The sequence below is a fragment of the Streptomyces sp. NPDC000941 genome (genome assembly GCF_053599555.1).
In genome coordinates this window covers 1-57,671 of record NZ_JBSFMM010000010.1, presented here as the reverse complement: position 1 = coordinate 57,671, position 57,671 = coordinate 1, and the positions used below count along the sequence as shown (strand labels likewise).

General features: G+C 69.0%; 48 protein-coding genes and 2 tRNA genes (1 of these 50 running past the window's edge). 19 read left to right on the top strand and 31 right to left on the bottom strand.

Annotated features, from left to right (window positions below; genetic code table 11):
- The 4 genes from ACWDSL_RS06040 to pknB all read left to right on the top strand — a co-directional run.
- On the top strand, positions 1 to 213 hold the end of the coding sequence (locus tag ACWDSL_RS06040) for a PP2C family protein-serine/threonine phosphatase (RefSeq protein ID WP_450482234.1). The gene continues 1,416 nt to the left of window position 1, outside the view; the window shows 213 of its 1,629 coding nt (coding positions 1,417-1,629); the start codon falls outside the window, past its left edge; the stop codon is at positions 211 to 213.
- A 22-nt stretch (positions 214 to 235) separates the two neighbouring features.
- A complete protein-coding gene (locus ACWDSL_RS06035) occupies positions 236 to 1,660 on the top strand; it encodes an FtsW/RodA/SpoVE family cell cycle protein (protein WP_450482144.1) in 1,425 nt (474 codons plus the stop codon).
- Positions 1,657 to 3,129, top strand: a complete 1,473-nt coding sequence (locus tag ACWDSL_RS06030) for a peptidoglycan D,D-transpeptidase FtsI family protein (protein WP_450482142.1) — start codon at positions 1,657 to 1,659, stop codon at positions 3,127 to 3,129. Before ACWDSL_RS06035 ends, ACWDSL_RS06030 begins: the two co-directional genes overlap by 4 nt.
- Positions 3,130 to 3,297: 168 nt before the next feature.
- Entirely contained in the window at positions 3,298 to 5,310 is a 2,013-nt protein-coding gene (gene pknB / locus ACWDSL_RS06025; RefSeq protein ID WP_450482140.1) for a Stk1 family PASTA domain-containing Ser/Thr kinase, read from the top strand.
- Between the two features lie 105 nt (positions 5,311 to 5,415).
- Here the strand turns inward: pknB and ACWDSL_RS06020 are convergent, their stop codons facing one another.
- The 6 genes from ACWDSL_RS06020 to ACWDSL_RS05995 all read right to left on the bottom strand — a co-directional run bounded on the left by ACWDSL_RS06020 (position 5,416) and on the right by ACWDSL_RS05995 (position 10,367).
- Positions 5,416 to 6,156 carry a class E sortase gene (locus ACWDSL_RS06020; protein ID WP_450482138.1) on the bottom strand — a complete coding sequence of 247 codons (741 nt, stop codon included), beginning with the start codon at positions 6,154 to 6,156 and terminating at the stop codon, positions 5,416 to 5,418.
- Positions 6,157 to 6,250: 94 nt separating this feature from the next.
- On the bottom strand, positions 6,251 to 7,642 hold the full coding sequence (locus tag ACWDSL_RS06015; protein ID WP_450482232.1) for a class E sortase: 1,392 nt from the start codon (positions 7,640 to 7,642) through the stop codon (positions 6,251 to 6,253).
- A 311-nt stretch (positions 7,643 to 7,953) separates the two neighbouring features.
- Positions 7,954 to 8,604 (bottom strand): aminodeoxychorismate/anthranilate synthase component II, encoded by a 651-nt coding sequence (locus ACWDSL_RS06010; RefSeq protein ID WP_089507425.1) that lies wholly within the window; start codon positions 8,602 to 8,604, stop codon positions 7,954 to 7,956.
- Entirely contained in the window at positions 8,601 to 8,792 is a 192-nt protein-coding gene (locus ACWDSL_RS06005; protein ID WP_450482242.1) for a hypothetical protein, read from the bottom strand. Before ACWDSL_RS06005 ends, ACWDSL_RS06010 begins: the two co-directional genes overlap by 4 nt.
- Before the next feature lie 55 nt (positions 8,793 to 8,847).
- Positions 8,848 to 9,543 carry a class E sortase gene (locus tag ACWDSL_RS06000; protein WP_450482136.1) on the bottom strand — a complete coding sequence of 232 codons (696 nt, stop codon included), beginning with the start codon at positions 9,541 to 9,543 and terminating at the stop codon, positions 8,848 to 8,850.
- 56 nt (positions 9,544 to 9,599) lie between these two features.
- Positions 9,600 to 10,367, bottom strand: a complete 768-nt coding sequence (locus ACWDSL_RS05995; protein ID WP_450482134.1) for a DUF881 domain-containing protein — start codon at positions 10,365 to 10,367, stop codon at positions 9,600 to 9,602.
- 146 nt (positions 10,368 to 10,513) lie between these two features.
- Here ACWDSL_RS05995 and crgA point away from each other — a divergent pair, with 146 nt between their 5' ends.
- On the top strand, positions 10,514 to 10,771 hold the full coding sequence (gene crgA, locus ACWDSL_RS05990; RefSeq protein WP_014177983.1) for a cell division protein CrgA: 258 nt from the start codon (positions 10,514 to 10,516) through the stop codon (positions 10,769 to 10,771).
- A gap of 313 nt (positions 10,772 to 11,084) precedes the next feature.
- Here the strand turns inward: crgA and ACWDSL_RS05985 are convergent, their stop codons facing one another.
- Both ACWDSL_RS05985 and ACWDSL_RS05980 read right to left on the bottom strand, forming a co-directional pair.
- A complete protein-coding gene (locus ACWDSL_RS05985) occupies positions 11,085 to 11,972 on the bottom strand; it encodes a rhomboid family intramembrane serine protease (protein ID WP_450482132.1) in 888 nt (295 codons plus the stop codon).
- 201 nt (positions 11,973 to 12,173) lie between these two features.
- Positions 12,174 to 12,707: a peptidylprolyl isomerase gene (locus tag ACWDSL_RS05980; RefSeq protein WP_450482130.1), complete on the bottom strand. Its 534-nt coding sequence runs from the start codon at positions 12,705 to 12,707 to the stop codon at positions 12,174 to 12,176.
- A gap of 222 nt (positions 12,708 to 12,929) precedes the next feature.
- Between ACWDSL_RS05980 and ACWDSL_RS05975 the strand changes: the two genes are divergently transcribed.
- Positions 12,930 to 13,637 carry a DUF5324 family protein gene (locus ACWDSL_RS05975; protein WP_450482128.1) on the top strand — a complete coding sequence of 236 codons (708 nt, stop codon included), beginning with the start codon at positions 12,930 to 12,932 and terminating at the stop codon, positions 13,635 to 13,637.
- 147 nt (positions 13,638 to 13,784) lie between these two features.
- Here ACWDSL_RS05975 and ACWDSL_RS05970 read toward each other — a convergent pair whose 3' ends face one another.
- Both ACWDSL_RS05970 and ACWDSL_RS05965 read right to left on the bottom strand, forming a co-directional pair.
- Complete coding sequence (locus ACWDSL_RS05970) at positions 13,785 to 14,930, bottom strand: response regulator (RefSeq protein ID WP_450482126.1); 1,146 nt, start codon at positions 14,928 to 14,930, stop codon at positions 13,785 to 13,787.
- Between the two features lie 260 nt (positions 14,931 to 15,190).
- A tRNA-Ala gene (locus ACWDSL_RS05965) sits at positions 15,191 to 15,263 on the bottom strand.
- Between the two features lie 117 nt (positions 15,264 to 15,380).
- On the opposite strand from ACWDSL_RS05965, the gene ACWDSL_RS05960 reads away from it, so the two are divergent.
- Complete coding sequence (locus ACWDSL_RS05960; protein WP_014177978.1) at positions 15,381 to 15,926, top strand: helix-turn-helix domain-containing protein; 546 nt, start codon at positions 15,381 to 15,383, stop codon at positions 15,924 to 15,926.
- 48 nt (positions 15,927 to 15,974) lie between these two features.
- Positions 15,975 to 17,657: a protein kinase domain-containing protein gene (locus tag ACWDSL_RS05955; protein ID WP_450482123.1), complete on the top strand. Its 1,683-nt coding sequence runs from the start codon at positions 15,975 to 15,977 to the stop codon at positions 17,655 to 17,657.
- A 61-nt stretch (positions 17,658 to 17,718) separates the two neighbouring features.
- Here ACWDSL_RS05955 and ACWDSL_RS05950 read toward each other — a convergent pair whose 3' ends face one another.
- From ACWDSL_RS05950 to dnaA, 11 genes are all read right to left on the bottom strand, one after another.
- Complete coding sequence (locus ACWDSL_RS05950; RefSeq protein WP_450482121.1) at positions 17,719 to 19,110, bottom strand: hypothetical protein; 1,392 nt, start codon at positions 19,108 to 19,110, stop codon at positions 17,719 to 17,721.
- Positions 19,111 to 19,290: 180 nt separating this feature from the next.
- Entirely contained in the window at positions 19,291 to 19,425 is a 135-nt protein-coding gene (locus ACWDSL_RS05945) for a DLW-39 family protein (RefSeq protein WP_003958712.1), read from the bottom strand.
- 185 nt (positions 19,426 to 19,610) lie between these two features.
- A tRNA-Ile gene (locus ACWDSL_RS05940) sits at positions 19,611 to 19,684 on the bottom strand.
- A 61-nt stretch (positions 19,685 to 19,745) separates the two neighbouring features.
- Entirely contained in the window at positions 19,746 to 20,345 is a 600-nt protein-coding gene (locus ACWDSL_RS05935; RefSeq protein WP_450482119.1) for a DUF3566 domain-containing protein, read from the bottom strand.
- 147 nt (positions 20,346 to 20,492) lie between these two features.
- Positions 20,493 to 23,099: a DNA gyrase subunit A gene (gene gyrA, locus ACWDSL_RS05930; RefSeq protein ID WP_450482117.1), complete on the bottom strand. Its 2,607-nt coding sequence runs from the start codon at positions 23,097 to 23,099 to the stop codon at positions 20,493 to 20,495.
- Positions 23,100 to 23,143: 44 nt separating this feature from the next.
- On the bottom strand, positions 23,144 to 25,186 hold the full coding sequence (gene gyrB, locus ACWDSL_RS05925; RefSeq protein WP_450482115.1) for a DNA topoisomerase (ATP-hydrolyzing) subunit B: 2,043 nt from the start codon (positions 25,184 to 25,186) through the stop codon (positions 23,144 to 23,146).
- Positions 25,187 to 25,510: 324 nt separating this feature from the next.
- On the bottom strand, positions 25,511 to 26,044 hold the full coding sequence (locus ACWDSL_RS05920; protein ID WP_385617261.1) for a DUF721 domain-containing protein: 534 nt from the start codon (positions 26,042 to 26,044) through the stop codon (positions 25,511 to 25,513).
- On the bottom strand, positions 26,041 to 27,273 hold the full coding sequence (gene recF / locus ACWDSL_RS05915) for a DNA replication/repair protein RecF (protein ID WP_450482113.1): 1,233 nt from the start codon (positions 27,271 to 27,273) through the stop codon (positions 26,041 to 26,043). Before recF ends, ACWDSL_RS05920 begins: the two co-directional genes overlap by 4 nt.
- 44 nt (positions 27,274 to 27,317) lie before the next feature.
- The gene (gnd, locus tag ACWDSL_RS05910) at positions 27,318 to 28,196 is read right to left on the bottom strand and encodes a phosphogluconate dehydrogenase (NAD(+)-dependent, decarboxylating) (RefSeq protein WP_450482111.1); all 879 of its coding nucleotides are present in this window, start codon (positions 28,194 to 28,196) and stop codon (positions 27,318 to 27,320) included.
- Between the two features lie 90 nt (positions 28,197 to 28,286).
- Positions 28,287 to 29,417 carry a DNA polymerase III subunit beta gene (gene dnaN / locus ACWDSL_RS05905; protein ID WP_450482109.1) on the bottom strand — a complete coding sequence of 377 codons (1,131 nt, stop codon included), beginning with the start codon at positions 29,415 to 29,417 and terminating at the stop codon, positions 28,287 to 28,289.
- A 933-nt stretch (positions 29,418 to 30,350) separates the two neighbouring features.
- Positions 30,351 to 32,246: a chromosomal replication initiator protein DnaA gene (gene dnaA / locus ACWDSL_RS05900; protein ID WP_450482107.1), complete on the bottom strand. Its 1,896-nt coding sequence runs from the start codon at positions 32,244 to 32,246 to the stop codon at positions 30,351 to 30,353.
- 456 nt (positions 32,247 to 32,702) lie between these two features.
- On the opposite strand from dnaA, the gene rpmH reads away from it, so the two are divergent.
- The 9 genes from rpmH (at position 32,703) to ACWDSL_RS05855 (ending at position 39,513) form a co-directional block, all read left to right on the top strand.
- Complete coding sequence (gene rpmH, locus ACWDSL_RS05895; protein ID WP_009716483.1) at positions 32,703 to 32,840, top strand: 50S ribosomal protein L34; 138 nt, start codon at positions 32,703 to 32,705, stop codon at positions 32,838 to 32,840.
- A gap of 24 nt (positions 32,841 to 32,864) precedes the next feature.
- Entirely contained in the window at positions 32,865 to 33,248 is a 384-nt protein-coding gene (gene rnpA, locus ACWDSL_RS05890; protein WP_089507410.1) for a ribonuclease P protein component, read from the top strand.
- Complete coding sequence (gene yidD / locus ACWDSL_RS05885) at positions 33,245 to 33,562, top strand: membrane protein insertion efficiency factor YidD (protein ID WP_089507409.1); 318 nt, start codon at positions 33,245 to 33,247, stop codon at positions 33,560 to 33,562. The genes rnpA and yidD overlap by 4 nt, the downstream gene beginning before the upstream one ends.
- A 3-nt stretch (positions 33,563 to 33,565) precedes the next feature.
- Positions 33,566 to 34,723, top strand: coding sequence for a membrane protein insertase YidC (gene yidC / locus ACWDSL_RS05880; RefSeq protein ID WP_450482104.1), 1,158 nt, complete (start codon positions 33,566 to 33,568; stop codon positions 34,721 to 34,723).
- A 14-nt stretch (positions 34,724 to 34,737) separates the two neighbouring features.
- Positions 34,738 to 35,247 (top strand): Jag family protein, encoded by a 510-nt coding sequence (locus tag ACWDSL_RS05875; RefSeq protein WP_014177964.1) that lies wholly within the window; start codon positions 34,738 to 34,740, stop codon positions 35,245 to 35,247.
- Between the two features lie 133 nt (positions 35,248 to 35,380).
- Positions 35,381 to 36,094, top strand: coding sequence for a 16S rRNA (guanine(527)-N(7))-methyltransferase RsmG (gene rsmG, locus ACWDSL_RS05870; RefSeq protein ID WP_089507407.1), 714 nt, complete (start codon positions 35,381 to 35,383; stop codon positions 36,092 to 36,094).
- 277 nt (positions 36,095 to 36,371) lie between these two features.
- Positions 36,372 to 37,460, top strand: coding sequence for a ParA family protein (locus ACWDSL_RS05865; RefSeq protein ID WP_450482101.1), 1,089 nt, complete (start codon positions 36,372 to 36,374; stop codon positions 37,458 to 37,460).
- Positions 37,457 to 38,587 carry a ParB/RepB/Spo0J family partition protein gene (locus tag ACWDSL_RS05860; RefSeq protein WP_450482099.1) on the top strand — a complete coding sequence of 377 codons (1,131 nt, stop codon included), beginning with the start codon at positions 37,457 to 37,459 and terminating at the stop codon, positions 38,585 to 38,587. Before ACWDSL_RS05865 ends, ACWDSL_RS05860 begins: the two co-directional genes overlap by 4 nt.
- A 308-nt stretch (positions 38,588 to 38,895) precedes the next feature.
- Complete coding sequence (locus tag ACWDSL_RS05855) at positions 38,896 to 39,513, top strand: GNAT family N-acetyltransferase (RefSeq protein WP_055545947.1); 618 nt, start codon at positions 38,896 to 38,898, stop codon at positions 39,511 to 39,513.
- A gap of 137 nt (positions 39,514 to 39,650) precedes the next feature.
- Here ACWDSL_RS05855 and trxA read toward each other — a convergent pair whose 3' ends face one another.
- The 7 genes from trxA to ACWDSL_RS05820 form a co-directional block, all read right to left on the bottom strand.
- Positions 39,651 to 39,980, bottom strand: a complete 330-nt coding sequence (gene trxA, locus ACWDSL_RS05850; protein WP_014177959.1) for a thioredoxin — start codon at positions 39,978 to 39,980, stop codon at positions 39,651 to 39,653.
- Positions 39,981 to 40,024: 44 nt separating this feature from the next.
- Entirely contained in the window at positions 40,025 to 40,978 is a 954-nt protein-coding gene (gene trxB, locus ACWDSL_RS05845) for a thioredoxin-disulfide reductase (RefSeq protein ID WP_450482096.1), read from the bottom strand.
- A gap of 159 nt (positions 40,979 to 41,137) precedes the next feature.
- The gene (locus ACWDSL_RS05840) at positions 41,138 to 42,118 is read right to left on the bottom strand and encodes an anti-sigma factor family protein (RefSeq protein WP_450482094.1); all 981 of its coding nucleotides are present in this window, start codon (positions 42,116 to 42,118) and stop codon (positions 41,138 to 41,140) included.
- Complete coding sequence (gene sigM, locus ACWDSL_RS05835; protein WP_450482092.1) at positions 42,115 to 42,804, bottom strand: RNA polymerase sigma factor SigM; 690 nt, start codon at positions 42,802 to 42,804, stop codon at positions 42,115 to 42,117. Before sigM ends, ACWDSL_RS05840 begins: the two co-directional genes overlap by 4 nt.
- Before the next feature lie 27 nt (positions 42,805 to 42,831).
- Positions 42,832 to 44,571: a protein kinase family protein gene (locus ACWDSL_RS05830; RefSeq protein WP_450482091.1), complete on the bottom strand. Its 1,740-nt coding sequence runs from the start codon at positions 44,569 to 44,571 to the stop codon at positions 42,832 to 42,834.
- A 110-nt stretch (positions 44,572 to 44,681) separates the two neighbouring features.
- Positions 44,682 to 47,099, bottom strand: a complete 2,418-nt coding sequence (murJ, locus tag ACWDSL_RS05825; RefSeq protein ID WP_450482089.1) for a murein biosynthesis integral membrane protein MurJ — start codon at positions 47,097 to 47,099, stop codon at positions 44,682 to 44,684.
- Between the two features lie 48 nt (positions 47,100 to 47,147).
- Complete coding sequence (locus ACWDSL_RS05820) at positions 47,148 to 49,547, bottom strand: DUF6049 family protein (RefSeq protein ID WP_450482087.1); 2,400 nt, start codon at positions 49,545 to 49,547, stop codon at positions 47,148 to 47,150.
- 179 nt (positions 49,548 to 49,726) lie between these two features.
- Between ACWDSL_RS05820 and ACWDSL_RS05815 the strand changes: the two genes are divergently transcribed.
- Positions 49,727 to 51,217, top strand: coding sequence for a CCA tRNA nucleotidyltransferase (locus ACWDSL_RS05815; protein WP_450482085.1), 1,491 nt, complete (start codon positions 49,727 to 49,729; stop codon positions 51,215 to 51,217).
- Positions 51,218 to 51,238: 21 nt separating this feature from the next.
- Here ACWDSL_RS05815 and ACWDSL_RS05810 read toward each other — a convergent pair whose 3' ends face one another.
- The 3 genes from ACWDSL_RS05810 to ACWDSL_RS05800 form a co-directional block, all read right to left on the bottom strand.
- Positions 51,239 to 52,570 (bottom strand): MFS transporter, encoded by a 1,332-nt coding sequence (locus ACWDSL_RS05810; RefSeq protein WP_450482083.1) that lies wholly within the window; start codon positions 52,568 to 52,570, stop codon positions 51,239 to 51,241.
- A gap of 112 nt (positions 52,571 to 52,682) precedes the next feature.
- Entirely contained in the window at positions 52,683 to 53,765 is a 1,083-nt protein-coding gene (locus ACWDSL_RS05805; protein WP_450482081.1) for an inositol-3-phosphate synthase, read from the bottom strand.
- A 50-nt stretch (positions 53,766 to 53,815) separates the two neighbouring features.
- Positions 53,816 to 54,544 (bottom strand): PadR family transcriptional regulator, encoded by a 729-nt coding sequence (locus ACWDSL_RS05800; RefSeq protein WP_398530903.1) that lies wholly within the window; start codon positions 54,542 to 54,544, stop codon positions 53,816 to 53,818.
- A 356-nt stretch (positions 54,545 to 54,900) separates the two neighbouring features.
- Between ACWDSL_RS05800 and ACWDSL_RS05795 the strand changes: the two genes are divergently transcribed.
- The gene (locus tag ACWDSL_RS05795; protein ID WP_450482078.1) at positions 54,901 to 57,594 is read left to right on the top strand and encodes a transglycosylase domain-containing protein; all 2,694 of its coding nucleotides are present in this window, start codon (positions 54,901 to 54,903) and stop codon (positions 57,592 to 57,594) included.
- Positions 57,595 to 57,671: the final 77 nt, after the last annotated feature.

Genomic DNA, 57,671 nt, shown 5'->3' with positions numbered 1-57,671 from the left:
GACAACGAGCTGACGACGAACGCGGGCGAGGCCACGACGCCGCCGGCGCCGGGTGGTCAGCAGCAGCAGCCGAACACGAACGACAAGGACACGAAGTCGCCGTCGTCCACGCCTTCGTCGAAGCCCTCGTCCAGCTCCACGCCCAAGCCCGGCCCCACCCTCTCCGAGGAAGAGCAGAAGTTGGTCCCACAGTGCAGCAGTGCCCAGCAGTGAAGCCGTAGGGGGCCGTTGATCCATGAGCAGCACCAGCAATACGACCACCATCAGCACGATCGGCCCGCCGAGCAGACGCAACACCGAGCTCGCGCTGCTGGTCTTCGCGGTGATCGTCCCGGTCTTCGCGTACGCCAACGCGGGCCTGGCCCTCAGCGACGAGCTGCCCTCGGGCATGCTCAGCTACGGCCTGGGCCTCGGCCTGCTCGCCGCGGTGGGCCACTTGGTGGTGCGTAAGTTCGCCCCGTACGCCGACCCGCTGCTGCTACCGATCGCCACCCTGCTCAACGGCCTCGGCCTGGTGATCATCTGGCGTCTCGACCAGTCCCGGCGACTGGCCCAGCGCGCCAAGAGCATCGACCAGATCTACTCTGCGGCGGCCCCCAATCAGCTGATCTACTCGGCGATGGCCGTGGCGCTGTTCGTGGGCGTACTGATCTTCCTCAAGGACCACCGGATCCTCCAGCGCTACACCTACATCTCCATGGTCGGCGCGCTGATCCTGCTCATCCTCCCGGTCTTCTTCCCGCCGGTCTTCGGCGCCCGGATCTGGGTCCGGGTCGGCAGCTTCTCCATCCAGCCCGCCGAGTTCGCGAAGATCATCATCGCGGTCTTCTTCTCCGGCTACCTGATGGTCAAGCGGGACGCCCTGGCCCTGGCCAGCCGCCGCTTCATGGGCCTGTACCTGCCGCGCGGCCGCGACCTGGGCCCGATCCTCGTCGTCTGGGCGATGAGCATCCTCATCCTCGTCTTCGAGACCGACCTGGGCACCTCGCTGCTGTTCTTCGGCATGTTCGTCGTCATGCTGTACGTGGCCACCGAGCGCACCAGCTGGATCGTCTTCGGTCTGCTGATGTCGGCGGTCGGCGCGGTCAGCGTCGCGTCCGTCGAACCGCACGTCAAGGTCCGTGTGATGGCGTGGCTGCACCCCTTCGCCTACTACCAGGACCCCCGCCCCAGCTGGGCCCAGACCGACCAGATCGCCCAGGCGCTGATGTCCTTCGGCTCCGGCGGCGTGTTCGGCACCGGCCTCGGCCAGGGCGCCTCCGACCTCATCGGGTTCGCCGCCAACTCCGACTTCATCCTCGCCACCGTGGGCGAGGAGCTGGGCCTGGCCGGCACCATGGCGATCCTGCTGCTGTACGGCCTGATCGTGGAGCGCGGTATGCGCACCGCCCTCGCCGCCCGCGACCCGTTCGGCAAGCTGCTGGCCATCGGCCTTTCCGCGGCCTTCGCCATCCAGGTCTTCGTCGTCGCCGGCGGTGTGATGGGCCTGATCCCGCTGACCGGTATGACCATGCCGTTCGTCGCCTACGGCGGCTCGTCCGTGCTCGCCAACTGGGCGCTCATCGCGATCCTCATCAGGATCAGCGATACCGCCCGCCGCCCGGCACCGGCCCCCGCCCCGTCCACCGACGCCGAGATGACCCAGGTGGTCCGACCGTGAACAAGCCCCTGCGCCGAATCGCGATCTTCTGCGGACTCCTCGTCTTCGCCCTGCTGCTGCGGGACAACTGGATCCAGTACGTCCAGGCCGACTCGCTCAAGAACCACAAGAACAACCACCGTGTCGACATCGCCCGCTACAGCCAGGCGCGCGGCAACATCATCGTCGAGGGCGGCGACGCCATCACGGGCTCCGTCGAGACCAACGGAATCGACTACAAGTACAAGCGCACCTACAAGAACGGCGAGATGTGGGCGCCGGTCACCGGCTACGCCTCGCAGGTCTACGGCACCAACCAGCTCGAGAACCTCGAGGACGGCATCCTCACCGGCGACGACGACCGCCTCTTCTTCAACCGGACCGTCGACATGCTCACCGGTAAGGAGAAGAAGGGCGGTGACGTCATCACCACCCTGAACCCCAAGGCACAGGAAGCCGCGTTCAAGGGCCTGGGCGACAAGAAGGGCGCCGTCGCCGCGATCGACCCGCGCACCGGCAAGATCCTCGCGCTCGCCAGCACCCCCAGCTACGACCCCTCCACCATCGCCGGGGCGAGCAAGAAGGACGGGGCCGCCTGGAAGGCGCTCGACAAGAAGCAGAACCCGGACGACCCGATGCTCAACCGGGCGCTGCGTCAGACGTACCCGCCGGGCTCCACCTTCAAGGTCGTCACGGCGGCCGCGGCGCTGGAGAACGGCCGGTACAAGGACATCGACGCCCCCACCGATTCGCCGCTGCCGTGGAAGCTGCCGCTGTCCACCCAGAACCTGAAGAACGAGGGGAACATCCCCTGCGAGAACGCCAGCCTCCGCGTCGCCCTGCGCTACTCCTGCAACACCGTCTTCGGCAAGATCGGTGACGACCTCCGGGTGGACAAGATGCGCGAGGAGGCCGAGAAGTTCGGCTTCAACAAAGAGCAGTTCACGCCCGTCCGCGCCGACGCCAGCGTCTACCCCGAGAAGATGGACCGGCCGTCCAACGCCCTGTCCGCCATCGGCCAGTTCGACAACCGCGCCACCCCGCTGCAGATGGCCATGATCGCCGCCGCGGTCGCCAACGACGGCAAGCTCATGAAGCCGTACATGGTCGACAAGCTGCGCGCCCCGAACCTGAACACCATCGAGCAGACCCAGCCCGAGCAGATGAGCACGCCGCTCTCCGAGGACAACGCCCAGAAGCTCCAGGAGATGATGGAGACGGTGGTCCAGGTCGGCACCGGAACCTCCGCCAAGATCCCCGGCGTCACGGTCGGCGGCAAGACCGGTACCGCCCAGCACGGCGTCGCCAACAGCAAGAACCCCTACGCGTGGTTCATCTCCTACGCCAAGGGCAAGGACGGCTCCTCGCCGGTCGCGGTCGCGGTCGTCATCGAGGGCTCCGACACCGTCCGCGACGACATCGCCGGCGGCAAGCTCGCCGCGCCCATCGCCAAGGAAGTGATGAAGGCGGTGCTCGCCGGAGAGAAGTGACCCCGGTCACGTCCTGGTGCCGATCCCGCACGTCGCCGTACCGGTCACGTATCAAGTAGCGACCGAGGCCGGGTCCGGCACTGCGTCCCGGGTACGGTATGCCCGAGCAGCACACCGCCGGGCCCCTACGGGTGCGGCCGGGAATGACGGAAGAGGGCTGGAGTAGCTATGGAAGAGCCGCGTCGCCTCGGCGGCCGGTATGAGCTGGGCTCTGTGCTCGGCCGCGGTGGCATGGCGGAGGTCTACCTCGCGCATGACACCCGCCTCGGCCGCACTGTCGCCGTGAAGACGCTCCGGGTGGATCTGGCCCGTGACCCGTCCTTCCAAGCCCGGTTCCGCCGAGAGGCCCAGTCGGCCGCCTCGCTCAACCACCCCGCGATCGTCGCGGTCTACGACACCGGCGAGGACTACGTCGACGGGGTCTCGATCCCGTACATCGTGATGGAGTACGTCGACGGATCCACCCTGCGGGAGCTGCTGCACTCCGGCAGAAAGCTGCTCCCCGAACGGACCCTGGAGATGACCGTCGGGATTCTCCAAGCTCTGGAGTACTCGCACCGCAACGGCATCGTCCACCGCGACATCAAGCCGGCGAACGTCATGCTCACCAGGAACGGCCAGGTCAAGGTCATGGACTTCGGCATCGCCCGGGCCATGGGCGACGCCGGTATGACCATGACGCAGACGGCCGCCGTGATCGGCACCGCCCAGTACCTCTCACCCGAGCAGGCCAAGGGCGAGACCGTCGACGCGCGCAGCGACCTCTACTCCACCGGCTGTCTGCTGTACGAGCTGCTGACCGTGCGCCCGCCGTTCATCGGCGACTCACCGGTCGCCGTCGCCTATCAGCACGTACGGGAGGAGCCGCAGCCGCCGAGCACGTTCGATCCGGAGATCACCCCGGAGATGGACGCGATCGTGCTGCGGGCCCTGGTCAAGGACCCGGACTACCGCTACCAGTCCGCCGACGAGATGCGCGCCGACATCGAGGCGGCCCTGGAGGGCCAGCCCGTCGCCGCCACCGCCGCGCTGGGCGCGGTCGGCTACGGCGGCGAGGACCAGCCCACGACCATGCTGCGGTCGCAGGACGCCGGCGCGCAGACCTCGATGCTGCCGCCGATGCGCGACGACGACGGGGGCTTCGGGTACGACGAGCGCCCCGACCGCAGGCGCGGGCCCGAGAAGAAGAGCAATCTCTCGACGATCCTGCTGGTCCTGGCCGGCATCCTGGTGCTGGTCGGAGCGATCTTCATCGGCAAGGAGATCTTCAGTGGCAACAAGAACAGCGACAACGTCGATGTGCCGCCGCTGAAGGGGCTGACCCTCTCCGAGGCCAGGCAACAGGGCGTAAACGTGGACTTCAAGGTCAAGGTGACCGGCAGCCCCATCTTCTGCGACGCGGACAAGAACACGGTCTGCGAGCAGAGCGCGAAGGGCGAGAAGGCCATCGAGCGCGGCGGCACAGTCGAGCTGACCATGTCCAAGGGCCCCAAGCCCGCCGCGAAGGTCGAAGTCCCCGACGTCATCAACATCCAGTTCGAGAGCGCCAAGGAACAGCTCGAGGCCAAGGGCTTCGAGGTCAACCAGACGACCGAGGAGTCCGACCAGACCGCGGGCAAGGTCATCGACCAGGATCCCAAGGGCGGCAAGAAGGTCGCGCCCAAGTCGACCATCACTCTGACCGTCGCCCGGGCCCAGTCGAAGGTCACCGTCCCTGACGTCACCACCAAGAAGCTCGCGGACGCCACCTCCACGCTCGAGGCCGCGGGCCTGAAGGTGCAGAGCACGGAGGTCGAGAACGCCGACGTCGAGGCGGGCACGGTCATCAGCCAGAACCCCCAGCCCAACGAGCAGGTCCTGCCCAACACGACCGTCACCCTGACCGTCGCCAAGGCCCCCGCGCAGCAGCAGAACGTCGCGGTGCCCCAGCTGCGCGGCCAGAAGCTCAAGGACGCCAAGAAGGCCCTCGTGGACGCCGGCCTCACCGTCGGCACCGTCTCCGGATCGCAGAACGAGGACTCCAGGGTGCTGTTCTCCGACCCGGCGGAGGGCCAGCAGGTGCCCAAGGGCCAGGTCGTCAACCTGACCACCTTCGACAGTGGCCAGGGCAACAACGGGGGCGGTGACGGCGGCGGCGACGGCGGCACCATCCCGTTCGGCGGCCCCTCCGGCGGGCCGTAGAACGGCCCTGGGACGCGCGCTCCGCGCGGCAGCAGTCGCCTCGGCAAGAAGCCCCGGCGCCCGGGAATCGGGCGGCCGGGGCTTCCCCGTAGTCGGGTCTGGCGGTTAACGCAGTTCCTTGGGCGGCGTACGGTCCGCGTCGACCTTCTCCGTACGCTCCAGCTCGCCCCACACGATGTAGCGGTGGCGCGAGGTATAGACCGGTGTGCACGTCGAGAGCGTGATGTAGCGGCCCGGCTTCGTCTTCCCCGACTCCTTGGGGACCGGGCTGAGCACCCGCACGTTGTACTTCGAGGTCTCGGACAGCTCCGCGTAGACCTTGTAGACGTACCAGACGTCCCGGGTCTCGAAGACGATCGCGTCGCCCTTGTCCAGCTTGTCGATGTTGTGGAACTTGGCGCCGTGCCCGTCCCGGTGCGCCGCCAGGGTGAAGTTGCCCTTCTTGTCCCACGGCATCGCCGACTTCACCGGCTTGGTGTAGTAGCCGGCGACGCCGTCGTTGAGCGTCGCCGTCGCCGTGCCCTTCTTGACCAGCACCTCACCGTTGTGCATGGCCGGCACATGCAGAAAGCCGATGCCGTCCTTGGTGTCGAGCCGGCCGGGGCCCTCCTGCTGCGACCACTGCCGGCGCACCCGGTCGCCCTGCTTCTTCGCCTCGCGGTCGGCCAGCACATTCGTCCACCACAGCGAGTAGACGACGAAGAGGGCGAGGAGTACCCCCACGGTGATCAGCAGCTCGCCCAGAATGCCGACGGCCGCGGCTATCCGCCCCCGGCGGGGGCGGCCCTGCCGCGCGGGCGCGGCGGGCAGTTCGCCCGGCCGCTCGTCTTGGTCGGTCCGTGCCACCGCGTCGTACCCCTTTTCCCGGTCGTCCCGGTCTTTCTGACTGCCCCGTCGTTCTGGCCTGCCCGGCCGTTCCGGCCTTCCCGGCCGCGCTCGCTCACTGGACCAACGCGTCCGGCTTGCCCTTGCTCCGAGGCCGCTCGTCGACCATCTTGCCCCAGACGATCATGCGGTATTTGCTGGTGAACTCGGGGGTGCAGGTCGTCAGGGTGATGTAGCGGCCGGGTTCCTTGAAGCCCGAGCCGGGCGGCACCGGACCGATCACTCCTGTGTTCGAGGGCTGGGTCTGCGGCAGGATGCTGGTCATCTCGTAGGTGAAGAACGCGTTCTGCGTCTCCACGACGATCTTGTCGCCGGGCTTGAGGTTATTGATGTACCGGAACGGCTCACCGTGGGTGTTGCGGTGCCCGGCCAGCGCGAAGTTGCCCTTCTTGTCCCACGGCATCGCGGTCTTCAGCTTGCCGCTGCCGTAGTGGCCGACCATGCCGTGGTCGAGGACCTTCTGCTTGCTGATCCCTTCGGCGATCGGGGCCTTGACGTCCAGCTTGGGGATGTAGAGGAGAGCGAAGCCCTCGCCGGGCGAGAACGTACCGGGATCGCGGTTCGCCCCACCCTCCCGATCCCACTTCTTCTGAAGGCTGTTGGCGGCGTCGTTCGCCTGCCGATGGGCCAGGATGTTGGTGTACCACAGCTGGTAGGTCACGAAGAGCAGCATCAGCACGCCGACCGTGATGAACAGCTCACCGACGACACGGCTCGCGATGACGGCCGGGCTGTCCTTGCGCGCCCGGGCGGCGCGCTTGGCCTCCATACGGGTGCGGGGCTTCGCCGTCTGCGGCCCGCTTCCGGCCGGGGTGGCGGTGGCGGTGCCCGTATCGTCGCCCGCGCCCTCCGCCCCGCCGCGCGCGCGGGCTCCCCGTCTGCCGCCGCCGCGCTTGGCCGCCGCCTGAGCGGCGCGCCTGCGGGCGGCCCGGCCCCCGGGCGGCGGCTCCTGCGTGCCGTCCGCGGCATCCGCCTCGGCGGGGTCGGCCCCGATCTGCCGCAGCAGCACCGTCTCGTCGTCACCCGGAGGGGGAGCGGCGGCCTTGGGCCCGTCGGCCGTCCCCGGCCGGACCGCGCGCAGCGCCACGGTCTCGTCGTCACGCGCCGCCCGTCGCCTGCCTGGCGCCTGCCTGCCTGGCGCCTGCCCGCCTGGCGCCTGCCCGCCTGGCGTTTGCCCGGTCGGCGCCTGCCCGGTCGGCGCCTGTGCCGGAGCCCTCGCCTCGGACACCCGCGGCAGTACGGCCGTCGCGTCGACGTCGGCGGGTGTGGCGGGCCCGGCAGGTGCCACGGGTGCGGGGCGGCGATGGCGGGCCCTGGACGGGCCTCCAGGGGGCCGCTCGGCGGCCGGGTCGGGTCCAGGCACGGACGGCGCCGCCCGACCCGCCACAGGCCCGACAGCGGGCGTTCTGGCGGACCCTGGCAGTGGTTCGGCCATGGGCCCAGTCATGGGCCCGGTAGTACGGCCCGTCATGGGCCCCGTCGAAGGCCCCGCAGCAGGACCGGCGGCAGGCCCGGCGGTGGGCCTCGTAGCGGGCCCGGTGGCGGGCCCCGCACCGGGCCCGGTCACGGTCCCCGGTACGAGTCCGGGCGAGGATCTGGGCAGCGGATCGGTCAGAGGGTCGTCCAGCCGCTCCACCGCCGCCGCGAACGCGTCCGTGCCCCCGTAGGCGTCGGGCGGCTCATTCGGCTCGGACGGCGCGTATGGGTCGGGCTCCTGGGCGCCTTGGGGCGCGCCCTCGCGCTCGGGGCGCAGTGCGGTCACTCGCCGGCCTTACCGCCGACCGCCCCCACCACGGGGGCCAGGCCCGCCGACCGTCCCACCGCCCCCGTGTCGCCGCACTCCTCGAGCCAGTTGGCGAGCATCCGGTGCCCCCACTCGGTGAGCACCGACTCGGGATGGAACTGCACGCCCTCCACGGGCAGCCGACGGTGGCGCAGCCCCATCGCGATGCCCGTCTCCGTCCAGGCCGTGATCTCCAACTCGTCCGGGACGGTGTCCCGTTCGACGGCCAGCGAGTGGTAGCGGGTGGCGGTGAAGGGCGACGGAAGGCCCTTGAAGACGCCGGTGCCCTCGTGCGTCACGCGCGAGGTCTTGCCGTGCAGCAGCTCGGGGGCGCGCCCGACGACCCCGCCGTACGCGACGGCCATGGACTGCATCCCCAGGCAGACACCGAAGACCGGCACGCCGGTGCGCGCGCAGTGCCGCACCATGTCGACGCAGACGCCCGCCTCCTCGGGGGTGCCGGGGCCCGGGGACAGCAGGACGCCGTCGAAGCCGTCCTGGGCGTGGCCGAGGGCCACCTCGTCGTTGCGCAGCACCTCGCACTCGGCGCCGAGTTGGTAGAGGTACTGGACCAGGTTGAAGACGAAGCTGTCGTAGTTGTCGACGACCAGGATGCGCGCGCTCACCGGGGGCCCGCCATTCCCTCGTTGACCGTCACATCGCCGAACGGCAGCAGGGGCTCCGCCCACGGGAAGACGTACTGGAAGAGCACGAAGACGATCGCCAGCACCAGTACGAGCGAAATCAGCGCCCGCACCCATGCGTTGCCCGGCAGATGCCGCCAGATCCAGCCGTACATGCCATCCCTACTCACGACGAAGAAGTCGACTGCAGCACCAGAGTAAGGGGCCGGGCCCGGGGCCGGTGGGTCAGCTGAGCAAAGCTTCCGGCTTGCCTTCGGTCACTGGACGGGTGGCGTCCAGATGTGCCCAGGCGATCAGCCGATGGCTGTGCCCCCACTCCGGCTCACAGGTCGTGAGGGTCAGATAGCGGCCCGGCCCCCGGAACCCGGACGCGCGCGGCACCGGGTCGATGACGCCGACGTCGGTGGGCAGCGTGCGGTAGGGCCGCTTGTCGATGCGGTACGTGTACCAGGTCGTACCGTCGCTGAGCACTACGGCGTCGCCGGGGCGCAGCCGGGGGAAGTCCTTGAACGGGTCGCCGTAGGTGCGGCGGTGCCCGGCGACGGCGAAATTGCCCCGGGCGCCGAGCCGGGCGGTGCGGCTGTAGTGACCGAGCCCCTTCTTCAGGGTGTCGGTCCCGGTGCCCTGAAGGACCGGCTTGGCCCAGTCGGCGCCGAAGCGGGGGATGTACATGATGGCGAATGACGCGCCGTCCCGGTACGGCTCCGGCTCTGGGCGGCGGGCTGCCGGGGGCTCTGTCGCCTCGGCGCCCGCGACCGGTCCGGTCGCCCATCGGTCCTGGAGCCGGTCGATCTCCCCGTCCATCGCGCGGTCGGCGAGGACGCCGGTCCAGTACAGGACGTAGACGACAAAGAGGACGATCAGGGTGCCCACGGTGAGGCAGATCTCACTGAGCGTCCTGACGATCAGTCGCACCCTCATCGACCGCACACCTGTCCATGTTCAGCGCGCCTGTCGCGTTCCCGCGATGTCGCGTTTCACCGGGGCTGGGCGTAGTGCAGGTCCACTGTGCCGGAGTAGCCGGGAAGAGTCACCCTGTCGTGCTGGGCGACTTTCCAGCCGAGCCCGTACGCCTCGACATAGCTGCGGTAGTTCTCGATCGCGGGGGAGGCGGCCAGCGCGGCGCGCAGCTTGCCCCGGTCGCCGACGGCGGTGATGGTGTACGGCGGGGAGTAGACCCGGCCCTGGAGGATCAGGGTGTTGCCGACGCAGCGCACCGCGCTGGTCGAGATCAGCCGCTGGTCCATGACCTTGATCCCCCGCGCCCCGCCCTGCCACAGCGCGTTGACCACGGCTTGCAGGTCCTGCTGGTGGATGACCAGGTCGTTGGGTTGCGGCTCGGGCACTCCAGGGATCTTCGCCGTCGCGTTCGGCGGGGCGTCGGTGAGGGTGACGGAGAGCCCGGTTCCAGTGAGCTTCTGGGTGCCCGCGTCCCGCTCCAGCGCGGCGAGCCTGCGGCGCTCGGCGTCCGTGGCGCCGTTGTCGCGGCGGGCGAGGGCGTCGACCCGCGAGCGCAGCTGGGCGGCGCTGTCGTCGAGCCCGGCGTTCTTGCGGCTGCGCTCCTGGATGAGGTCGGACAGCCTCAGCATCGACTCGTCGCTGCGGAGATTGGTGCCCTTCGCGGTGTCGAAGCTGGTCCAGAAGATCAGTCCGGCGAGCGCGAAAACCGCGGCGGTCAGCAGCCGGACGGGGCGGAAGGCGGGGCGGCGGGGGCCCGGGTTGGGGGTGCCGGCGGAATTGCTCAACGTACCCTTACTCCTTACGACGCCGCGGAAGGACTACGCTAACGGACGCCCCGAGTGAAGGGTCTGGTCCCCCGTCCCAGCCCCAACCCGGTGCCGTCCGTATCAATACCGCGCGGTCACGCAGCGCATCGACAGGAGAGTTCCTCGTGCCGAAGTCACGGATCCGCAAGAAGGACGACTTCACGCCGCCGCCGGCGAAGCAGGCCACTAACATCAGCCTGCACAGCGGCCGCCGGTGGGTGGCCCCGCTGATGCTGGCGATGTTCCTCATCGGCCTCGCCTGGATCGTGATGTTCTACGTGACGACCGGGGATATGCCCGTCGACTCCCTGGGCAACTGGAACATCGTGGTCGGCTTCGGCTTCATCGCCGCCGGGTTCGTGGTCTCCACTCAGTGGAAGTAGGATCGTCCCTCCGATCCTCCGCACCCCGGTCGTCCACAGAGTTATCCACAGCCGGGGAAAACTCAGAAGATCTGTGGATAACTTCCGCCGCATTGACGCCGGTGTGATCGGCCGAACACATCCGTTCGACCGTTCACACCTGCCTCTGCCTGGGGAAACGCAGATGAGCACGGACCCGCACTGATGTTCTCCACAGCTTGCACAAGATCAGGCGCTTGCTGTGGACAACTGTGCTGTGGATATCCCCGATACGGCCGGGGCCGCGGCAGCGGCGCTTGCGTACGGCCGGTTGCGCACGGCCGGTGCCAGCCGGTCAGCCGGTGAGCTGAACCGTCCGCAGCCACACCACCGCGACGATCGCGAGTAGCATCAGCGCGCAGGTGAGCCGCTGCACCAGCGCGCGCTTCTCGCGGGGCGCGTGCACCATCCCGTACGCCACCACCGTGCCCACGACCAGGCCGCCGACATGGGCCTGCCAGGCAATACCGGACCAGGCGAATGTGAAGATCAGGTTGAGCACGAGCAGCGCGATGACCGGCCGCATATCGTAGTTGAGGCGGCGCATCAGGACCGCCGTCGCGCCGAGCAGGCCGAAGATCGCCCCGGAGGCGCCGAGCGAGGGCTGGTTCTGCGCGGCGAGCAGATACGACAGCGCGCTGCCGCCCAGCCCGGCCAGCAGATACACCGCGAGATAGCGCGCCCGGCCCAGCGCCGCCTCCAGCGGTCCGCCGAGCCACCACAGCGAAAGCATGTTGAAGGCGATGTGATACGCCTGCTGGTGCAGGAACATCGCGGTGACCAGCCGATACCACTGGCCCTCGGCGACCCCCACAAGATCGGCCGCGGTGGGGTCGTACGCCCGGCCCACCAGGTCCAGCGCGTTCACAAACCGGTCGCCGATCGCGAGCGCCACGAACCACACGGCGAGATTGAGGCCGATGAGGATCTTGGTCACCAGCCGCGGGTCCGCGGTGAGCGCGCCGCCCGCTATCGTGCGCGGCCGGTCGTCCCGCACCGGGTGCCCCGCCGGGACATGCCCGCCGGAGGAGCCCTGCCCACCACCGCGCACGCACTCCGGGCACTGGAAGCCCACCGAGGCGCTGATCATGCACTCCGGGCAGATCGGCCGCTCGCAGCGGACACAGCTTATGCCGGTCTCCCGCTGCGGATGCCGATAGCAGCAGACCGCCTGGTCCTCCATCGTCTCCCCTTGCCCTGCACTCCATGCTCGCACCGGGCCCACGTGCCCGCCTGCCTGCCGTCAAGACGGACAGGCGGGGCGCGGAGTTCCCGCCGCCGGTCCGGCGAGGCCCGGCACGGGCCCGCCACGCGGCGGCAGCCGGCTGTATCGACATGCGGCTCCGCCGCGTGGCGATGACGGCCTCGAGGTCAGCCCTCGAATTCAGCCCTCGCGGGTCTCCACGACGACCGACTCGATGACGACGTCATTGAGCGGGCGGTCGGTGCGCGGGTTGGTCGAGGTGCCCACGATCGCGTCGATGACCTTCTTGCTCGCCTCGTCGACGACCTCGCCGAAGATGGTGTGCTTACCGGTCAGCCACGCGGTCGGCGCCACGGTGATGAAGAACTGCGAGCCGTTGGTGCCCGGGCCGGCGTTGGCCATCGCCAGCAGGTACGGCTTGTTGAACGCCAGGTCCGGGTGGAACTCGTCGCCGAACTCGTAGCCGGGGCCACCGGTGCCGTTGCCCAGCGGGTCACCGCCCTGGATCATGAAGCCGCTGATCACGCGGTGGAAGACGGTGCCGTCGTACAGCTTCTCCTTGGCCCGCTTGCCCGTCGCCGGGTGGGTCCACTCACGGGTGCCCTCGGCGAGCTCCACGAAGTTCTTGACCGTCTTGGGGGCGTGGTTCGGCAGCAGCCGGACCTCGATGTCGCCATTGTTCGTCTTCAGGGTGGCGTAGAGCTGCTCAGCCACGATCTACCTTCCATAGTTTTCATTGCGGTCCCTTGATCCTCGCACGGACGCCGCGACGACGCGTACCCACGAAGCGGCGCGCGGCACACACGATTCATGCCGGCCCGGACGGGAACCCGTACGTGCCCCGGATGCCCGGCCGCGCGTGCCCGGCATCCTGCACACAGGGATGATCGTCATAAATAGGCATGATCTTCCATGAAATGGAAAGGGGAGGATCCCGTGACCCGCATGGAGAGCGTGCGAGCCGCGACCGGCACCGCCAAGGGCAGCGTCCTGCACGCGGCGGAGGTGGTGGCGCCCTACGCCGGTACGGCCAAGGACGCCGCCACGCGCTACGCGCACACGGCTCGCGTACAGCTGGGGCCGAAGGTCTCGCACGCCGCGCACCAAGCCCGCTACACCGCAGGCAGCCAGTACCACGTGCATATCGCGCCGCGGCTGACCCAGGCCCGCGGCACCCTGCCGCGCGGGGTCGACGACGCCGCCACCCGGGCCGCCGCCCGCACCCGCAAGGCGGCGCGCCAGGCCGCCCGGTACACCGCGCCGCGCGTCCAGCACGCGGTGGCCGAGGCGCGCGCCACCGCCGGGCCGGTATGCGAGGAGGCCGTCACCCGCAGCGCCGCGGCCCTCGCCGCCCTGCGTGACCATGTGACCGCGGCCGACATCCACAAGCTCGCCAGGCGCCGCCGCAGGAGGGACCGCACCGGCCGCATCGCCAAGCGCACCGCCTTCGTCGGCCTCGTGGGCGCGGGGATCTTCACCGCGTGGAAGTGGTGGGACAGGCAGGCCAACCCCGACTGGCTGGTCGAGCCCCCGGCGGCGACCGAGCTGAGCGGGCGCGAGCCGCTGACGTCGGTGGACGGCAGCGACCAGTCCGCACTCGACCCGGAGGCGCAGAGCAAGCAGGCGAACGAGAACGATCGCTGAGCCCGGGCCGGGCGCCGGGCAGGCGTCGGGGTGCCGGGCAGGCGTCGGTGCGGACCGGCCGGCAGGCCCGGCAGCACACCCGGAAGGGCGGGAGACCACGGCGTCCCCGCCCTTCGCCATTCCCCTCCCGCTGCCTCCCCCGGCCGGTCAGCGGGCGGCGACGCGCTCGCTGTACCGGCGCCGCTCCAGGAAGATCTCCGTGAAGACGGAGACCTTGGCGCGCAGCGCCCAGGGATCGAACGGCTTGGCGATGTAGTCCACCGCACCGGCCGCGTATCCCCGGGAGGAGTGCTCCGGGTCGGCGCCCATCGCGGTCATGAAGATGATCGGGATGTCCCGGTTGCGGGGCCGCCGCTGGATATGGGCCGCGGTCTCATAGCCGTCCATCTCCGGCATCTGCACGTCCAGCAGGATCACCGCGAAGTCATCGTGATCGAGCAGGGCCTTGAGAGCCTCCTGCCCCGAGGACGCGGTCACCAGCTCCTGGTCCAGCTTGGCCAGCACGGCTGCCATGGCCAGCAGGTTGTTGTGCTGGTCGTCGACCACGAGGATCTTGGGACGAGGCCCCGGGCAGGGCTTGGACATCACGGGCTCCGCAGGGGCGTCGGACACCCCGTCCGGCGCCGGGGCCGCGGCGGGGCGCTGGGACTCCACCATGGCCAGCTGCCGCTCCAGCATCTGGCAGCGGTCCTCCGCCAGTAACCCGCGCAGCCGCACATCCTCCAGCTCCTCGGTGAGGCGCTTCACCTCGCGCTGGAGCATGTCCCGCTCCTTGATCAGCTCCGCCTGGTCGGGAAGACCCAGCTCCAGCGTGTCCGCCCGGGTGCGCTCCATCGCCCACGCCGCCTCCAGCTGGTTCAGCCGCACCTCGAGATCGGCGATCCGGTGCTGCCGGTCGAGCAGCGCCTCCCCCAGCACGTCCTCCGTCACGCTCGACGTCCTGGCCTCCCGGTCGGCGTCCGCGAGCTGGTGCTGGAGGATCTCCATGGCGTGACCGGGCGATCCGCTCGTATGCACCGCGGCCCGGTGCAGCTCCCGCACCAGCTCGATCGCGGCCGGGGTCGCCGCGGTGCCCCGCCGCTCGGCGAGATCGGTGAACAGGTCCTGCACGAACTCCCACGGCGGGATGCGCGTCCCGCTCAGATAGCGCGAGAGCGTGCCCGGATCGCGATACCTGCGCGCGGCATATCTGCGCACCGAGACTTCCAGCCCTTTGAACAGGTCCCGCAGCGCCAAGGCGAAATCCCGGCATTCCTGGCTCAGACCCTCACCCAAGGGCCGCAGCTCACGCATCTTGTCTCCCCGCACGGCGGATCGCGCCGACCAGACGACTCCCGGACCACATGCCCGAGTTGAGGCCAGCGTGAGGCATTCCGGAGGTGTTGCACGCGACAACGGCGAGAGCGGCAACACCGGGCAACATGGGGGAGGACAATGCCCCGGAACGGCGCTGCGGGCCCGCGCGGACCGACCGCGCCAAGGGACCCACGGGACTTGGGCAGCAAGAAAAACCGGCCAGGGCACGCTTCTGGTGTCCTGGCCGGTGACGAAAGTGGAGCCTAGGAGAGTCGAACTCCTGACATCCGCCATGCAAAGACGGCGCTCTACCAACTGAGCTAAGGCCCCGTCGCCGATCAGGATACCTGGTTGTGGCCCCCTTTCCCGACCGGGTATCGCTCGCGCGTACCGCCCTCCGTAGGATGCCACGCAAGATTCGCTGCAGCGAAGCGAAGGGGAGAGCGAATGGACGCAGCACAGCAGGATGCCACCGCCCGCGCACGGGAGCTGCAGCGCAGCTGGTACGGGGAGCCGCTGGGGGCGCTCTTCCGCCGTCTCATCGACGACCTCGGCCTCAACCAGGCCCGCCTTGCCGCCGTCCTCGGCCTGTCCGCGCCCATGCTCTCGCAGCTGATGAGCGGCCAGCGAGCCAAGATCGGCAACCCGGCCGTCGTCCAGCGGGTACAGGCCCTGCAGGAGCTGTCGAGCCAGGCGGCGGACGGCCGGGTCAGCGCCGCCGAGGCCGCCGAGCGCATGGAGGAGATCAAGAAGTCCGCGGGGGGCTCCGTGCTGAACACCACACAGACCACGGCGAGCACCGGCGCCCCCACCGTGCGGCGCGTGGTCCGCGAGATCCAGTCGCTGCTGCGCTCGGTATCCGCCGCGGGCGACATCATCGACGCCGCCGACACCCTCGCCCCCACCCACCCGGAGCTGGCAGAGTTCCTCCGGGTGTACGGCGCCGGGCGGACCGCCGAGGCGGTCGCCCACTACGAGGCGCACCAGAACTGATGGGCTGACGGACTGCTGACGAGCCGATGAGTGGGCGGGGGCCGCGCGATGGGTGAAGTCTTCGCGGGCCGGTACGAGCTGGTCGACCCGATCGGGCGCGGTGGCGTGGGCGCCGTATGGCGCGTCTGGGACCACCGGCGCCGCCGCTACGTCGCGGCGAAGGTGCTGCAGCAGCGCGATGCGCACACCCTGCTGCGGTTCGTACGGGAACAGGCGCTGCGCATCGACCACCCCTATGTGCTGGCACCGGCCAGCTGGGCGGCGGACGACGACAAGGTGCTGTTCACCATGGACCTGGTGGGCGGCGGCTCGTTCGCCCATCTCATCGGCGACTACGGCCCGCTGCCGCCGCGCTATGTGTGCACGCTGCTCGACCAGTTGCTCTCCGGCCTGGCGGCGGTGCACGCGGAAGGCGTGGTGCACCGCGACATCAAACCCGCGAACATCCTGCTGGAGGCCACCGGGACCGGCCGGCCGCATGTGCGGCTGTCCGACTTCGGCATCGCGCTGACGAAGGGGGAACCCCGGCTCACCGAGGCCAACTACGTGATGGGGACGCCCGGTTACTTCGCGCCCGAGCAGATGATGGGCGAGGAGCCGGACTTCCCCGCCGACCTCTTCGCGGTCGGGCTGGTGGCGCTGTATCTGCTCAGCGGGCACAAACCGGACGCGGACGCCCTGATCAAGCTGTTCGAGCAGGGTGTGCCGAACGCGCCCACGGGGGTGCCCGAGCCGCTGTGGCAGGTGATCGCGAATCTGCTGCAGCCCGACCCCGACGACCGGTTCCGCACGGCCACAGGGGCGCGCAAGGCGCTTCTCGCGGCCACCGAGATGCTGCCCGAGCCCGGCATCGACGACGAGGTGATCGAGGTCTTCGACCATCTCGGGCCGCTCCCCGAGGGGTTCGGGTCCGAGGGTCCCTTCCGGACGATCCAACGGGCGGGCGCGGACACCGAGGCCGACACTGACACCAGCACTAACACCGGCACCAGCACCAGCACGGCCCATGCACACAGCGGCCCGACACCCCAGCCACCGGGCTCCCAGGGGCCCAGCACGCCACCGCCGTCCGAGCCGTCCCTGCCACAACCATCCGAATCGTCCGTTTCGCAGCCGTCGGTCTCGCAGCCGTCCGTTTCGCAGCCGTCGATGTCGGACACCGGCAGCTTCCAACTGCCGCCGCCCCAGCCTCAGACGCCGCACACCGGGATACCGCAGCACCCGGCCCCACAACCGCCCTCGGCCCCCCAGCCGCCCACCGGACAGCCGCACACCGGCCAGAACCCGAGCAGGCAGAACCCGAGCGGCCAGCACCCCAGCGGGCAGTTCCCGACCGGGCAGCCCCAAACCCCGTACCCCCCGCACGCCCCCCACACGCCGCACTCCGGCCTTCCGCAGCCGCCGGCCGCCCAGCCGGCGCCCGCACAGCCCACGACGCCTCCGCGGCCCGTACGGCCCGCACAGCCGCCGCAGGCCACGCCCGATCCGCGACAACAGCCAGGCCCCCCGCCCGCGCATACGCATACGCCTACCCCCACTCCGGCCACGGCTTCCGCCCCGGCGGCCCAGCACGATTTCCCTCCTACTCGTCCATACACCGCTCCGCAGCCGCAGGTTCCCCCCACCGCCCGACGCCGCCCCGGACCGTCCCGGAAGACGACGATCGCGATCCTGATCGCCGCGGTCGTGTGCTTCGCGGTCGGCACATGGGCGTTACTGACCGCGGGCTGACCCGACGGCCATGGGCCGTGGCCACCCACCAGGCGGGCGCCACCCGCCAAGCAGCCGTCACCTACCAGGCAGGCGGCGGCCCGTACCGCCGGTGCCTGCCCGGCCCGGATGCCGGGGCCGCGGCGGCCGGGGCACGGCGCCGGGCCGCCAGCGTCCACCCCCCGAGCCCGAACAGCAGCAGCGCGCCGACGGCGTAGCTCACATAGCCCACCAGCCGCAGCCGGCCCTTGTCCGTGTCGTCGACCACCGCGGCCCCGGCATCGTCCCCGGTCGACGGCCCCCGGGCGGCCCCCCGGCGATCGGCGTCCGTGAGACCGAAGCCCGCCCGGACCGCGTCCCCGTCGTACGTCGGCCCGGCCTTCGCGGTGCCCGAGATCCGCACCCGCAGGGTGAGCGGCACCGTGTCCTTGAAGAACCGCGTGACGTCCGGATTCACCGTGACCGCCAGGTAGTACCACCCGGCGAAGCTCATCTTGCGCACGGAGTAGTCGGCCCGCGCCGAGCGGTTGCCGTACGCCACGGGGACGGTGTCCGCCTCCACCTGCGCCTTCTGGCCCTCGTAGGCCTCGAAGGAGCTCTTCTTCGTCAGGCCGCGCGCCGGGTTGAAGACCCGAAGCCCCAGCGCGTCGTTGACCCCGGCCGTCTCTCCTGTCTTCGCGGCGGACAATTCGGCGGTGGCGTCGAGCCGCTGTCCCCAGTCGATCGGCACCCGGTAGAAGTGGGTCTCGCCCGGCCTGATCTGATCCGCCCACACCCCTGTGGACAACGGGCGCGCGTCGTTGAACCCCGTGCCGCCCTGCCGCCCCCGCGCCTTGCCCTCGGGCAGCTCGGGCGGGGTGGCGCGCCAACTGCTCTCCGGGGCCTGCCCGGTGTCCCCGCCCTTCACCGGCGGCTCCACCATCAGCCTGAGCTCCAGCGGCCAGCTGTCGGGGTCCTGGGAGCCGGCTCCGCGCTCCACGGTGACGACGTACCGGCCCGCCTTCCGGCAGGAGGCCACCGAGCCCGACGCGGCCTGGCGTGCCGCGTAGTCGGCGAGCGGATAGGCCACGCCGTTCGCCTCGATCTTCCGGTCGGAGCTGTCGCAGGTGGTGCCGTCGGGGCTCTCCAACGTCACTTTGACCCGATCCTGGTACGAGACGACGCCCGCCCCCGGCCGGGGCGCCGCGACCGCCGAGACATACGCACCGGACGTGGTGTCCAGCCGGACGCTGTAGTACCGCTTCTGGCCCGCCGCGATGCTGTCGACGTAGCCGAGCCCCGGCTTCAGCAGCGGGGCGCCCTCGGCGGCGTCAGCGCCGTGGATCAAGGTCCCCTCGGTCCGGTACGGCCGCGCCCCGGCGGCCCCGTCCGCGGGCGCGGCCCAGGCCTGGCCGGGCAGTCCTGGCGCCGTGGCCACCGCGCACAGCGCGGCCACCGCGGCGAGGCCGGTCCTGACCTTGCTGCGGTCATCCATCGCGGGTCACTCCTCGTCGTACCGGCCGCACAGCCCGTTCAACTTTGCTTATGCAAGCATTTCATTTGCAAGAGTGAACAAAGAAGACGGTTGCCGCGAGGAGTCCCGCGACAGCCGCCAGTAAAGCCGACAGGGCCCCGACCGCTCCAGCGGTCGGGGCCCTGCACAGAGCTGTTGGTCTCACACACCCGAACCTGCGGGCACGGAGTCGGTCGCCTCCGTCCACAGATCCTGCTCGGCGCGATCCGCCTGGATCTGGCGGTACACGAGGAGCCCGCCGATGGCGGCCAGTGCGACCAGGAGAAGCTTCTTCACCGCGCTACCTCGTCTCTTTCCTTGACGTAGGGGACCTCTGGCGCCCGATGATACACACCGGCCGATACCGTTCGGTGACCTATGCCCGGCATTGGCCGGCCGACAGCCGTTCATCAACTGTCCGGGCGCCGTTACGGAATCAGCCCGGACGAAGAGAAGATCTCCGTCCGGGCTGATCGCACCGGTGGGGCTAACAGGACTTGAACCTGTGGCCTCTTCCTTATCAGGGAAGCGCTCTAACCGTCTGAGCTATAGCCCCGCGCTGCACCGAAAGATTAGCGCACGACCAGCCCTGTCCCAAAATCGGTTACAGGCGGCCGCTACTCGTCCTCGGCCAGCGTGAGCTCCACACCGCCGACGAAGCCCGCCGACAGGTTGTAGATGAAGGCCCCCAGGGTGGCCAGGGCCGTGGCCAGCACCACATTGATCGCTGCGATGACCCCGGTGAAGGCCAGTACTCGCGGCAGCGACAGGAAGGACTCCAGGTCGAAGCCGGTGCCCTTCTTCGACTCCGTGGCCTCGCTGATCGTCCCGCCCACGGCGCTGAAGACGCCCATCCCGTCCATGACCATCCACAGCACCGCCGCGGCGACCACGGTACAGATGCCCAGCGCGATCGCGAGCAGGAAGCTGACCTTCATCACCGACCACGGGTCCGCCCTGGCGACCCGCAGCCGCGCCTTGCGCGTACGCGGGGCCGAGCGGGCACCCGACTCGGTGCGCGGCCGGCGCACCGCGGTCTGCTGGTGCCCCGAGGCGCCCCTGGCGGCCCCGCCGGTGCTCGGCGGGGTGCTCGGCGGGGCATACGCCTGCGGCGGGTGGTACGGCTGCGCGGGCTGTGGCTGGCCCGGCCGCTCACCGGGCAGCGGGCTGCCCGGGTAGCTCTCGTACGGCGGCTGCGGCTGCCTGATGTCCGTCACGGTACCCCCATGGGAGTCGGTGGAGGGGCCACGGGCGCCTGCCGAAGCGGGTGATCCACTCCCGGCCGGTGCGGCGCCCGGCACCGGCCCATGGCCGGTGTCCGTTCCGCCGCCGCCCGCCGCGGGACCCGTGGCTCCACTCACGACCTACTCCTCGGTCTCGTCGGCCGGGGGCGGTGTGCCCTCGGCCGCCTCGGACGCGGCCCCCTCGGCTGCTTCGCTCACGGTCTCGGACTCGTCCTCGACCTCTTCAGCCTCACGACCGGCCTCGGCGTTCCGGGCGATACCGACGACGGCATCGCGCTTGCCCAGGTTGATCAGTTGGACGCCCATGGTGTCACGGCCCGTCTCCCTGACCTCGTTCACACGGGTACGGATTACGCCACCGCTGAGCGTGATGGCAAGGATCTCATCACTTTCCTCGACCACCAGAGCCCCGACGAGAGAACCGCGGTCCTCCACGATCTTGGCGGCCTTGATACCGAGGCCGCCACGGCCCTGGACACGGTACTCGTCGACATTCGTCCGCTTCGCGTACCCACCGTCGGTGGCGGTGAACACGAACGTACCGGGCCGGACGACATTCATCGACAAGAGCTCGTCGCCCTCGCGGAAGCTCATGCCCTTGACGCCGGAAGTCGCCCGTCCCATCGGCCGCATCGAATCATCCGTGGCCGTGAACCTGATCGACTGTGCCTTCTTGCTGATCAGCAGCAGATCGTCCTCGGCCGAAACCAGCTCGGCACCGATCAGCTCGTCCTCCCGGCCGTCCTCCGTCTCCCGGAGGTTGATGGCGATCACACCACCCGACCGCGGGGAGTCGTAGTCCTTGAGCGGGGTCTTCTTCACCAGCCCCGACTTCGTCGCCAGCACCAGATACGGCGCCGCCTCGTAGTCGCGGATCGCCAGGATCTGCGCGATCTGCTCGTCCGGCTGGAACGCCAGCAGGTTGGCGACGTGCTGGCCGCGCGCCTCCCGGCCCGCGTCCGGCAGCTCGTACGCCTTCGCCCGGTAGACCCGGCCCTTGTTGGTGAAGAACAGCAGCCAGTGGTGGGTGGTCGAGACGAAGAAGTGGTCGACGATGTCGTCCTGCTTGAGCTTGGTGCCGCGCACGCCCTTACCGCCGCGCTTCTGCGAGCGGTAGTCCTCGGTCTTCGTACGCTTCACATAGCCGCCGCGGGAGATCGTGACGACGATGTCCTCCTCAGCGATCAGGTCCTCGATGGACATGTCACCGTCGAAGGGGATCAGCTTGGTGCGCCGGTCGTCGCCGAACTTCTCGACGATCGCGGTCAGCTCCTCGCTGATGATCTGCCGCTGCCGCTCGGGCGAGGCCAGGATCGCGTTGTACTCATTGATCTTGGCCTGCAGCTCGTCGTGCTCCTGGATGATCTTCTGACGCTCCAGGGCGGCGAGCCGCCGCAGCTGCATCTCCAGGATCGCGTTGGCCTGGATCTCGTCGATCGTCAGCAGGTCGATCAGGCCCGCGCGCGCGATCTCCACCGTGTCACTGCGCCGGATCAGCGCGATGACCTCGTCGATCGCGTCCAGCGCCTTGAGCAGACCGCGCAGGATGTGGGCCCGCTCCTCGGCCTTGCGCAGCCTGAAGCGCGTCCGGCGGACGACGACCTCGATCTGGTGGGTGACCCAGTTGCGGATGAAGGCGTCCAGCGAGAGGGTGCGCGGCACCCCGTCGACCAGCGCCAGCATGTTCGCGCCGAAGTTGGTCTGCAGATCGGTGTGCTTGTAGAGGTTGTTGAGCACGACCTTGGCGACCGCGTCCCGCTTCAACACGATGACCAGGCGCTGACCGGTCCGCGAGGACGTCTCGTCGCGGACGTCCGCGATGCCGCCGATCCTGGCTTCCTTCACCAGGTCGGCGATCTTCTGCGCCAGATTGTCCGGGTTGACCTGGTACGGCAGCTCGGTGACCACCAGGCACTGACGGCCCTGGATCTCCTCGACCTCGACGACCGCGCGCATCGTGATGGAGCCGCGGCCGGTGCGGTGCGCCTCCTCGATGCCCTTGCGGCCGACGACCAGGGCGCCGGTGGGGAAGTCCGGGCCCTTGATCCGGTCGACCAGGGCGTCGAGCAGCTCCTCCGGGGTGGCCTCCGGGTTGGCCAGGAACCACTGGGCGCCCTCGGCCACCTCGCGGAGGTTGTGCGGCGGGATGTTGGTGGCCATGCCGACCGCGATCCCCGCCGAGCCGTTGATCAGCAGGTTCGGGAAGCGGGCCGGCAGGACCGTCGGCTCCTGGTTACGCCCGTCGTAGTTGTCCTGGAAGTCGACGGTGTCCTCGTCGATGTCCCGGAGCATCTCCATGGACAGCGGCGCCATCTTGCACTCGGTGTAGCGCATGGCGGCCGCCGGGTCGTTGCCCGGGGAGCCGAAGTTGCCGTTGGAGTCGACCAGCGGCATCCGCATGGACCACGGCTGGGCCAGCCGCACCAGGGCGTCGTAGATGGACGAGTCGCCGTGCGGGTGGTACGTGCCCATCACGTCGCCGACGACGCGGGCGCACTTGTAGAAGCCCTTCTCGGGGCGGTACCCGCCGTCGTACATCGCGTACAGCACACGGCGGTGCACCGGCTTGAGGCCGTCCCGGACGTCGGGCAGCGCACGGCTCACGATCACGCTCATCGCGTAGTCGAGGTACGAGCGCTGCATCTCCGTCTCGAGGCCCACCGGCTCGACGCGGGTGGCCCCCTGGGCGGTGTCTTCGGGCGTGTTCGGGGTGTTCTCGTCGGCCATTGCTGGTCAAAGTCCTTCTGTCGTCTGCGGCGCTCGGGGCCGACTCAGATGTCGAGGAAGCGGACGTCCTTGGCGTTGCGCTGGATGAAGGAGCGCCGGGCCTCGACGTCCTCGCCCATCAGGACCGAGAACAGATCGTCGGCCTGCGCGGCGTCGTCCAGGGTGACCTGGCCCAGGACGCGGTGGTCCACGTCCATGGTGGTCACACGCAGCTCCTCGGCGTTCATCTCGCCCAGACCCTTGAAGCGCTGGACCGAGTCCTCCTTGATGCGCTTACCCTGCTCGCGGCCGGCCTGGATCAGCGCGTCCCGCTCGCGGTCCGAGTACGCGTACTCGAAGTCGTCCCGGCCCCACTTGATCTTGTAGAGCGGCGGGCGGGACAGGAAGACATGGCCCGCCTCGACCAGCGGGCGCATAAAGCGGAAGAGGAAGGTGAGCAGCAGGGTGTTGATGTGCTGGCCGTCGACATCGGCGTCCGCCATCAGGATGATCTTGTGATAGCGGAGCTTGCTGATGTCGAAGTCCTCGTGCACACCGGTGCCGAACGCCGAGATCAGCGCCTGGACCTCGTTGTTCTGGAGGATCTTGTCGACCCGCGCCTTCTCGACGTTGAGGATCTTGCCTCGGATGGGCAGGATCGCCTGGTACTGCGGGTTACGGCCGGCCTTGGCCGAGCCGCCGGCGGAGTCACCCTCGACGATGAAGATCTCGCACTTGGCGGGGTCGTTGGACTGGCAGTCGGCCAGCTTGCCCGGCAGTGACGCGGTCTCCAGCAGCCCCTTGCGGCGGGTCAGATCGCGGGCCTTACGGGCCGCGACCCGGGCCGTGGCCGCCTGGATGGACTTGCGGATGATATCCGCCGCCTCGTTCGGGTAGCGGTCCAGCCAGTCGGCCAGGTGCTCATGGACGATCTTCTGGACGAAGGTCTTCGCCTCCGTGTTGCCCAGCTTGGTCTTCGTCTGACCCTCGAACTGCGGCTCGCCGAGCTTGACCGAGATGATCGCGGTCAGGCCCTCGCGGATGTCCTCACCGGTGAGATTGTCATCCTTTTCCCGGAGCAGCTTCTTGTCCCGCGCGTACTTGTTGATCAAGTACGTCAGCGCGGAGCGGAAGCCCTCCTCGTGGGTGCCGCCCTCATGGGTGTGGATGGTGTTCGCGAAGCTGTAGACACCCTCGGTGTACTGGGTGTTCCACTGCATCGCGATCTCGACCGAGAGCATCCGCTCCTTGTCCTCGGCCTCGAATCCGATGATCGTGGGGTGGACCAGCTCCCCCTTGCGGGAGTTCAGGTACTGCACGAAGTCGACGATGCCGCCCTCGTAGCAGTACGTCACGGAGAGCGGCTTGCCCTCCTCGTCCACATGGGCCTCGCGCTCGTCCCTCAGCGAGATGGACAGGCCCTTGTTGAGGAACGCCATCTCCTGGAAGCGCCGCGACAGCGTCTCGAAGGAGTACTCGGTCGTCTCGAAGACATCCGGGTCGGCCCAGAAGGTGACCGTCGTACCGGTCTCCGTGATCTGCTCGTTCTTGGCCAGCGGCGCGGTGGGCACGCCAAGCTTGTAGTCCTGGGTCCAGCGGTAGCCGTCCCGCTTGACCTCGACCGAGACCTTCGTCGACAGCGCGTTGACCACGGAGACGCCGACGCCGTGCAGCCCGCCGGAGACGGCGTAGCCGCCGCCGCCGAACTTGCCGCCCGCGTGCAGCACGGTCAGCACGACCTCGACGGCCGGCTTCTTCTCCACCGGATGCAGGTCGACCGGGATACCGCGGCCGTTGTCGACCACGCGGACCCCGCCATCGGCCAGGATCGTCACGTCGATGGTGTCCGCGTGACCGGCCAGGGCCTCGTCCACGGAGTTGTCCACCACCTCTTGGACAAGGTGGTGGAGGCCGCGCTCACCGGTGGAACCGATGTACATACCGGGTCGCTTGCGGACCGCGTCCAGGCCCTCCAGGACGGTGATCGCACTGGCGTCATAGGACGGCGGGGCCAGAGCCCCGTCGACGTCCTCGGACGGGATCTCGGACGGGATGTTCTCGTTGGGGTTGCCGGAATCGGCCACGAAGCGCCCTTTCTGGCACAGCACGAGCCGTCTCCGGGGCAGGCAGGAGCGGCTGCGTCGTTCAACATGTGTCCGCGAGCGCTCGGTGCGCAAGCGGCGACGGTGTACGCGGCCAGTCTACCGGTAGCGCCGACAAGAATGGGGGCTTGCCGGTGCCTGAGTACGCATGTGCCGCCCTGAACCGGTCGTCACCGACTCCCCATATCTGGGGAAGGGGTTTAAGAGGCTCACACCGCCACTCAGCGCTTCGGGTCGTCAACCACCGGCAACCATGACAGACGCCCCAGCGGCCACCCCCTTCACGACCGCCCCGCCACCTGCGCACCCGGGGGCGCACGCAGGGCTGTCTCAGCCGTAGGTGTCGCCTGGACCCGTGGAGCCGGGGGCGCGCAGCGATCCATAACGGCGGGCCGGGCCGCCCGGGCCCAAGACCTTGATCAGCTTGACCGTGCCCTGGCCGAGGTCCGCGTTGAGCCGGGCCACCAGCTGCGGGGCCAGCAGCCGCAGTTGGGTCGCCCACGCCGTCGAATCGCACCGCACCGTCAGCACCCGAGCCTCCTCGTCGTACCGCTGCGGCTCGCAGTGCTGCGCCACCTCCGGCCCCACCATCTGGGGCCAGCGGCCCATCACCCCGCCCACCGCGGCCGGGGTCTCCCAGCCCCGCTCGGTGATCAGCCGGTTGATCGCGGCACCGAGCGGCAGCGGATCGCGCCCGTCGGCGCGCGCGCCGGAGCGCAAGCCCCCTCGGCGCGCCTGCTTCTTCTGCTGCGCCGCCGCACCACGGGCGCGCGCCTGCTCCTTGGCGGCGCGCAGCGCCACCCGCGCCAGGTCGACACCCGAAGGCTCCGGTGGGGTGGGCGGCTGTGCGGGCTGCTCGGTCACAGGGGCCGCACCTCCCCTTCGGACACCGCGTAGCGCGCGCCCGCCAGCACCCCGGGGACGTCGTCCTCCACAGCCGCCGTCACCAGCACCTGCTCACCGGGCGCGACCAGCTCGGCCAACCGCTCCCGGCGCCGCTCGTCGAGCTCCGCGAAGACGTCGTCCAGCACCAGCACCGGCTCGCCCGCCCGCCGGACCGCCCCGGCCTCACCGCCCCCGCCGGCCTCGGCTGCCTCAGCTGCCTCGGCGGAAGCTGCACCCGGCGCCCATGAGATGTCCGCGCGCAGCAGGTCGTACGAGGCCAGGCGCAGGGCCAGCGCATACGACCAGGACTCGCCATGGCTCGCATAGCCCTTCGCCGGAAGCTCCCCGAGCCGCAGGATCAGATCGTCGCGGTGCGGGCCGACCAGCGTCACCCCACGCTCGATCTCCTGCTTACGGGCGGCGGTGAGCGCGGCCGAAAGCTGCTCGTACAGCTCCTCGCGGGTGCCCGCGGCCGCCAGGCCGTCGCCCATGGAGCTGCGGTAGTCAAAACCGATCGGGCCGCCGCCCGGGGCCAGTTGCTCATACGCCTTGTCGGTCAGCGGCTGCAGCGCGGCGATCAGATCGAGGCGCTGGGCGAGCAATTCCGCACCGGCGCGCGCCAGATGCTGGTCCCATACGTCGAGAGTGGACAGCGCCCCGTCGCCCCCGGAACCCCGGCCGCCGCCGTGACGCCGGGCCAACGCGGCGGTCTTGAGCAGGGTGTTGCGCTGCTTGAGCACGCGCTCGTAGTCGGCGCGGACCCCGGCCATGCGCGGTGAGCGCGCGGTGACCAGCTCGTCCAGGAAGCGCCGGCGCTCCCCGGGATCTCCCTTGACCAGGGCCAGGTCCTCGGGCGCGAACAGGACCGTGCGCAGGATGCCAAGCACATCGCGCGGTCTGACCTGCGACGATCTATTGATTCTGGCGCGGTTCGCCTTACCGGGGTTCAGCTCCAGCTCGACCAGCTGCTGCCGGTCGCCCTCGACGATCGCGGCCCGCACGATCGCCCGGTCCGCGCCCATCCGCACCAGCGGAGCGTCGGCGGAGACGCGATGGCTGCCGAGCGTGGCCACATAGCCGACGGCCTCGACGAGGTTGGTCTTCCCCTGGCCGTTGGGGCCCACAAAAGCCGTGACGCCCGGACCGAGGGCGACCTCGGCCCGGGCGTATGAGCGGAAGTCGGCGAGCGACAGATGCGTTACATGCATGGTGGCGCGCCGACCTCCCCCGGCGGCTCCCTTACGGGGGCTGGTTACTTCTTGTTCTCGACCGCGTGGCCGCCGAACTGGTTGCGCAGTGCGGCGATCATCTTCATCTGCGGGGAGTCGTCCTGGCGGGACGCGAACCGGGCGAAGAGCGAGGCCGTGATGGCGGGCAGTGGCACGGCGTTGTCGATGGCCGCCTCGACGGTCCAGCGGCCCTCGCCGGAGTCCTCCGCGTAGCCCCGCAGCTTCTCCAGGTGCTCGTCGTCGTCCAGGGCGTTGACCGCGAGGTCAAGCAGCCAGGAGCGGATGACGGTGCCCTCCTGCCAGGAGCGGAAGACCTCGCGGACGTCGGTGACCGAGTCCACGGCCTCCAACAGCTCCCAGCCCTCGGCGTAGGCCTGCATCATCGCGTACTCGATGCCGTTGTGGACCATCTTCGCGAAATGACCGGCGCCGACCCGCCCGGCGTGGACCGAGCCGAAGTCACCCTCGGGCTTGAGCGCATCGAAGATCGGCTGGACCCGCGCCACATGCTCGGCCGCGCCGCCATACATCAACGCATAGCCGTTCTCCAGGCCCCAGACGCCGCCGGAGACGCCGCAGTCGACAAAGCCGATGCCCTTGGCGTTCAGCTGCTCGGCGTGGCGCTCGTCGTCGGTCCAGCGGGAGTTGCCACCGTCGACCACGATGTCGCCCGGCGACAGCAGCTCGGCCAGCTCCTCGATGGTGGTCTGGGTCGCGATACCGGCCGGCACCATGATCCACACCACCCGCGGTCCCTTGAGCTTGTCCACAAGGTCGCCCAGGCTGTGGACGTCGGCGACGTCCGGGTTTCGGTCGTACCCGATGACGGTGTGACCTGCGCGGCGAATGCGCTCGCGCATATTGCCGCCCATCTTGCCGAGACCGACGAGACCGAGCTCCATCAGTGATCCTTTATGCCGTAGTCATTGCGTTTCGCACCTGAGTCCGAGCCTACGCCCAGGGGTTGTCGCTCAACTGTGGGCCACACCCGCTCATCCGCTGAGCCGCACCGGCATGATCAGATACTTGTACGCCTCGTCCGCCTCGGCGTCCATGGCCGGCTTGCCACTGAGCAGAGCGGGCTTGGTCGAGGTGGTGAACGACAGCTGGGCGACCGGGGAATCGATCGCGCTCAGCCCGTCCAGCAGGAAGGTCGGGTTGAAGGCGATCGAGATGTCGTCGCCTTCGAGCTGGGCGTCTACACGCTCCACAGCCTGTGCGTCGTCGCTCGACCCGGCCTCCAGAATCAGCACGCCCTGCTCGAAGGTGAGCCGGACCGGGGTGTTGCGCTCGGCGACCAGGGCAACGCGCTTGACCGCCTCCACGAACGGAGCGGTCTCGATCACCGCGACGGAGTTGAACTCGGTCGGGAAAAGCGTGCGGTACTTGGGGAGATCGCCTTCGAGCAGCCGGGTCGTGGTGCGGCGCCCGGCGCCCTCGAAGCCGATCAGGCCCTCTCCGGCACCCGAGCCGGACAGGGCGAGGGCCACGGTGTCACCGCTGGTCAGCGACTTGGCGGTGTCCAGGAGCGTCTTGGCGGGCACCAGCGCGACGGCGGAGATGTCGGGCGTCTCGGGCTTCCACATGAACTCGCGGACCGCGAAGCGGTAGCGGTCGGTGGAGGCCAGCGTGACCGTGTCGCCCTCGATCTCGATGCGCACACCGGTGAGCACCGGCAGGGTGTCGTCGCGGCCGGCTGCGATGGCCACCTGGGCAGCGGCGGAGGCGAAGACATCGCCGGGCACGGTGCCGGTCGCCGTCGGCATCTGCGGCAGGGTGGGGTACTCCTCCACAGGCAGGGTGTGGAGTGTGAATCGCGACGAGCCGCAGACGACGGTCACCCGCACACCGTCGGTGGAGATCTCCACAGGGCGGTTGGGGAGGGCGCGGCAGATGTCGGCGAGGAGGCGGCCGGAGACCAGGACCGTGCCGTCGTCCTCCACATCGGCTTCCACCGACACCCGGGCCGAGACCTCGTAGTCGAAGCCGGAGAGGCTGAGGGTGCTCTCTTCCGCCTTCAGCAGCAGCCCCGCGAGGACGGGCACCGGCGGACGGGCCGGAAGGCTGCGGGCCGCCCAGGCCACTGCCTCCGCGAGTACATCGCGCTCCACCCGGATCTTCACCGGAACCGCCTCCTGCTGTTGCTGGCTCGCCCTGCTGGCCTTCGTCGTCGGCGCAATCGCCGGAGACCAGTCTGACGTACGCCGCCGACAGTCGGTGCGGCTCGGGGTCAAATCGGCGCCCGAGGTGTCGGGCGGCTCGGAGCCCGGTTGTGCACAGGCCCCACTTCGAAACGAATTTCTCGCTCTAACTAAGTGGTCGTAGTAGTAGGGCCTGTGGAAACCGTGGACAACTGCCTTCTCGCAGGTCAGCATCAGTTTTTTATCCACCGGGCCTGTGGGCGACGGCGGTGGAAAAACAGGCTCTGCTGTGGATGCCGCCGAGTTCTGCACACCCGATGCACAGGCGAGCCCCGGTTCTCCCCAGCTGTGTCCCCAGGTTTACCCACCTTCCCCACAGCCCAACCCGGCTCGCTGGTGTGACGCCTTTCACTCGTCTCGGTGACAACGCCCGTTTCCTTGCCGAACAGTGGATGAGGGTGTGGAGAAGCTGTGGGTGACGGGGCCTTCGCTGTGGGCGGGCGGTGGACAACGCGGAGACCGCCCTGTGGGTAACTCCGTCGTCCACAGTCTGTGGACTGTCGATTGTCACAATTCCACACCCCCCTGACCTCCTCCGATGTCCCGTCGGCGGCCGCCCCTGTGGACACAGTCTGGACAGCCGGGACATCCCCAGGGTGTGGATGGTGGATTGGCCGCTGACCTGTGGAGAAGCGGCCTCCGAGGGCATGGAATCGAACAGGCCGTCCGCGTCGTGGAGGCGTCGCCGGGGCGGGGACGGCCCCGCCGGGGCGGTCGGCGGGCGGAGCGGAGCCCGGTCGGGGCGGTTCCGGAGCGACGAAACGGGCCCGGAAACGACGAAGGGCGCTTGCGGGAGTCGCTCCTCCCCAAGCGCCCTGGGCGGAATCCGGCGCGAGAGCCGCGCCGTGCGCCGCGTCAGCCGTTCTTGATGCGGTTGGTCAGCTCGGTGACCTGGTTGTAGATGGAGCGCCGCTCGGCCATCAGCGCCCGGATCTTGCGGTCGGCGTGCATGACGGTCGTATGGTCCCGGCCGCCGAACTGCGCCCCGATCTTGGGCAGCGACAGATCGGTCAGCTCACGGCACAGATACATCGCGATCTGCCGCGCGGTGACCAGCACCCGGCTGCGCGAGGCGCCGCACAGATCGTCGACCGTATGCCCGAAGTAGTCGGCGGTCGCGGCCATGATCGCGGTGGCGGTGATCTCCGGGGCCGAGTCCTCGCCGCCGGGGATCAGGTCCTTCAGCACGATCTCGGTCAGGCCGAGGTCCACCGGCTGGCGGTTCAGGCTGGCGAAGGCCGTGACCCGGATCAGCGCCCCCTCCAGCTCGCGGATATTGCGCGAGATACGGGAAGCGATGAACTCCAGCACCTCCGGCGGCGCGTTCAGCTGCTCCTGCACCGCCTTCTTGCGCAGGATCGCGATCCGCGTCTCCAGCTCCGGCGGCTGCACATCGGTGATCAGGCCCCATTCGAAGCGGTTGCGGAGCCGGTCCTCCAGGGTCACCAGCTGTTTGGGCGGCCGGTCGGAGGACAGCACGATCTGCTTGTTCGCGTTGTGGAGCGTGTTGAAGGTGTGGAAGAACTCCTCCTGCGTCGACTCCTTGCTCGCGAGGAACTGGATGTCGTCGACCAGAAGGATGTCCATGTCGCGGTAGCGCCGGCGGAACGCGTCCGCCTTGCCGTCGCGGATGGAGTTGATGAACTCGTTGGTGAACTCCTCGGAGCTCACATAGCGCACCCGCGTCCCCGGGTAGAGGCTGCGCGCGTAGTGCCCGATCGCATGCAGCAGGTGGGTCTTGCCGAGCCCGGACTCCCCGTAGATGAACAAGGGGTTGTACGCCTTGGCGGGCGCCTCGGCGACCGCGACCGCCGCGGCGTGCGCGAAGCGGTTGGACGCGCCGATGACGAACGTGTCGAAGAGGTACTTCGGGTTCAGGCGCGCGGTCGGCTCACCGGGGCCGGGCGCGGGCGCCGGCTGCGCGGCGAGCGGGCCGGGGGCACCGGTCTGCGAGGGCAGCACGGGCGGGCCGCCGCGGGAACGATCCAGCGGGTCGGGGAGCTCCCGGCGCGGCTGCTCGTACGGCGACCGATCCGGCCCCGGGCCTGGCCCCGGACCAGGTCCAGGCCGCTCCGCGCCCGCGCCCCGGTAGCCCGAGTGCGGCTGCTGATCGTAGAGCTGCTGGTCATAGCCGGGCTGGGGACGCTGGGTGGCGTACGGGTCGCCCTCGGGGAAGCCGCCGAGCCGGGGCTGCTGCCAGCCGTAGTCGTCGCGCGGCCGGGGCCAGGCACCGGGCTCGGGCCGGTGCTGGTCATAGCCGGGGTAGGCGGGGCGGGCCGTCGGCAGCTCATCGCCCGCCGGACGGCCGTATCCGTCCCGGCTGCCATAGCTGTCGCGGTTGTCGTAGCCCTCGTGGGCGTCGCGACTCTCATACGAGTCACGATTCTCGTAAGAGTCCCGACTCTCGCGGGTGTCGCGGCTTTCGTAGGTGTCGCGCTGTGGCTGCTGCGGGACCATCGGCTCGCCGGCGGAGTCGTCGACGGTGATCGCGATCCGGATCGGACGGCCGCACTCGCGGCTGAGCGTTTCGCTGACGATCGGGGCCAGCCGGCCCTCCAGCACGCCCTTGGCGAATTCATTGGGCACGGCCAGCAGCGCGGTATCGGCGACGAGGGCGAGCGGCTGGCACCGCTTGATCCAATGTTCGTCCTTGGCCTCGACACCTTGTCCGCCCTGGCCCGCGCCTTCTCCGAGCAGCCGCTCGAGCACACGTGGCCACACTGCGGCAAGATCGGCAGGTACGTCAGCCACAGGGCACGCTCTCTCACTCGCTGGGTGGGGGGACGCCGACAGGTCCCACGAATATGCGGTTCTCGGGACGGGCGGGAAGGAATCGGAGCCCAGCCACGGTAGTCAGGCCGGGGTGTGCGGTTCAAGTCGTTGTCCACAGGGTGTGTACAAATGTGCCATGCGATGTCGCCCCGCGTTCCCCTGCCCCCGGGCACAAGGGGGCCGCATCTTCGCGGGGCGCCACCCGGCCGCGCCACCGGGCGGCGCCGGTTTGACCGGATGGCGTAATCGCGCGTACCGTAACGAGGTCGAGTTGTCGATGGCTGCTGCCGCCTGCCTCCGATGGGCAAGGGTCGCGGACCCCAGGTCCGGCGATTATGAAGCGGTGCACTCGGGCGTATTGCGAGCTACTCGTGGGCGCACGGTGACAGCCAGGCGATGTCCCGCCACCACCCGATTCATTTCTGGAGCCCCCGAGTGAGCAAGCGCACCTTCCAGCCGAACAACCGCCGCCGCGCGAAGACCCACGGCTTCCGGCTGCGTATGCGTACCCGTGCCGGCCGCGCGATTCTCGCGTCCCGCCGTAGCAAGGGTCGCGGCCGTCTGTCGGCCTGAGCAGCCTGACCCAAGGTCCATGACGTGCTGCCTACCGAAAAACGGCTGAGGCGGCGCGAGGACTTTGCAGCCGCGGTACGCCGAGGGCGCCGGGCCGGACGCCCGCTCCTCGTCGTGCACTATCGCAGCGGCCTTGCCAGCGGTGAAACGGACCCGCACGCACCTGGGGAGAGTGCTCCCCCTGCGCGTGCGGGTTTCGTCGTAAGCAAGGCGGTCGGCGGTGCCGTCGTACGCAACCTGGTGAAGCGGAGGCTGCGCCATCTCATGCGCGACCGCCTCGAACTTTTTCCCGCAGGTAGCCTTGTGGTCGTACGGGCGCTGCCCGGTGCGGGCGAAGCGGGCCACGACCAGCTGGCCCGTGACCTCGACACCGCAGTGCGGCGGCTACTGGGAGGGGTGCCGCGATGAAGTACCCGCTGCTGTGGTTGATCAAGCTGTACCAGTGGACCATCAGCCCGATGCTGGGACCGGTCTGCAAGTACTACCCGTCGTGCTCACACTACGGCTACACGGCCATAGACCGGCACGGCGCGGTGAAAGGAACGGCGCTGACGGCGTGGCGCATCCTGCGCTGCAACCCGTGGTCGCTCGGTGGCGTCGACCACGTTCCTCCCCGGAAGCGCCCGGTCTGGCACCAGCGGCTGCGCAACCGCCTCGGCGGGCACTCCGCCGGGGAGCCTGCCCCACAGCCCGAGACCCAGCCCAACGCCCAAGGAGCCTGATTCGTGGACACGATCCTCGGTCCTCTTTATGACGTAGTTTCCTGGATCATCGTCCAGTTCCACGCGTTCTACAGCCTCATCTTCGACCGGGACAGTGGCTGGGCGTGGGGTCTGTCCATCGTTTCGCTGGTGGTACTGATCCGTATCTGCCTGATCCCGCTCTTCGTGAAGCAGATCAAGGCGACGCGGAACATGCAGGCGCTCCAGCCGAAGATGAAGGCGATCCAGGAGCGCTACAAGAGCGACCGGCAGCGCCAGTCCGAAGAGATGATGAAGCTCTACAAGGAGACGGGTACCAACCCGCTCTCGAGCTGTCTCCCGATTCTGGCGCAGTCGCCGTTCTTCATCTCGCTGTACCAGGTCCTGAACCACATCGCGAACAACCGCACGGTCGGTTTCATCGACCAGTCGCTGCTGGACAGCGCCCGCTCGGCGCATATCTTCGGTGCTCCGCTGTCCGTGAAGTTCATGTCGTCCGCCTCGAAGGTCGAGTCTCTCGGCGCCTCGCTGACGGACGTCCGGGTCGTGACGATCGTCATGATCGTCCTGATGTCGGCGTCGCAGTTCTTCACCCAGCGCCAGCTGATGACCAAGAACGTCGACCTGACGGTGAAGACGCCGTTCATGCAGCAGCAGAAGATGCTGATGTACGTCTTCCCGATCATGTTCGCCGTCTTCGGTATCAACTTCCCCGTCGGTGTCCTCGTCTACTGGCTGACCACCAACGTGTGGACCATGGGTCAGCAGATGTTCGTCATCCGCCGTAACCCGACCCCCGGCAGCGTCGCCTTCAAGGCACGCCAGGAGCGGCTGCGGGCGCAGGGGAAGATCAAGGAGGAGCCGGCCGAGGTCGAGGCCAAGCAGGCGGCCGAGACGGCTCGCGCGAACCGGCAGCAGCCCAAGCGGCAGAGCAAGTCGCGGCGGCAGTCGGGCGCCACGGGCCACGCCAGGGCGCAGTCCCAGCCGCAGGTCGCCAAGACCTCGCTGGACAAGTCCGACTCGGAGGAGTCGGGCTCGGAGAAGCAGCAGCCCAGCGCGGCGCAGAAGAAGGGCGCGCAGGGCGGTAAGCCGGCCGGCGGCTCGGCTTCCGGCTCCTCCCGCACCGCCAAGTCCGGGCAGCGCAAGGGCCAGCAGCGCCCCAAGCACCCGTCCAAGAAGTAAGAAGGAGTCCATCCGTGACGGAAGGCACCACCCCGGCTGCCGAGGGTGTCGACACCCTGACCCGCCTCGAGCAGGAGGGGGAGATCGCGGCCGACTACCTCGAGGGGCTGCTGGACATCGCGGACCTCGACGGTGACATCGACATGGACGTCGAGGCCGACCGTGCCGCGGTGTCGATCATCAGTGATTCGACCAGTCGTGACCTGCAGAAGCTGGTGGGCCGGGACGGTGAGGTGCTGGAGGCCCTCCAGGAGCTGACCCGGCTCGCGGTGCACCGGGAGACCGGCGATCGCAGCCGGCTGATGCTCGACATCGCCGGGTACCGGGCCCGTAAGCGCGCCGAGCTCACCGAGCTGGGCACCAAGGCCGCGGAGGAGGCCAAGGGCACCGGTGAGCCGGTGAAGCTGAAGCCGATGACGCCGTTCGAGCGAAAGGTCGTGCACGACGCGGTGGCCGCCGCCGGACTGCGCAGCGAATCGGAGGGCGAGGAGCCCCAGCGTCGCGTGGTCGTGCTTCCGGTCTGAACCGGTCCAGCCTCATGATCCACACGGCCCCGTCTGCTCGCAGACGGGGCCGAATCTTGTCAGCCTTGCATCAGCTGTCAGCCCTCGCAGCATCAGCGTTCACCACAGTGTTCGGTATGGAAGGACGGTCCCCGTGACGGAAGCAGCGGAGCTCCCCCCGGCCCCCGAGGAGGCGCGGGAGGTATTCGGTGAGCGCTTCTTGGAGGCCGTCCGGTACGCCGAACTGCTCGCCGATGTCGGGGTGACCCGTGGTCTGATCGGGCCTCGCGAGGTGCCGCGGCTGTGGGAGCGCCATCTGCTGAACTGCGCGGTGCTCTCCGAGGTGGTGCCCGAGGGCGTCACCGTATGCGATGTGGGCTCGGGGGCCGGGCTGCCCGGTATCCCGCTGGCCCTGACCCGTCCGGATCTGCGGATCACGCTGCTGGAGCCGCTGCTGCGCCGTACGAACTTCCTCCAGGAAGTGGTCGAGCTGCTGGGTCTTGAGCATGTGACGGTGGTGCGGGGCCGGGCCGAGGAGGTCCTGGGGAAGCTGCCTCCGATGCATGTGGTGACGGCGCGCGCCGTGGCCCCGCTGGACCGGCTGGCCGGCTGGGGGGTGCCGCTGCTGCGCCCGTACGGAGAGATGCTGCTGCTCAAGGGCGACACGGCGGAGGAGGAGCTGAAGCACGCCCGCGCCGCGCTGAGCAAGCTCGGGGTGGTCGGGACCTCGGTCCTCCATGTCGGGGAGGGGATCGTCGATCCGCTCTCCACCGTGGTGCGGGTCGAGGTCGGGGAGAGCCCTGGGGGTGTGCGTTTCGCCGCCAAGCGAGCCAAGGCGGCTCGCAAGGGTCCCCGGCGTCGCCGCTGAGGGGCCGAAGCCCGTCCAGGATCTTCCCTGGAGCCATCATTGCTCCATAGGGCGGGCTCGGCTACTCCATACAAGCTTCCAAAACTACGCATAGCGGAGTGTCGTAACGAATCGGTGAGACTGTCCGTGCATCGTGTTTCACGTGAAACGTCGCTCCTTGTTGCATGGAATCATCAGTCGTGGGCGCGCGGCCGCTCTGCCGCGCGACCGTCGGCCCCGACGGGATGTGGATTCATCCACAGGAGAACGGGCCTCGCTGGTTCACAACCCCAAAAGCATGGCAGGCTCTGTTCATCGCGAGCCTGATGCCGAGGAGAGTGAATCCTTGCGGTCCGACGCCAACATCGCGGGGCCGATGACCGATCCGGTCCCCGGTCCCCGTACTGAATCGGCGGGGGAGGATGTTTCACGTGAAACACCGCCCCCGATGGACGACACCCCCATTGGCCGTGCCGCCGAACTGGCGGTCCAAGCCCTGGGCCGCGCGGGCGAGGGACTGCCCAGGCCGGAACAGACCCGGGTGATCGTGGTCGCCAACCAGAAGGGCGGGGTCGGCAAGACCACCACCACGGTCAATCTGGCCGCTTCTCTGGCCCTCCATGGCGGCCGGGTGCTGGTCATCGACCTCGATCCGCAGGGCAATGCCTCAACGGCGCTGGGAATCGATCACCACGCCGAGGTGCCGTCGATCTATGACGTGCTGGTGGACAGCAAGCCCCTGTCCGATGTGGTGCAGCCCGTTCCCGATGTGGAGGGGCTGTTCTGTGCCCCGGCCACGATCGATCTGGCAGGTGCGGAGATCGAACTGGTCTCGCTCGTGGCGCGGGAGAGTCGGCTGGAGCGGGCCATCCTGGCCTATGAGCAGCCACTGGACTACATCCTCATCGACTGCCCCCCGTCGCTGGGCCTGCTGACGGTCAACGCGCTCGTCGCCGGGGCCGAGGTCCTGATCCCGATCCAGTGCGAGTACTACGCCCTGGAGGGGCTGGGGCAGCTGCTGCGCAACGTCGACCTGGTGCGGGGGCATCTCAACCCCAAGCTCCATGTCTCGACGATCCTGCTCACGATGTACGACGGCCGGACCAGGCTGGCGTCGCAGGTCGCCGATGAGGTCCGCAGTCACTTCGGTCATGAGGTGCTGCGGACGAGCATCCCCAGATCGGTGCGCATCTCCGAGGCTCCCAGCTATGGGCAGACGGTCCTCACCTATGACCCGGGGTCCAGCGGAGCGCTGTCCTATCTCGAAGCGGCCCGAGAGATCGCGCTCAGAGGAGCCAACGTCCACTATGACGCCCAGCGGGCACATACCGTCCCAGAGATCAGCTTGCACGACCGGCACAGCAGCATGCAGGAGGGGATTCAGTGAGTGAGCGACGCAGAGGACTGGGCCGTGGGCTCGGGGCTCTGATCCCTCCCGCGCCGAAGGGGACGGATGGCTCCGGGCCGGCGTCGGCGGTGGGACCGATCACGGCGACCGGGGTCTCCACCTCGCCGTCGGCGGTCCCGGTGCTGACACAGGAGCGTGGCGTGGCGGCGGCCAAGGTGACCTCGCTGCCGTCCCATGGCCTGCCACTGGAGACCGAGGCCGTCCCGCAACAGCAGCAGGAGGAGGTCCTTCCGCCTGTCGTGGAGGAGGTGGCCGGAGCACACTTCGCCGAGCTGCCGCTGGACTTCATCACCCCCAACCCGCGGCAGCCGCGTGAGGTGTTCGACGAGGACGCTCTTGCCGAACTGGTCACCTCGATTCAGGAGGTCGGGCTTCTCCAGCCCATCGTCGTCAGGCAGTTGGCTCCTGAGCGCTATGAGCTCATCATGGGCGAGCGTCGCTGGCGGGCCTGCCGGGAGGCGGGGCTGGAGAAGATTCCGGCGATCGTCAGGGCGACCGAGGACGAGAAGCTTCTGCTGGACGCGCTGCTGGAGAATCTGCATCGCGCACAGCTCAACCCCTTGGAAGAGGCGTTCGCCTACGACCAGCTGCTGAAGGACTTCGACTGCACGCATGACGAGCTGGCGGACCGTATCGGGCGTTCCCGCCCCCAGGTCTCCAATACGCTCCGGCTGCTGAAGTTGTCTCCCAAGGTGCAGAGCCGGGTCGCGGCGGGTGTGCTCTCCGCGGGCCACGCCCGTGCGTTGCTCGGCGTCGATGACCCGGAGGAGCAGGACCGGCTGGCGTACCGGATCGTCGCCGAAGGGCTCTCGGTCCGGTCGGTCGAAGAGATCGTGACCCTGATGGGCTCACGGTCTGGGAGCAAGACGAAGGCGAAAGGGCCGCGCGCGGGCACGAAGATCTCCCCCGCACTCACGGATCTCGCCTCAAGGCTCTCCGACCGCTTTGAGACCCGGGTGAAGGTGGACCTCGGTCAGAAGAAGGGGAAGATCGTCGTCGAGTTCGCCTCGATGGACGATCTGGAGCGCATCCTCGGCACGCTCGCCCCGGGCGAGGGGCCGGTTCTGGAGCAGCGACTCTCGGAAGCAACGGAAGAGGAAGAGTAGGACACCGGTCTTACGGGCAGAGCGGGGCGGGTCGTATTCCGGCGGGGTCGGAACACGGCCCGCTCTTTGCTCTAGGGCGGTATCGGCGCAATCTCGGCGCGGATACGATGCGAACAGGTAGGGCGGATCCATGTGGAGGCGTCTTATGCGGAGGCCAAGGCTGTGCGATCGGTGAGTCGCACGGGGCTGCTGGCAACGGGATTGGGTCTGGGGGCCGTCGGCGGATTCGTCGGCAGTCTGCTCAGGGGGCGTAGTGCGCTGGCGGCCGCTCGGAGCGCGGCCGGCGACGGAAGTGAGGGACTGGCTTCATGGGGCGTCGGCTCGTACCGCTCACGCTGGACAACCTCCCGGACATCCCCAAGCGCTGTCGCGCCTGTGTCTTCTGGGAGCTCGACCCGGTCAGCGGCGAAGCCGCGGTAAGGGCCGGACGTCCGGAGCTGGAGAAGGAAGCCTGGATCTCGGCTGTTCTGCTGGAGTGGGGCTCCTGCGGCCGGGTGGTCTATGTGGACGATGTGCCGGTGGGCTTTGTGCTCTACGCGCCCCCGGCGTATGTGCCGCGATCCACGGCCTTTCCGACGAGCCCCGTCGCGGCGGACGCCGTGCAGCTGATGACGGCCTGGCTGATGCCCGGGTACCAGGGGCAGGGGCTGGGCCGGGTGATGGTGCAGACGGTGGCCAAGGATCTGATACGACGCGGCTTCAAGGCGATCGAGGCCTTCGGGGACGCCACCTGGAAGGAACCGGCCTGTGTGCTGCCCGCGGACCATTTGCTCGCCGTGGGCTTCAAGACGGTGCGGCCGCATCCGCGGTATCCGCGGTTGAGGCTGGAGCTGCGGACGACGATCTCCTGGAAGGAGGACGTCGAGCTGGCGCTGGACCGGCTGCTCGGTGCGGTCCAGAAGGAGCCGGCGCTCCGGCCGCTGTAGGGCTGTGCGTACGAGGCGGTGCGTACGACGTCGGTGCGTGTGAAGGCCGGTGCGTACGGGCCGTGGTTTCACGTGAAACACGAAGGGGCTGCCCCAAGCGGGGCAGCCCCTTCGTGATGGAGCGATGGCTGATGGGGTCAGCCGATGAAGTCGGCCAGGTCGCGCTCGATGGCGGCCTTGGGCTTGGCGCCGACGATGGTCTTGGCGACCTCGCCGCCCTGGTAGACGTTCAGCGTCGGGATCGACATCACGCCGTACTTCGCGGCGGTCGTCGGGTTCTCGTCGATGTTGAGCTTGGCGATGATGATCTTGTCGCCGTGCTCAGCCGCGATGGCCTCCAGGGACGGAGCGATCTGGCGGCAGGGACCGCACCACGCGGCCCAGAAGTCGACGAGCACCGGCTTGTCGCTCTTGAGGACGGTCTCCTCGAAGTCGGCGTCTGTGACGGTCACCGTGGCACCGGCCATGGTTCATCTCCTTTATCGGTTTGGTGCAGAGAGGGTAGGTGGGGTCAGGCGGTGGCGTTCGCGGCGTCGGCGAGAGCGGCGAGGTGCCGCTCTGCGTCCAGCGCGGCGGAGCAGCCCGTGCCGGACGCGCTGATCGCCTGACGGTAGGTGTGGTCCACGACATCGCCCGCGGCGAAGACACCGGGCAGGTTGGTCCGGGTCGAGGGCGACGCGACCTTCAGGTAGCCCTCGTCGTCCAGGTCGAGCTGGCCCTTGAAGAGCTCGGTGCGCGGGTCGTGACCGATGGCGATGAACAGCCCGGTGACCGGCAGCTCGGAGGTCTCGCCGGTCTTGACGTCCCGCAGGGTCAGCCCGGAGAGCTTGTTGTCCCCGCGGATCTCGGTGACCTCGCTGTCCCAGATGAAGGAGATCTTGGGGTCGGCGAAGGCGCGCTCCTGCATCGCCTTGCTGGCCCGCAACGTGTCACGGCGGTGGACCACGGTGACCGACTTCGCGAAGCGGGAGAGGAAGGTCGCTTCCTCCATCGCGGTGTCGCCACCACCGATGACGGCGATGTCCTGGTCCTTGAAGAAGAACCCGTCGCAGGTGGCACACCAGGAGACGCCACGACCGGAGAGCTCGTCCTCATGGGCCAGGCCCAGCTTGCGGTGCTGTGAGCCGGTGGTGACGATGACCGTCTTGGCCCGATGGACCGTACCGGCGGAGTCGGTGACGGTCTTGATGTCCTCGGTGAGGTCGACCGACACAACATCGTCCGGGACCAGCTCGGCGCCGAAGCGCTCCGCCTGGGCCCGCATGTTGTCCATCAGGTCGGGGCCCATGATCCCGTCACGGAAGCCGGGGAAGTTCTCCACGTCGGTGGTGTTCATCAGGGCACCACCGGCGGTCACGGAGCCTTCGAAGACCAGCGGCTTCAAGGAAGCCCGGGCGGTGTAGAGCGCGGCCGTATAGCCCGCGGGCCCGGAACCGATGATGATCACGTTGCGGACGTCGCTCACGGATGTCTTCCTTGTCTCTGCCGAGTGCCGAGTACTGACTGAGGGCGGCGACGTCCGGAGTCCCCCGGAAAACCGCTGCCACCCCACCCAACGGATCCTACGGGTCGCGCATTCCCGGGTGGCGTCAGGCGGCCTTCCGTGTGCCGTGTGCCGCTCGCTTCAGTCTCGCGGGTAGGTGCGGGCCACGAGGCGGGTCCCGGCATTCGACGGTGACTGTGCGACGCACGCCGATTCGATCACGAAGGCGTCGACAAGCTTGTTGTCGGCTTCGTGCGGCAGCACCACAAGATAGACGTCCTTGCCTGCGTAGGTGTCCTCCTGCGCGGCAAGTGGAGTCTCCGAGCGGCCGGTGCCGGCCTGCACACAGCTGGGCACCGGGGGGTCCTCGGCGCGCAACGGCATGTCCGGGGTGTCCTGCGCCCGCACATCGCCAGAGGCGGTCGAGGTCTTCTGGTCGGCGAGGAGGGCATGCACCCGGGCCTGGAGGGTCGCCGCGGAGAGCGTTTCCGTAGTGGACGAGGGCTGCCTGTCCGACGCCTGTGTGCTGCCCGCATCGTTGCCGGCGGTGGAGCCCGACTGCATGAGGAAGGTGCCGAGACCGATCACGGCAGCCGCGCAGGCGGAGCCGAGGACGACCCTGGGCCAGCGCCGGGGCTGCGTGCGCCGGGTGTCGGGCCGGGACTTCGTACGGCCCGGTCCGGTGGTGGCTCGCGGACGCCCCGCCGGTCGCTCGGCAGCGCCGGATGAGACGGGTGTCGAGTCAGCGCTCGTCTTCCGGGGGCGGGTCGGCTCCGATGTTTCACGTGAAACGCTCGGAGCCGCTTCGGCCGAGGAGCCGAGGGTCGAAGTTTCACGTGAAACATCGACGCAGTCATCCGGGGTGGTCGCATCGAGGAGGGCTTCTGCGGCGAGCGCCGCGTCGATACGCCCCGCGATATCGGCGGGCATCTGCACCGGGCCCGGGAGAGTACCCAGCAGCGACCGGATCTCGTCCAGGGAGGCTTGTACGTCGGCGCACAGCTCACAGGCGGCGAGGTGGCCGCGCACATCGGCGGTGCGGTCGGGGGGCAGCAGCCCCTCGGCGAGTGCGGAGATCTCCGTGACCTCCGGGTGCTCGTCCGTGTCGGTCGACGATGTCACGCTCGGCCACCTCCGCCCTTCACGGCATCTGTGTCGTTCGGTCCTGCCGTCGGTGGGACGGATGTCCCCTGCGTCCGGTTCCTTGCCCCGCTCGGCGAGTCGCTACCCCTCCCGTTCGGATGGAGATGGGTCAGCATGGGCAGCAGGCGTGCGCGTCCCCGGGCGCAGCGGCTTTTGACCGTGCCGGTGGGGACCTCCAGGATTCTCGCGGCTTCGGCCACGGGGTAGCCCTGCATATCGACGAGTACGAGCGCCGCCCGCTGCTCGGGGGGCAGGGTGCGGAGCGCGCGGAGCAGCTCGCGGTGGAGGTCTCCGCGCTCCGCGGGTGCGGCGGCCGACTCGTGAGGCTCCAGAAGCTGCTCGAGCCGCTCCGTTTCGGCGACGGGGGAGGTACGACGGGAGGCGGCCTTGCGGGCCCGGTCCAGGCAGGCGTTCACCGTGATGCGGTGGAGCCAGGTCGTGACGGCCGACTGGCCCCGGAAGGTGTGAGCGGCCCGGTAGGCGGATACGAGCGCGTCCTGGACCGCGTCGGCGGCCTCCTCGCGGTCGCCGAGGGTGCGCAGCGCCACCGCCCAGAGTCTGTCGCGGTGGCGCCGCACGAGTTCACCGAAGGCATCCGGGTCGCCGGCGACATGGCGCTTGAGGAGCTCGCCGTCGCTCGTGTCGCCGAATCTGGCGTTGTCCACCCTGGAGCCCCTCCCCGTCCGGCTGACTCAGCCGGTGAACTTCACGTCCGTGATGGCCTGCTTGTAGGGGTTGTCGTAGTTGGGTTCCGGGTCGGAGTAGGGAAGCGCGGTCAGCCAGACGAGGACGTAGCGGGACTTCACCTTGCTCTTGATCTTCAACTCGGCAGACTTACTTGTGATCTTGGCCGAGTGAAGCTTTTGGAACGAAGCGACGGGGTCGGATGCCGAGACGGACGGCTCGAGGGAATCCGTGGCGTACAGCGAGACCTGGGTGTACGAGCCTCCGTACTGCAGCCCGAGGGAGACACCGCTCAGGGTCCGCTTGGAGCCGAGGTCATAGATGATCCCGACTCCCTTCTTGACGGTCGGGGCAAACGTCGGACCGTCTTTGAAACTGTTGGTGCGCCAGGACGTCGAGGAATCCCCGTCGTAGGTGTGCCCGACCTGGGCGGGGTTCTGCGGATCGCTGCCCGGGACGAACAACTCCTTGGCGTTCACGATCTTGATCGGCTTGCTGGCCGACTTGGTGGGCTTGTCGTCGTTCCCCTTCGGCTGGGACCGGCTCGGAGGCGACTTCTTCTCCTCCTTGAGGAGGGTGTCCGCGAGCTGCCAGCTGCCGAGGCCGAGGGCCGCGATCAGCAGGGCCGAGACGGTCCACTTGAGGGCCTTGCCGGTGCGGCTCTGCAGCGGGGGCGGAGGCGGCACGGGGACGGCCGGGCCGGTGGCGAGGGACGGCCGGCCGTGGTGCGGGGGCCGGCCGTAGACGCCCTGCTGGTAGGTGGTGCGCTGAAAGGCGTCCGGAGCAGTGAAGGTGGGCTCCGGCGGGCGGATCCGCGGCATGGCGGCGACGGCCTTGGAGAGCTCTTCGGGGGTGGTGCAGGGCTGGTCCTGCCGGGAGGCGGTGGCACCGTCGTTGACGAGCGCGCGCATCGCCAGCTCGGACAGGCCACGGTGGACCCCCGCGCGGACCTGGTCGGGCGCGATCAGGCCGACGCCCTTGGGCAGCCCGGACAGGCCGTAGGCGTCTCTCTCGTACGGCCAGCGCTGGGTCAGGGCGGCGTACAGCAGCGCGCCGATGGCTTCGGTGTCGGTGCGCTGCGGGTGGTCGGAGCTGATGCCGCGCAGGGCGGCCATGACGGCGAGGCCGCGAATGCGGTACTGGCCCGACTCGGTGCGCAGCACGGAGCCCGGGTTCAGCCGCAGATGCGCGAGGCCTTCGCGGTGGGCCGCGGCCATGGCCTGGGACACCTGGCTGACGAGCTGGTAGGCGTCATGCGGCTCGAGCGGCCCGGAGGCGAGTACGGCGGTGAGTTCGGTGGCGTCGGGCAGCCACTCGTGGACCACGTAGACGAGGTCGTTCTCCTCGACGGCGTCGAGGACTTGGACGAAGCGTGGGTCGCCGAGCAGCGCCGCCGAACGGGCGGCGGCCAGCACCGGCCGGGCCCGCGGATGGTCGGCCGGCAGCACATGGACTCCGACAGCGCGGCGGAGTTTCTCGTCCACGGCACGCCAGCTGCTGAATCCGTCCAGACGGGTGACGCATTCCTCCAGGCGGTAGCGTCTGGCCAGCTTGTGGCCGCTGTGCAGCTCGGGGGCGCTCGTATCGGCCGCGGCGCCCTTGGTGTCGGTGCCCGCGGCCTGCGCTGCCTTTTCGGCTTTCGTTTCGGTTCCCACCCCGTCGGACGTGGCCTTGCCCGCCTCGGCGGTCAGCGGTTCATCTCCGCTGTTGTCGGCCACGTCGACGGCAGCCGTGCTCCGTTCCGCCACCGTCGTTCCTGCCTCCCCATCCGTTGCGCCTACTCCGAGCCAAGACAATTGTGCCCACAGTCCGCCGCTATGCACGACACACGGTGGCAGACGATGGTTGTGCTGAACGATCAGCGACCAAGTCGTCCGCGGACCATACCGACCATGGCGGTCAGCTCTTCAACGCGCATCCGTTTCGCCGCAATGTAGAAGACCGCGATAAGAACGAGACCGCCACCGGCCAGAGCCGCTAGAGATCCCCCCACGCCGGAGCCCACGGCCCCGGTGATGACGTAGGCGGCCGCTCCACCGCCGAGCGCGGCCGGGATGCCGGCTCCCACCAGACGGGTGTAGGTGCGGACGACGTGCCGACCGTCCAGATCGCCGCCCAGCTGCTTGCGGAGGCGCTTCCAGGCCACGCCCACGCCGATGGCGTAGGCCAGGCCGTAGGAGGCGGCCATGCCCGCCACGGCCCAGCGGGCGGGGAGGACGAGGTAGGAGAGTGCGGAGGCGGCGGCGTTCACGGCGGCGACGATCACCGTGTTGTAGAAGGGGGTGCGGGTGTCTTCGTAGGCGTAGAAGCCGCGCAGGACGACGTACTGCACCGAGAACGGGATGAGTCCGAGACCGAAGGCCATGAGGATGTAGCCCATGGAGCGGGCCTGTTCGGTGCCGGAGGAGCCGAACATCAGGGTGCACATGGGGATGCCGAGGGCGACGAACCCGAGGGCGAGCGGGACGATGGCGACGGCGGAGGTACGCAGGCCCTGCGAGATGTCGTCGCGGACCGCGCCGGTGTCCCCGTCGTGCGCCGCGCGGGAGATCCGGGGCAGCAGGGCGGCCATGACGGAGACGGTGATGATCGCCTGCGGCATACCCCAGATGAGCTGAGCGCTCTGGTAGCCGAGGAGGCCGGTGCCGGGGTAGCCCTGGTTGTCGGCCTTCGCACCGGCCGCGGTGGCGAGCCGGGTCACCACGACGTTGCCCGCCTGGTTGGCGAGCACGAACAGTACGGTCCACTTGGCGAGCTTGGCGGCTTTGCCCAGGCCGTGGCCGCGCCAGTCGAAGCGGGGCCGGAAGCGGAAGCCGGCCGCACGGAGATAGGGGAACATCGCCAGCGCCTGGACGGTGAGGCCGAGGAGGGTGCCCACGCCCAGCAGCCGGACCCCTTCGTCGGTGATGTTGGTGACGCCCAACTCGGAGGAGCGGAAGGTGCCGAACACCCAGATGAACATGGCGAAGCTGGCGATGACGACGATGTTGTTGAGGACCGGGGTCCACATCATGGCGCCGAAGCTGCCGCGGGCGTTGAGGATCTGACCGACCACGACGTGCACGCCCATGAAGAAGATGGTGGGCAGGCAGTAGCGGGCGAAGGTGACCGCCACCTCGTTGGCCTGGGGGTTGCCCGCGATGGACGGCGAGAGCATGCGGACGAGGGTGGGGGCCGCGAACACCGATACCGCGACGAGGATCGCGAGGACGACCATGACCAGGGTCAGCAGGCGGTTGGCGTAGGCGTCGCCGCCGTCCTCGTCCTCCTTCATGGAGCGGACGAGCTGCGGGACGAAGACGGAGTTGAGACCGCCGCCCACGGTGAGGAAGTAGATCATCGCGGGCAGCTGGTAGGCGACGGCGTAGGTGTCGCCGAGGGTGGCGGCGCCGATGGCGGCGACGATCACCAGCTGGCGGACGAATCCGGTGAGCCGGGAGACCAGCGTTCCGGCCGCCATCACCGCGCTGGACTTGAGCAGGTTTCCCGCGCGGCCGCCCGAGCGCTTCTTCTCCGGCTCGGCCGTCTCAGGCTCGGCCACCGCCGCGGCCGCCCCCGCGGGGGCGGCCGGCTGGGCGGGAACGGGGCCGGGTGGTCCGGACAGCGGCGCCTGCCCCTGCGGGGACCCCGCGGGCGGATACCCGGCCGGGGGCTGCTGCTGGGGGCGCTGGGGCTCGTAGGGCTGCTGGTCGCGGAAGAGGTGCGCGAAGGCGTCCGGCTGCTGCTGTTCCCCGGCGGCGTAGCCGGCCTGCGGGCCGGTGCCCAGATACTGCGTGGCCTCGATGTCGCCGCCGTACTGCTGGTGGGCGGGGCCCTCGGGGGCGGCGGCCTCGGCCGACCACAGCCGCGGATCGTGCCCCTGCGGGGGCGCGGGCGGCTGCTGGTAGGGCTGCTGGTAGCCGCCGGACTGAGGCTGGTGGTACGCGCCCTGGCCCTGGCCCTGGTCGTACAGCGGATCCGTCAGCGGATCCGTCAGCGGGTCCGTCAGCGGGTCGTGGCCGTAGGAGTCCTGGCGCGCGGCGTAGGGGTCCTGCATCGTGTACGGGTAGGGCGTGAACGAACCGGTGACGTACGGATCCTGCATATAGGGGTCCTGTACGTACGGCAGCTGGCTGTACGAGATGTCGCGGGGGTCCCCCAGATACGGATCCTGCTGATGCGGCTCCGGTCCGTAAGGGTTCTGGTGGGCGTACGGGCCGCTCTGGGGCGGCGGTACCCGGCCGGCGGGGTCGTTGCCCGCGCCCTGGCCGCGATCACCGTCATACGGCGCGTTCATCGCTACCCCACCTCATAGTCCGCTGCGGCCGGTCGGCCACGCCATTGCTCAATGGTCCACTTTCTCACCTGAGCCGGAGGGGCCAGCGCTTTGCGATCCGGTGTCCGGCGCCGGGTCACTCGCCTGCCCGGGCACCAGGGTGCGCGGGCGCTCCCCCTCGCCGGGCTCGGTCGGCTCGTCCTCCGCCGCCTCTCCGTCCTGCTTCTCGCCGTTCCCCGCAGCGTCTTCATCACTCCTGGCGGCGGACCGCTTGCGCTGGAGGTAGATCCGGATCCCGGCGAGAACGAGCAGCAGCACCCCGCCGGCGATCACCAGAATGACCGTGGACGTGATTTCGGTGACATTCACCTTGAACGACATCTCGGGGCCGTAGGCATCGCCGTCCACGGTGTACAGCTGGGCCGTCACCCAGGCGCGTCCGTTCGCGTTGGCCGTGGTGCCGAACTTCACCGACTGGCTGTGTCCACCCTGGATCGTGACCACCTGGGGGTCGCTGACCTCCAGGCGGTTGCCCTGCTGGGACCGGAGGACCAGCCGCAGCTCGACGGGTTGCAGCAGGTTGTTCTGGACGGTCACCGGAATCGTGGCGCTGCGCCCTGACAGGGTCATGTCCGTCTTGTTGATGAGGCGCACCTTCTCCGTGAGGTCCTGGAGATAGGCCTGGACGGAGTCGCGGAAGCCGGTCGAGCCCCGCGGGTCCTGGCGCCACGAGGTGGAGATCTCCCGCATGATCGCGGCGCCGAACGGGGTGGCCACGCGGTCCTTGGCGGTGAGGATCCCCTCGAACTTGTCGAGGGCGGCCTGGGTCAGCCGGATCTTCTCGAAGCCGTCGGTGGGCAGCTCCTGGCGGCGCAGCGCGGCCGGGTACGAGCGGGCGGCGGGTACCCGGTGGGTGGCGAGCGGGTCGGGCTGGGCCTTGGCGGCCTGCCCCAGGCTGAGCGGCTGTGTCCAGCTTCCGGACAGGCCGTTCAGGGCCGCCGCCATGGCCTGCGCCTGGCTGGTCGTGGGCATCCGCTGCGGCGCCACGACGACGCTGCGCTGCTTGTCCGGCGCCTGCAGGGTGATCATCTGGGTCTGGGCGAGGAACTTCTGGACGGCCAGCGTGGCGTTCTCCGCCCGCGTCATGTCGCCCATGAAGGCGGTGGACAGCCGTGCGTCCGCGACCACCGCCGTGTTGCCTCCGCCGATCTGGCGGGCCGCGGTGGGGGTGTACGGCAGGCTGCCCGTCTCGCGCAGGCTGTCGCTGCGGGCGATGATGTTGTGCGCGCCGGCGGAGGTGGCGACGTCCACGATCGAGGAGTCGATGGCGCCGTTCACCGGCCAGGCGAAGTCCGTACGGGGCTTCACATGGAGAACGGTGTCCACGGTCGTCGAGGCGAGCCCGGTGGCGGTCTGGAGGTGGCTGAGGGCGCCGGTGTTCTTGCCGCGGTGCGCGAGCGAGGCGAGGTCGGGATCGGCGAAGGGCAGGGCCACCACCTGGTGTCCCTCGACGGCCTGCTGCAGGTCGTTGAGCCACTGCTTGGCCACGGCCTGGCCCCGGCCGTCCGTCGTCTCGTTCTCCGTCTGGCTCTGGACCTCGTACGGCTTGGTCATCGCGTCGACCGTGGCGAGCAGGTCCGGGTCGATCACCCAGGTGACCGGCAGGTTCTTACCGAGCGCCACGAGCTGGTGCAGCCGTCCGCCGGGGGCGAGCTCCGCCGTGAGGTCGTCGTTCTGGAAGATCGGCGTCTGCTGCTCATTGGCGCCCGTACCCGTCCGGGCGGCCAGGTGGGTGGAGGAGATGAGCGGCCACAGGAAGGTGAGCTTGCTCTTCTTGGTGGCGGCGGTCGGCTGCCAGGGCAGGAAGGTCCGCTCGATGCCCATCACCTGCAGCCAGGGCTGGCTCCGCGTCTGGCCGCTGAGGGTGACACCGAGCTGATAGACGCCGCTCTCGCCGAGGGGGAGCTCCTTGACCGGTATGGAGAGGGTGAAGTCACGGCTGATGCCGGCGCGGAGATTGCCGATCTTCTGCTTGTACTTGTCGGAGACCTCGGTGCCGTCGAGGCCGATCTCATAGCCCTTCCGCTTGGCGGCCGTATCGATGTCGTTGCGGCCGTTCATGGTCGGGCCGACCGTGAGGCCGACGGAGGAGGTGTTGATCGTCGAGCTGCCGTGGTTGGTGACGGTGCCGCTGACGGTGAGCGTGTCGTTCTTGGACGGTGTGGTGGGAGTGAGCGAGTCGATGGCGACATCGACGGTGCGCGAACCGGTGGCCTTGGCCTGAGCCGGGGCGGTCTGCTGGGTGGGCGCGGTCCGGGCCGGGGCGGTCTGGGCGTGGGCACCGGGAGCCGCCGGGATCTGCAGCACACCCGCGAGCACGGGCGCAGCGGTGAGCACCGCTGCCGTGCGCCGCAGCCAACGACGGGCGCGAGCGGAAGTTGTCCCCTGGAGCTCTGCCGGCTCGGCCACGCGCTCGCCCGTCCCTCGTCGTCAGTGATCGTCAGTCGTTCCGCAAAATGCGTCCACGAAATGGTAACGATGCCCGCTGTGATGAAGTGCTGTGGAGGGCTCCACAAGATCGTCACCGGTTCGATGCGTCGGGTCGGCGAGGAGGCTCCGGGGCGTGCGGCCACGTACCCTGTTCTGTTGTGCCGAACGCCAACACTGACAGCCACTACCCGCAGTCGAACAACGAGCTCAGCCAGGTGCAGCGCCGCGCCGTGGGCGAGCTCCTGCGGGTGTCTCCCGTAGCCGACGACCTCGCCCGCCGCTTCGAGGCGGCCGGGTTCGGCCTTGCCCTGGTCGGCGGATCGGTACGGGATGCGCTTCTGGGCCGTCTTGGTAACGATCTGGATTTCACCACGGACGCACGTCCGGAGGACGTGCTGAAGATCGTCCGTCCGTGGGCCGACGCGGTCTGGGAGGTCGGCATCGCCTTCGGTACGGTCGGCTGCCGTAAGGAGGGCGGGAACGGAAGCGGGTCGAGTCAGAGCTTCCAGATCGAAATCACGACTTATCGGTCAGAAGCGTACGATCGCACGTCGAGGAAGCCCGAGGTCTCGTACGGCGACTCCATCGACGAAGACCTGGTCCGTCGGGACTTCACGGTCAACGCGATGGCCGTCGCGCTCCCGCGGAAGGAATTCATCGACCCGCACAACGGCCTGGAAGACCTCGCCGCGAAGGTGCTGCGCACACCCGGCACCCCTGAGGAGTCCTTCTCCGACGACCCGCTGCGGATGATGCGCGCCGCGCGCTTCGCGGCCCAGCTCGACTTCGATGTGGCGCCCGAGGTGATCGCCGCGATGAAGGCGATGGCCGGGCGGATCGAGATCGTCTCGGCGGAGCGGGTACGTGACGAGCTCAACAAGCTGATCCTGGCCGCCCGCCCCGTCAAGGGGCTGCGGCTTCTGGTCGACACCGGCCTCGCCGACCATGTCCTCCCGGAGCTTCCGGCGCTGCGCCTGGAGCGTGATGAGCACCACCGTCACAAGGATGTGTACGAGCACACGCTGACCGTGCTGGAGCAGGCCATCGCCCTGGAGAAGGACGGGCCCGATCTGGTGCTGCGGCTGGCGGCCCTGCTGCATGACATCGGGAAGCCCAAGACGCGCCGCTTCGAGAAGGACGGCCGGGTCTCCTTCCACCACCATGAGGTGGTGGGCGCCAAGATGACCAAGTCGCGGATGACCAAGCTCAAGTACTCCAACGAGCTGGTGAAGGACGTCTCCCATTTGGTCGAGCTGCACTTGCGCTTCCACGGCTATGGCACCGGCGAATGGACGGACTCGGCGGTACGGCGCTATGTACGGGACGCGGGACCGCTCCTGGAGCGGCTGCACAAGCTGACCCGCTCGGACTGCACCACCCGTAATAAGAGGAAGGCCGGCGCTCTGTCGCGCGCATACGACGGGCTGGAGGAGCGCATCGCCCGGTTGCAGCAGCAGGAGCATCTGGATGCCATCCGGCCGGACCTGGACGGCAACGAGATCATGAAGATTCTCGGGATCGGGCCGGGCCCGCAGGTCGGCAAGGCGTACAAGCATCTGCTGGAGCTGCGCCTGGAGCACGGCCCCATGGAGCGGGACGCCGCAGTCACGGCGCTCCAGGACTGGTGGGCGGCTCAGCCCCAGGGCTGAAGCGTCTACAGAGCTGACGCATCAGGTTTCACGTGAAACATCGGTCCGCTTCGCCTCGCGCACGCCATGTTTCACGTGAAACATGGCGACGAGGGCGGTCGCTGCGTAGAGCATGGCCACCAGGATCATCAGGGTGACCGAGCGTCCGTCGGGGGGCAGTGTCAGTGCGGCGACCGCGGCTCCCCCGACGAAGGCCGCATTGAAGAGCACGTCGTACAGCGAGAAGATCCGGCCGCGGAAGTCGTCGGCGATCGAGGACTGCACCACGGTGTCGGTGGCGATTTTGGCGCCCTGGGTGACGAGGCCGAGAACGAAGGCGGCGGCGAGCATCGGAGCCGGTTCGAAGAACAGCCCCAGCCCCGGTACCAAAACGGTCGCCGCCGCCGCGCACGCCACCATCCAGCGCAGTCGGCCGTCCGAGTCGGAGGCAGGGCTCAGTCGGGCCACCGCCCCGGGCGTGACCACCGCCGCCGCGAAGAAGCCCGCGCCCGAGATGGCCACGGCGAATCCGAGGAGCGCCAAGCCCTCCGACTCGGTCTTGGCCCATGCGTATCGGCAGAGCATCAACACCATCACCGTCAGTGCGCCGTAGCAGAGGCGCATCGCTGTCATCCCCGCCAGAGCCACCGTGGGATCTCGGCGCTCCAGGAGATGGCGCACACCGGCGACCAGGCCGCGTACGGTGCTCAACAGGGCCGCACGCAGACGCGGCTGGAGCGCCGACGGGTCGGGCCCCAGCAGTCCGGGCGCCATCCTCAGCGCGGCGATCGCGGCGCTGAGATAGAGCGCCGCACCCATCAGGACCACAACGGCGTCCGACGACGCGCCGTCCGGGACCGCGATGCGCAGGACGAGGGCGAGGGCGCCGCCAAGGGTGGCCGCGAGCGTTCCCGCGGTCGGGGACAGGGAGTTGGCCATGACCAAGCGCTCCTGGCTGTCGACGACACGCGGCAGCGAGGCGGAGAGCCCGGCCAGCACGAAGCGGTTGACGCCCGTGACCGACAAGGCGGAGACGTAGAAGAGCCAGTCGGGAACCTGCGCGAGGATCAGAACGGCCGTCCCGGCGGCCAGTGCGGAACGCAGGGCGTTGCCGTGGAGAAGGACCTGGCGGCGGCGCCACCGGTCCAGCAGGACCCCGGCGAAGGGGCCCAGCAGGGAATAGGGGAGCAGAAGGACCGCCATGGCGGAGGCGATCGCCGCGGCTGAGGTCTCCTTCTCGGGGGAGAAGACCACATGGGCGGCCAGCGCGACCTGGTAGACGCCGTCGGCCGTCTGGGACAGCAGGCGCACGGCCAGAAGGTGCCGGAAGTCGCGCAGCTGTAGCAGTACGCGGAGGTCACGCACAACGGGCATGGCGCCAGCCTCACACACCACACGGGCCTCCGGGTGGATTACCCGGAGGCCCGTGATCAAGCCGTGCTAACGCGCAGCGCTCTGTCTCGCTAGCGCGCAGCACTCTGTCTCGCTAGCGCTCGACTTCACCCTTGATGAACTTCTCGACGCTTTCCCGCGCCTGGTCGTCGAAGTACTGCACCGGCGGCGACTTCATGAAGTACGAGGAGGCCGAGAGGATCGGGCCCCCGATGCCGCGGTCCTTGGCGATCTTCGCGGCGCGCAGCGCGTCGATGATGACGCCCGCGGAGTTCGGGGAGTCCCACACCTCGAGCTTGTACTCCAGGTTCAGCGGGACATCGCCGAACGCGCGGCCCTCGAGCCGGACGTAGGCCCACTTGCGGTCGTCCAGCCAGGCCACGAAGTCGGACGGGCCGATGTGCACGTTGTCGGCGCCCAGCTCGCGGTCCGTGATCTGGGAGGTGACGGCCTGCGTCTTGGAGATCTTCTTGGACTCCAGGCGCTCACGCTCCAGCATGTTCTTGAAGTCCATGTTGCCGCCGACGTTCAGCTGCATGGTGCGCTCCAGGACCACACCGCGGTCCTCGAACAGCTTGGTCAGCACCCGGTGCGTGATCGTGGCACCGACCTGCGACTTGATGTCGTCGCCGACGATCGGCACGCCCGCCTCGGTGAACTTGTCCGCCCACTCCTTGGTGCCGGCGATGAAGACCGGAAGCGCGTTGACGAAGGCGACCTTGGCGTCGATGGCGCACTGGGCGTAGAACTTCGCGGCGTCCTCAGAACCCACCGGGAGGTAGCAGACCAGAACGTCGATCTGCTTGTCCTTGAGGATCTGGACGACGTCGACCGGAGTCTCCTCGGACTCGTCGATCGTCTGGCGGTAGTACTTGCCCAGACCGTCGAGGGTGTGGCCGCGCTGGACGGTGACACCGGTCGAGGGCACGTCGCAGATCTTGATGGTGTTGTTCTCGCTGGCGCCGATCGCGTCGGCGAGGTCGAGGCCGACCTTCTTCGCGTCCACGTCGAACGCGGCTACGAACTCCACGTCACGCACGTGGTAGTCGCCGAACTGGACGTGCATCAGACCCGGCACGCGGGTATCCGGGTCGGCGTCCTTGTAGAACTCGACGCCCTGCACCAGCGAGGCGGCGCAGTTGCCCACGCCGACGATGGCTACACGAACCGAACCCATTCCGGTTGCTCCCTGTTTGTACTCGACGAAGCCCTGCGGGATGCGGGGCCTCATTTGGCGGTGTCATCGGACGGATCCGGCCGGGAACCACCCCGGTGCCGGGGCAGGCCGCCCGTATCTCCTGACTGGTCCTGCTCTCCTGGCGGGGCCAGCTCGGGTGACCGGTCCAGCTCCTGCTCCTGAGACCGGTCCTGGCCCGCGGGGCCGTCGCGCTGATCGCGCCCGGCCCGCTCGCTCTCAATCAGCTCGTTCAGCCAGCGGACTTCACGCTCCACCGACTCCATGCCATGCCGCTGCAGCTCGAGGGTGTAGTCGTCGAGCCGCTCACGGGTACGCGCCAATGAAGCGCGCATCTTCTCCAGGCGCTCCTCGAGGCGGCTGCGCCGCCCCTCCAGGACCCGCATCCGCACATCCCGCGACGTCTGACCGAAGAAGGCGAAGCGGACGCCGAAGTGCTCGTCCTCCCACGCGTCCGGGCCGGTGTGGGCGAGCAGCTCCTCGAAGCGCTCTTTCCCCTCCGCCGTCAACCGGTAGACGATTTTCGCGCGGCGGCCGGCGAGCGTCGCCGCGAGAGCTTCCTCGGGCGCGCTGCCGGGCTCCTCGATCAACCAGCCATTGGCGACCAGCGTCTTGAGGCATGGATAGAGGCTGCCGTAACTGAACGCACGGAACACCCCAAGCGAGGTGTTGAGGCGTTTCCGCAGCTCATAACCGTGCATCGGGGACTCGCGGAGCAGGCCGAGGACGGCGAACTCAAGGATGCCCGAGCGTCTGCCCATTCCCGCCTCTCCTGTCTCCCAGTCCTTTATGCCGAGCTGATGTATCGGCTCGATACATCCAGACGATAGAACCGTGATCCTGGTGGGAACAAGAGGAGCCATGGTGAACGGCGTCACATCACCAATTCGTGGGACGCGAACTGACTGTTATGGAGTGAAGATCACGCCTTCGCTGGTTTTGACCGTGCGTACTCTGTTCGCCATGCACAGCACTGGGAACCAAGCGACGCCCGCAGGCGTCCTCGTCCTGGATGCAGTGTGCCCGGTTGCCGGTGGCGGCCGGAGCGCACATCGGGGGGACCGGAAGCCACCTGCCGCTTTCAGGCGATAGCGCCTGCCCGAGGAGTAGTCGTTCCATGAGCGAGCACCGTCGCAAGCCGCCGCAGCCACAGAGCGGTGGACGAGCAGCGGCCCGGCGCGCCGCGCAGCAGCCTTCAGGCCGCCGCGCGGCCCAACCGCATAGCGCCACCGGGTCGGAATCCGCCTCACACGGGGAGGAGCGTCCGTACGGCGGCCGGGCCGAAGCCCGGCGCGCCGCACAGCGCGGCACCGGCCGCAGACGAGGAGCCGATCCCGATGCCGGGGGCGCGGGCCGCGGTGGCCACGGCGGCGGCCGGCGTACCGGCGGCGGTCGCGGCCGTGGAGCGGGGGGTGATGGGCGCCCCGCGAAGAAGCGCTTCATCGACTACCCGCGCGCGGGCAAGGACGGTTTCCGGCGCTGGGTCCCGTCCTGGAAGCTGGTGACCGGGACCTTCCTCTTCTTCTTCGTGATGCTCATCGGCGCCGTGGGCATCGGGCTGTGGCTGGTGGAGGTTCCCACGGCACAGGCCGCGTCCAAGGTCGAGAAGAACGTCTACTACTGGTCCGACGACACACAGATGGTGGTCTCGGGCGGTAGCGGTGACCTCAACCGCCAGATCGTGCCGCTGAACGACATAGACAAGGACCTGCAGAACGCGGTGATCTCCGCGGAGAACGCCAGTTTCTACGACGACCCCGGCGTCGACCCGATGGGTATCGCCCGCGCGGTCGTGAACATGGCCAAGGGCGGGGCCACACAGAGTGGTTCCACCATCACCCAGCAGTTCGTGAAGAACACCTACCTCGACCAGTCGCAGACGCTCACGCGCAAGGTCAAGGAGCTGTTCATCTCCGTCAAGGTCGGCTCGACCATGGACAAGGGCGACATTCTCGCCGGCTATCTGAACACCGCGTACTACGGGCGCGGCGCCTACGGCTGCCAGGCGGCGGCCCGCGCGTACTACAACACGGACTGCAAGAGTCTGACGCCGAGCCAGAGCGCCTTCCTCGCCGCGACCCTCAACGGCCCCGACCTCTACGACCCGGCAGGCGGCTACGGCCCCGCCGCGGGCAAGGAGGCGAACCTCAAGCGGGCCAAGACGCGCTGGGCGTGGATCCTCAAGCGCGAGGTCGAGGTCGGGAAGATGAAGGAGGCCGACCGGCAGAAGGCGGTCGCCGCGAAGTTCCCGATGCCGCGGGATCTGCAGATCGCGACGAACAAGGAAGGCCAGATCGGCTATCTCACCCAGCTCGCCGACAACTACATCGTCGCGAACACCAAGATCACCAAGGGCATGCTGGACAAGGGTGGCTACCAGATCCACACCACCTTCGACCGCAAGAGGATGAAGCTGCTCGAGACGGCCGTGAAGAAGGTGACCAAGGAGAACATCAACACGAAGCTGCGGCCGAAGTACGACACGCACGTGCAGTTCGGCGGGGCCTCGGTGGAACCCAAGACGGGCAAGATCGTCGCCATATACGGCGGCAAGAACGCCCTGGAGCACTACACCAACAACGCCGACTACACCGGTGTCCAGGTGGGCTCCACCTTCAAGCCCTTCGTGCTGGCCGCCGCCATGAAGGACGGCGTCCGGGACAAGGACGGTGATCGCGATCAGCCCGACGCGATGCGTACTCCCGTCTCCCCCACGAGCGTCTACGACGGCGACAACAAGCTGACGCTGCGGGACTACAACGGGACTGTCTGGCACGACAAGGACGGCAAGGAGTGGCACCAGCGGAACGACGGTGACGAGGACCGCGGCGAAATCAACCTGCGCACCGCGATGCAGTTTTCCGTGAACACCCCATACATCCAGCTCGGCATGGACGTCGGCACCGACAAGGTGCGGGACGCGGCGATCGCCGCGGGCCTCAGCAAGGACCAGATGGCCTCGATCACCCCGACGTTCTCCCTGGGCACCTCGGCCCCCAGCGCCATCCGGCTCGCCGGTGCGTATGCGACCTTCGCGGCCAGCGGCAAGCAGGCCGATCCGTACTCGATCGAGACGATCGAGCACAAGGGTCAGGAGGTCTACAACCACGAGGAAGAGTCGAAGCTCACGACGGCGTTCGACGCGGACGTGGCCGACAACGTCACCAGCGTCCTGGAGAACGTCGTCGAGCACGGCACCGGTACCTCGGCGCAGATCGGCCGTCCCGCCGCGGGCAAGACCGGTACTACTGACGAGAACAAGTCGGCCTGGTTCTCCGGCTACACCCCGCAGCTGTCCACCGCGATCGGCATGTGGCGGGTGGACGACAAGGCCAAGAAGCAGAAATTCCTCTCCATGCGCGGCGTGGGCACCGGCCGACCGGAGGCGTCGATCCACGGAGCCTCGTTCCCGGCCGAGATCTGGGCCGACTACATGCGCGAGGCGATGAAGGGCAAGAAGGTCGAGAACTTCCCGAAGCCCGGCCCGATCGGGAAGAAGATCTTCGGCGACGGCGCGAGCCCGACCCCGCCGCCCTCCACAACCACCTCGGAGCCACCGACCGAGAAGCCTTCCGAGTCCCCGTCCGAGACGCCGTCCTCGGAGACGCCGACCAACAGCCCGTCCCCGACGCAGACCTGTGACCCGCTGGACTTCGGCTGTAACGACAACGGCGGAGCCAACGGCAACGGAGGCAACAACGGCAACGGAGGCAACGGAGGGAACGGAGGCCCGGGCGGCGGCACCAGTACTCCGACCACGGAGCCGCCGAGCAGCGACAACGGCGGCTGGTTCGGCGGAGGAGGCGGCTGAGCCCTCAGCGAGCGGCCCTCGCCCCCCCACCACCCGCCGCCCCGCCACTTCGGTAATTCACACGTCTGTACTGCAGT

Coding starts and splice junctions, on each gene's coding strand:
- ACWDSL_RS06035 (WP_450482144.1), top strand. CDS start 236: ATGAGCAGCACCAGCAATACGACCACCATCAGCACGATCGGCCCGCCG.
- pknB (WP_450482140.1), top strand. CDS start 3,298: ATGGAAGAGCCGCGTCGCCTCGGCGGCCGGTATGAGCTGGGCTCTGTG.
- ACWDSL_RS06015 (WP_450482232.1), bottom strand. CDS start 7,642: ATGACTGGGCCCATGGCCGAACCACTGCCAGGGTCCGCCAGAACGCCC.
- ACWDSL_RS06000 (WP_450482136.1), bottom strand. CDS start 9,543: ATGAGGGTGCGACTGATCGTCAGGACGCTCAGTGAGATCTGCCTCACC.
- ACWDSL_RS05985 (WP_450482132.1), bottom strand. CDS start 11,972: ATGGAGGACCAGGCGGTCTGCTGCTATCGGCATCCGCAGCGGGAGACC.
- ACWDSL_RS05970 (WP_450482126.1), bottom strand. CDS start 14,930: ATGCGTGAGCTGCGGCCCTTGGGTGAGGGTCTGAGCCAGGAATGCCGG.
- ACWDSL_RS05960 (WP_014177978.1), top strand. CDS start 15,381: ATGGACGCAGCACAGCAGGATGCCACCGCCCGCGCACGGGAGCTGCAG.
- ACWDSL_RS05955 (WP_450482123.1), top strand. CDS start 15,975: ATGGGTGAAGTCTTCGCGGGCCGGTACGAGCTGGTCGACCCGATCGGG.
- ACWDSL_RS05950 (WP_450482121.1), bottom strand. CDS start 19,110: ATGGATGACCGCAGCAAGGTCAGGACCGGCCTCGCCGCGGTGGCCGCG.
- gyrA (WP_450482117.1), bottom strand. CDS start 23,099: ATGGCCGACGAGAACACCCCGAACACGCCCGAAGACACCGCCCAGGGG.
- recF (WP_450482113.1), bottom strand. CDS start 27,273: ATGCATGTAACGCATCTGTCGCTCGCCGACTTCCGCTCATACGCCCGG.
- gnd (WP_450482111.1), bottom strand. CDS start 28,196: ATGGAGCTCGGTCTCGTCGGTCTCGGCAAGATGGGCGGCAATATGCGC.
- yidD (WP_089507409.1), top strand. CDS start 33,245: ATGAAGTACCCGCTGCTGTGGTTGATCAAGCTGTACCAGTGGACCATC.
- ACWDSL_RS05865 (WP_450482101.1), top strand. CDS start 36,372: ATGGCAGGCTCTGTTCATCGCGAGCCTGATGCCGAGGAGAGTGAATCC.
- ACWDSL_RS05855 (WP_055545947.1), top strand. CDS start 38,896: ATGGGGCGTCGGCTCGTACCGCTCACGCTGGACAACCTCCCGGACATC.
- trxA (WP_014177959.1), bottom strand. CDS start 39,980: ATGGCCGGTGCCACGGTGACCGTCACAGACGCCGACTTCGAGGAGACC.
- murJ (WP_450482089.1), bottom strand. CDS start 47,099: ATGAACGCGCCGTATGACGGTGATCGCGGCCAGGGCGCGGGCAACGAC.
- ACWDSL_RS05810 (WP_450482083.1), bottom strand. CDS start 52,570: ATGCCCGTTGTGCGTGACCTCCGCGTACTGCTACAGCTGCGCGACTTC.
- ACWDSL_RS05805 (WP_450482081.1), bottom strand. CDS start 53,765: ATGGGTTCGGTTCGTGTAGCCATCGTCGGCGTGGGCAACTGCGCCGCC.
- ACWDSL_RS05800 (WP_398530903.1), bottom strand. CDS start 54,544: ATGGGCAGACGCTCGGGCATCCTTGAGTTCGCCGTCCTCGGCCTGCTC.
- ACWDSL_RS05795 (WP_450482078.1), top strand. CDS start 54,901: ATGAGCGAGCACCGTCGCAAGCCGCCGCAGCCACAGAGCGGTGGACGA.